The following is a 57671-nucleotide window of genomic DNA, read 5'->3' as shown; positions in this document are numbered from 1 at the left end:
ATCAGAGAACGTCATGTCAACAGCGTCACACGCTATCTCCTCGTCGCAAGAATCCAAAGCCAAGACAGTGTTCCGCGTAGTCAGCGGCAACTTTCTTGAAATGTACGACTTCATGGTCTACGGCTACTACGCGTCCGCGATTGCCAAGACCTATTTTCCGAGCGGCAGCGAGTTTGCGTCGCTGATGCTTTCGCTGTCGGTATTCGGCGCGGGCTTCCTGATGCGGCCGCTCGGCGCGATTGTCCTCGGCGCTTATATCGACCATCACGGTCGCCGCAAGGGGCTGATTCTCACCCTGGGCCTGATGGCGCTCGGCACGCTGACCGTAGCGTCCATTCCCGGCTACGCGACGATCGGCCTGCTTGCCCCGGTGCTGGTGCTGCTGGGCCGCTTGCTGCAAGGCTTCTCCGCCGGCGTGGAACTGGGCGGCGTGTCGGTGTATCTGTCCGAGATCGCCACCAAAGGCAACAAAGGCTTCTATTGCGCGTGGCAGTCGGGCAGCCAGCAGGTTGCCGTGGTGTTCGCCGCGCTGCTCGGCGTGATGCTCAACAAGATGCTGCCCGCCGACCAGATGAGCGCATGGGGCTGGCGCGTGCCGTTCCTGATCGGCTGCCTGATCGTGCCGTTTCTGTTCATGATTCGCCGCTCGTTGAAGGAAACTGAGGAGTTCTCGGCGCGCAAGCATCGTCCGGGAATGGGCGAGATCATGAAGACCATGGCCGCGAACTGGGGCACCGTGCTGGGCGGCATGGGCATGGTGATCATGACCACTGTGTCCTTCTACATGATCACGGCTTATACGCCGACCTTCGGCAAGGAAGTGCTGAAGCTGTCGTCGATCGACACGCTTGTCGTCACCGTCTGCATCGGTCTGTCGAACCTGATCTGGCTGCCGCTCGCGGGCGCGCTGTCGGATCGCATCGGCCGTCGTCCGGTGTTGCTCGCTTTTACGGCGCTCACCATCGTCACCGCGTACCCGGCGCTGCAATGGCTCGTTGCGGAGCCGTCGTTCGCGCGCCTGCTCGCTGTCGAGTTGTGGCTGTCGTTCCTCTACGGCAGCTATAACGGCGCGATGGTCGTGGCGCTGACCGAAGTCATGCCGGTCGAAGTGCGCACCGCAGGCTTCTCGCTCGCGTACAGCCTTGCCACGACGATCGGCGGTTTCACGCCGGCCATTTCCACGCTGCTGATCCATTCCACCGGCAACAAGGCGGCCCCGGGCCTGTTCCTCGGCGTGGCCGCGATCTGCGGGCTGATTGCAACGCTCGTGCTGTACCGCACGCCTGAATCGCGCGATCAATACAAAGCAGCATGACTCCGAGCATGTGCTGACGCCGCTTGCGACGTCGACGCAACAAAAACAAAAAACCCCGCGCTCGTCAGACCGCGGGGTTTTTTGTTGCCGTAGCAATCACACGACCGGGCGGCTAGCCCCGGCGCAATTCGTTTGCGACCGCCTGCACGACTTCGCGCCATGCATCGGGCTGCGGCTGACGTACCAGTGTCGCGCTTGCGTACCACGGGCTGCGCTTGTCGTCGGCGCACCAGCGCCAATCGGGCGCGAACGGCAACATCAGCCAGAGCGGCTTGCGCAGCGCGCCGGCGAGGTGCGCGATTGACGTATCGATCGACACCACTGCGTCGAGGCGTTCGATGATCGCCGCCGTATCCGCGAAGTCGTCGATCCGCTTGTCGAACCGATGAATCGACCCGGCTCGCGGATGCGCGTCCAGCGCGGCGCATTCATCGGCACTGAGATTGGGCTGCAACACGATCCAGTCGATGCCTTCTATCGCGAAAAGCGGATCGAGCTCGGCGAGCGGCATGGAACGCGTTTCGTTCTGGTGGATGCGCCCCGACCACGCGAGTCCGATCTTGCGCTTTGCCTGGCCGCCCAGCGAGCCGCGCCATTTTCGCCGGTACGCGGGTGGCACGCTGAGATAGGGCGTGCGCTCGGGAATCGTGTCCAACGTCGTGCCGAGCGCGAGCGGCAAGCTCAGCAACGGACACTGAAGATCAGCGGCGGGGCGCGGCGCGCCTCGCGGGATGAGCGTCACACGCCACGCCTGCGCGGCCGGCTCGAGCAGCGGCAGCAACTGCGGCTGTACTTCGAGCACCACACGCGCCGCACGTTGCGCGGCCAGCGGGACGAAGCGTACGAACTGCAACGTATCGCCGAAACCCTGTTCGGCGTGTATCAGCAGCGTGCGTTGTGAGACCGGCTCGCCGTGCCAGCGCGGCAAGGTTTCGATGGCCGGCTCGGCGACCGTTTGCAGGCGCCATTCGTATTCAGGCAACCCACGCGCGAAGTCGCCCAGCGCGAGCCACGCTAGCGCCCGGTTCATGTGCGCCGACGCGAGATCCGGCTGCACGCGCAACGCCTGATCGAATGCGCGTACGGCGGTGGCGTGGGCGCCCAGCGCCTGGTGTGCGGTGCCAAGGCTCAGCCACGCGAGCGCGAATTGCGGATCCAGTCCGACTGAGCGTTCGAGATACGGTATCGCTTGAGCGTGACGCCCGAGCGCAGCCAGCGCGTTGCCCATGCCGAAGATGGCAGGCGGCAGGTTCGGCTGCAATGCAAGCGCCGCCTCGAACGAGGCAACCGCTTCTGCGTGACGGCCGGTGGCGTCGAACGTATTGGCGAGGTTGAAATGCGCAGCGACGAAGCGCGGCTCGGCGGCGAGTGCAGCCTGGAAGCATGGGATCGCTTCGTTGGCGCGGCCGAGCGCAGTGAGCGACATGCCCATGTTGTTGAGCGCCCCGGCGTGACCTGGGCGCAACTCCAGCGTGCGCCGGAACGAGGCGATGGCTTCCTCGTGACGACCGAGCGCGTGCAATGCGTTGCCCAGATTGTTATGCGACGAGGCGTCGTCCGGCTGCAGGCGCAACGAGCGGCGGAATGCGTCCGCGGCGTCTTCATGACGACCTGCCGCCGTGTAGGCGTTACCGAGGTTGTAGTGCGCCATGGGGAACGACGGCGCGAGCGTAAGAGCGTTGCGGAACTGGTCGATGGCTTCGTCGATCTGGCCGAGCGCCTTCAGCGCGTTGCCGAGGTTCAGTTGCAGCGCGGCGTCCTGCGGGCGCAGGTCTACTGCGCGCCGCACGAGTTCGGCGGCCTCGGCGTGCTGGCCCTGCTGGTGGCGCAGGACGCCCAGCAGGTGCAGCGCATCGACGTGCACCGGGTTGCCGTCGAGCGTCGCGCGGTAGCCGCGTTCGGCATCTTCGAGCCGGCCGTCACGATGCGCCGCGAAAGCGCGGTCAAATACAGGTTGCATGACGGGGATGGTAGTCGGGTGAGGCAAAGGCCGCATTTTCCCACACTCGCAGACTCGCACCCCGGTTTGACCCGGCGTGACTGTTTCGCTAACATGTGAACACCTGTTCATATATCTGCCGCCTATGGTTCCCGCTACGGCTTCGCCGCCCTTGCCGCCCTTGCTACCTTCGCCGGCAAGTTTCGAACCGCGCCCGGCGGACAGGATCGCGCCGCTCGCGGACCTGTTTCGCCTGCTGGGCGATCCGACGCGCTTGCGCATCGTGCTGGCTTGCGTCGACGAACGGCGGGCGGTGGGTGCCATTGCCGAAGAACTGAATCTGTCGCCGTCGCTCGTGAGCCATCATTTGCGGCTGTTGCGCGCGGCGCGAATCGTGCGGGCGCAGCGGCAGGGCAAGCAGGTGTTCTATCTCGCCGCCGACCGCCACATCAGCACGATGCTGGCCGGCATGCTTGAACACGTGGCTGAACCCGCCCGTGATGACGCATTGGATCTGCCATGAAGAAAATCGAAGAAAGGGAAGACGAACACGCCCCGGTGTGGCTCGACGCGACGGATAACGACGTCGCGGACACGCAGAGTCGCGTTGCCGGCACGCGGGTTCATGAGGACAGTGATCGCGGGGTTGTAGCGGGGGAGCGTTCTGCTCGTGGGTTTGAACAGGACGGCCATGGGGACGGCCGCGATCATACTCATGCCGCCAGCCACAGCCACGACCACGGCGGCAGCCACGACCAGACTCATGGCCACGACCACAGTCACGGCCAGAGCCATGACCACAGTCACGACCATGGCCATGACCACGAACACGACGACAGTCACAGTCACGGCGGTGGCCACAGCCACGGACACAGCCACACCCACGCAGGCCACCACCATCACCATCACGCGCCCGTCGCAGGCCACGGCTTCGCGTTCGCGCTGGCGGTCGCTCTGAATGTCGCGATCGTCGTGATTCAGGCGCTGTATGGCGTGCTCGCGCACTCGACAGCGCTGCTCGCCGACGCCGGTCACAACCTGTCCGACGTACTCGGCCTGCTGCTCGCCTGGGGCGCCGCCTGGCTCACGACGCGCCGTCCTTCCGCACGCTACACGTTCGGCTACGGCAGCTCGTCGATTCTCGCGTCGCTGGCCAATGCGGCGCTCCTGTTGTTCGCGTGCGGCGTGATCGTCGCTGAGGCGATCGGCCGCCTGATGAATCCGGCGCCGGTCGCAGGGCTCGCCGTGTTCGTCGTTGCGACCGTGGGCGTTGTCGTGAACGGAATTTCCGCATGGCTCTTCATGCGTGGCCAGAAGGAAGACCTCAACATTCGCGGCGCCTTCCTGCATATGGCAGCAGATGCCGGTGTGTCCGCCGCGGTGGCCATAAGCGGTCTCGTGATTCTCTATACCAACTGGACGTGGCTCGACCCGGTAATGAGCCTGCTGGTGGTGGCAGTCGTCGTGTACGGGACCTGGGGTCTGTTGCGCGATTCGGTGAGGCTCGCGCTCAATGCGGTGCCGTCAGGCGTCGACCTGCAGAGCATCCGCGATTATCTGGCAGACCTGCCCGGCGTCGAGGGCGTGCACGATCTGCACGTGTGGGCGCTGTCGACCACGGGCAACGCGCTCAGCGTGCACCTCGTGATGCCGGCCGGGCATCCTGGCGACGAGCGGCTCGATGGCATCGTGCTCGCGTTGCGGGAACGTTTTTCGATGCAACACGCGACGCTGCAAGTCGACCTCGGCACGACCAGTCATCGTTGCGCGATGGAACATCCGGCCGAACAGCACTGACATCTGCCGACGCAGCAGCCCGCTGAAGCATTGACGCACCGACCCGCCACAGCACAACGCCGCGGTGCCGGTCTACGACAAGCCCGGCTCTGCGCGATACACCTCGCAATCGATGCACCGCGCCGTTCAGCCCGGGGGCTCGGGGCGTACACTAGAGCGCACTGTGCTCTGCGGAGTTTCGCATGGACGCTGCTGCTGATAATGCGTCGCCGGTCCTGATCGTCGGAGCGGGTCCGACCGGCCTCGCTGCTGCGATGAGCCTCGCGCGCGCTCATATTCCCGTGCGTCTGATCGACCGGGCGATGCAGCCGAACCCTTATTCGCGGGCAATCGGCATTCAGGCGCGCACGCTCGAACTGCTGGAGCAGCATCGGCTCGTCGAGCGGTTTCTCGAACTGGGCCATCGCGCCCGCGTCGCCAATCTGTTTTCGCACGGCATGCGCCTCGCGCAACTCGACTTCGATCCGCTGCACACGCGCTATCCGTATCTGCTGTTTCTCGATCAGTCGGTGACCGAGCGTCTGCTGACCGAGCATCTCGCGACGCTCGGCGTCACGGTCGAGCGGGGCGTCGAACTCACGATGTTCACACAAGGCTCGGCCGGCATCCAGGCGACGCTGCGGCGCGCCGACGGTCACACGCAAACGCTGCGTCCGTCCTACATGATCGCCGCGGATGGCGCGCACAGCATGATCCGCCATGGCCTCGGACTGAGCTTCGAGGGCAAGACGCTTGAGCAGACTTTCCTGCTTGCCGATCTGCACGCCGAGACGGACTGGCCCGAGGACGAATTCCACATCTTCGCTTCCGGCGAAGGTCTCGTCGCACTCTTTCCAATGGGCCACGGCCGGCATCGGCTGATCGCGGATCACGCAGTCGAGCGCGTCGCCGAAGCCGCGCCGCTGTCGCCGGTAGTGCTTGGCGAACCGCCGCTCAATCGCGCACCCGGACCGTCGCTCGACGAATGCAAGGCACTGCTCGCGAGGCGCGTGCATGAACGCGTCGATGTCTCGGAACTGGCTTGGTCCTCGTATTTCCACCTGAACAGCCGGATGGTCGAGCGGCTGCGCGTGGGGCGCGTCTTCCTTGCCGGCGACGCCGCGCACGTGCATAGTCCGGCCGGCGCACAGGGAATGAACACCGGCATCCAGGAAGCGTTCAATCTCGGCTGGAAGCTCGCGCGCGTTCTGAAGGGCGCGGCGCCCGATCGCCTGCTCGACACCTACCATCTCGAACGCCATCCCATTGAGCGCGACGTGCTGCGGCAAACCGGCTTCATCACGCATATGGCCGAGGCAGATCATGGGCCGCTCAAGCTGCTGCGCGAGCGCGTGATGCCGGTTCTCGCCGCGCTCGGTCCGTTGCGCGACGCCGCGCGGCTCACGATCAGCGAATTGTCGGTCCAGTACCGCCGCAGTCCGCTCACGCTCGAACGCGTGCTCGACGGCGGCCCGCGCGCGGGCGAGCGCGCGCCGGATGCGGTGGTGCACGTGGTCGACGGTCCGCTCGGACGCGCGCCTGGCATCGGCTGCATTTTCGATCTGCACGACCCCGCGTTTTTTTCGCTGTTCGTGCTCGTGCCGCCATTGCCCGTCGACGAAAAGCCGCTCGATCCGGATGCAAAGCACGAGCCGCCGCGCGACGCCGAGTTCGAGCGTCTCGTGGCCGACATGGAGAGATTGTTGCCAGGCGCGGTGCGCATCTGGCGCGTGACGGATACGACCGGCGACGGCGGTCCGTCGCTAGCCGAGTCGTATGGGCGAACGCGGCCGTCGTTCTATCTGCTGCGGCCCGACGGCTACATCAGCGCGCGTGGGCGCACAGGATCGGACCTGAACGGCCTCTTGCGGCATTGCGAAGCGTGGTTCACGGTTGGCGGACAGATACCGGAGCAGACAGCCGTGTAAAGCTGCGGCCGGCGGCTGACCCGGTGGAGCCGCCGCCTATACGTGCAGACCGCGCAGACCGCGCAGACCGCACGACCTGTTACATGCCGGTTCAGGCGATTGAAGGCTCCGCAGGCGTCAGGCGTTCGCGGTGTTTGACGAGCGCTTCCCTGACGATCGCCGACATCGCGATGCCGCTTGCGTCCGGGTTATCGAGCGCCGCGAGCAACGCGCGCCGCATGCGCGGCTCCCAGAAACGGCGGATGTGGTCGGCGACGCCTGTCACCGCTTCTTCCCGGTCCGGCATCGAATCGAAAAAGTCGCCGATGCGGTTTGCCATGTCGATCAGATTCTGTGTGTCCATGGCTCGCCTCACTTACCCGCGGTCGCGTTGGCCATCTCGCGCTGCTTCAGCAGTTCGAGTTGCTCCGCGTTAAAGCGCGAATACTCTTTCTGCCATTGCGACGGCTGTTCGACCGGCATCACCTGCACCGCCGTGACCTTGTATTCCGGACAGTTGGTCGCCCAGTCCGAGCTGTCGGTCGTAATCACGTTCGCGCCCGATTCGGGGAAGTGGAACGTCGTATAGACGACGCCGGGCTGCATCCGCTCGGTGACCTTCGCACGCAATACGGTCTGTCCCGCGCGCGATTCGATGCCGACCCAGTCGCCGGTCTTGATGCCGCGTTCTTCCGCGTCGTGCGGATGCAGTTCGAGGCGGTCCTCGTCGTGCCAGCGCGAGTTCTCCGTGCGGCGCGTTTGTGCACCCACGTTGTACTGCGACAGAATGCGCCCGGTGGTGAGGAGCAGCGGAAATTTGCGCGTGACTTTTTCCGGCGACGCGATGAACTTCGTAATCACGAACTTGCCCTTGCCGCGCACGAACGTATTGATGTGCATGGTCGGCGTGCCGTCGGGCGCCTCTTCGTTGCAAGGCCACTGGATACTGCCGAGTTCGTCGATTTTTTTGTACGACACGCCGTGGAAGGTCGGCGTGAGACGCGCGATTTCGTCCATGATCTCGGACGGATGCGCGTAGTCCATTTCATAGCCGAGTGCGCGCGAAAGCAGCAGCGTGACTTCCCAGTCGGCGTAGCCCGGCACCGGCGGCATGACCTTGCGCACGCGTGAGATGCGGCGCTCCGCATTCGTGAACGTGCCGTCTTTTTCGAGGAACGTCGAGCCGGGCAGCAGCACATGCGCATACTTCGCGGTCTCGTTCAGGAAAATGTCCTGTACGACGATGCATTCCATCGACGACAACGCGGCGGCCACGTGGTGCGTGTTCGGGTCCGACTGTACGATGTCTTCGCCCTGGCAATACAGGCCCATGAAGCTGCCGTCGAGTGCTGCTTCGAACATGTTCGGAATGCGCAGACCCGGTTCGGTTTGCAGCGTGACATTCCACGCGTCCTCGAACTGCGAGCGCACGATCGTATCGCTGATGTGTCGATAGCCCGGCAGCTCGTGCGGGAACGAGCCCATGTCGCACGAACCCTGCACGTTGTTCTGGCCGCGCAGCGGATTGACGCCGACGCCTTCGCGGCCGATGTTGCCGGTGGCCATCGCGAGGTTCGCAATGCCCATCACCATGGTCGACCCCTGCGCGTGTTCAGTGACGCCGAGGCCGTAGTAGATCGCGGCATTGCCGCCCGTTGCATAGATGCGCGCGGCTTCGCGCACGTCTTTGGCCGGCACGCCGGTCACGGCTTCCGTTGCTTCAGGCGCATTCTCCGGAAGCGCGACGAAATCGCGCCATTGGTCGAACGCGCGTCCCTCGCAGCGCTCGGCGATAAATGCTTCGTTCAGCAACCCTTCGGTCACGATGACGTGAGCGAGCGCGTTGACGATGGCGACATTCGTGCCCGGACGCAATTGCAGATGATGCGACGCCTTGACGTGCGGTGTATCGACGATATCGATGCGGCGCGGATCGACCACGATCAGTTTCGCGCCTTCGCGCACGCGGCGCTTCAGACGCGAGCCGAACACCGGATGGCCTTCGGTCGGATTCGCGCCGATCACCATGATCACGTCGGCCTTATCGACCGAGGCGAACGTCTGCGTGCCCGCCGATTCGCCGAGCGTCGTCTTCAGGCCGTAGCCGGTCGGCGAATGGCAGACGCGTGCGCAGGTGTCCACGTTGTTGTTGCCGAACGCGGCCCGCACGAGCTTCTGCACCAGATACGTTTCTTCGTTCGTACAACGCGACGACGTAATGCCGCCGATCGAATCGCGTCCATGCTTCGCCTGGATGCGGCGGAATTCGGAAGCTGCGTAATTGATCGCTTCTTCCCAGCTGACTTCGCGCCACGGATCGGTGATTTTCGCGCGGATCATCGGCTTGGTGATGCGGTCCTTGTGCGTCGCATAGCCCCATGCAAAGCGGCCCTTCACGCACGCGTGACCTTCATTCGCCTGACCGTTCTTGAACGGCACCATGCGCACGACCTGGTTGCCCTTCATTTCGGCCTTGAACGAGCAGCCGACGCCGCAATACGCGCAGGTGGTGACGACCGAATGTTCGGCCTGGCCGAGCATGACCACGGTCTTTTCCTGGAGCGTGGCAGTCGGGCACGCGGAGACGCACGCGCCGCACGACACGCATTCCGATTCCATGAACGGCTGGTTTTCGCTCGCCGCCACGCGCGATTCGAAACCGCGCCCCGCGATGGTCAGCGCGAACGTACCCTGGGTTTCTTCACATGCACGCACGCAGCGATTGCAGACGATGCATTTCGCCGGATCGTACGTGAAGTACGGATTCGATTCGTCCTTCTTGTCCTGCAGGTGATTCGCACCGTCGATACCGTAGCGCACTTCGCGCAGTCCGGTGACGCCTGCCATGTCCTGCAATTCGCAGTCGCCGTTCGCGGGGCAGGTCAGGCAATCGAGCGGGTGATCGGAGATATACAGTTCCATCACGTTGCGGCGCAGCGATTGCAAACGATCGCTCTGCGTGCGCACCTTCATGCCCGCTTCGACCGGCGTCGTGCACGAGGCCGGATAGCCGCGCTTGCCTTCAATCTCGACAAGACACAGGCGGCACGAGCCGAACGGTTCCAGCGAATCGGTCGCGCAGAGCTTCGGCACATTCACGCCGGCTTCGATAGCGGCGCGCATGACCGACGTGCCGGCCGGCACCGTTACCGCCTGGCCGTCGATTTCCAGTGTCACGTCGATGTCGGCGTGACGCTCGGGCGTGCCGTAGTCGGTGTCGTCGAAGTAGGAGCGCGGGGTGCGCGATTGTGCTTGCGCTTGCGATTTGCACGCGCAGTTGCCGGAGCCGCAGCCGCCGGCAGGAGTGTTGAGCATGTCTGACATGGTTGGGCTCCTCGTTCAGGCCGCGGCTTTCGGTGCGTCGGCGCGAGCGTCGGCGAGACCGAAGTCTTCAGGAAAATGGTCGAGTGCGGACAGCACGGGGTAAGGTGTCATGCCGCCCATCGCGCACAGTGAGCCGGACACCATCGTGTCGCAAAGATCGCGCAGCAACTGCACTTGCCGCGTGGACGTGTCGCCGTTACGGATTCGTGCGATCACTTCGACGCCGCGTGTGGAACCGATGCGGCACGGCGTGCACTTGCCGCAGGATTCGAGCGCGCAGAAGTGCATCGCGTATTGCGCGAGTTCGGCCAGATTCGACGTGTCGTCGTGCACGACGAGACCGCCGTGGCCGACCACGGCGCCGACCGCCGCATACGCTTCGTAATCCATCGGAATGTCCCACTGGCTTTCCGGCAGATAGGTGCCGAGCGGGCCGCCAACCTGCACGGCGCGCGCGGGCCGGCCGCTTGCCGTGCCGCCGCCGTAGTCGTGAATCAGTTCGCGCAGTGTCACGCCGAAGGCAAGTTCCACGAGTCCGCCTTGCTTGACGTTGCCTGCCAGCTGGAACGGCAGCGTCCCGCGCGAACGGCCCATGCCGAAGTCTTTGTAGAACGCCGCGCCGCGCGCGAAGATGATCGGCACCGTGGCGAGCGTGATGACGTTGTTGATCACCGTCGGCTGGCCGTACAGACCGACCAGCGCGGGCACCGGCGGCTTCGCGCGGACGATGCCGCGCTTGCCTTCGAGCGATTCGAGCAGCGCGGTTTCTTCGCCGCAGACGTACGAGCCGGCGCCCTTCGCGACGAACAATTCGAACCGATGCGCGGAGCCGAGCACGCTATCGCCGAGCCAGCCGGCGGCGCGCGCTTTTGCGATTGCGGCTTCCAGCGTCGCAATTGAATGCGGATATTCGCTGCGCACGTAGATGTAGCCGGCCGTTGCGCCGGTCACGACGCCCGCGATGATCATGCCTTCTATCAGCACATACGGGTCGCTCTCCATCACGAGGCGGTCGGAGAAGGTGCCGGAGTCGCCTTCGTCCGCATTACAGACGATGTACTTCTGCGCGGCTTTCGCCGCGCGCACCGTGCGCCATTTGATGCCGGCGGGGAACGCGGCGCCGCCGCGTCCGCGCAGGCCCGATTCGATCAGCGCTTCGCATGCGGCGTCTCCGTCGGTTTGCAACGCCTGGCGCAAGCCTTCGAGGCCGCCGTGCGCAACGTAGTCGTCGGTGGAAAGCGGGTCGGTGATGCCGATGCGCGCGAACGTCAGACGCTGTTGCTTCTTCAGATACGGAATCTTGTCCACCACGCCGACGCGGCGAGCATGCTCGCCACCGTCGACGAAGCCCGCGTCGAAGAGCGCGCCTACGTCACTTTCCTCGACGTTTGCATAACCGATGCGGCCTTCGGCCGTTTGCACTTCGACGAGCGGTTCGAGCCACAGCAAGCCGCGCGAGCCGTTGCGAATCAGGTCTATCGCGATGCCGCGGCGTGCGGCCTCGGCTTTGATCGCGTCGGCCAGCGCATCGGCGCCGAGTGCGAGCGCCGACGAATCGCGGGGAACATAGATGCGCGTCATGCCGTCACCTCCACGCATTTGCTGGCGGCCGCGAAAATGGCGTCGAACTTCTGCGGCGTAACCTTGGCATGGAGCGTGCCGTTCACCATCATCGCCGGCGACAGCGCGCATTGGCCAAGGCAGTACACCGACTCGAGTTCCACCGCGTCGCCGGTTTCATGCCCGGCATCGAAGCGGCAGCCCGTGTGCGCCTCGATGTGCTGCGCGAGCGCCTCGGTGCCCATGCTGCGGCAGGCTTCCGCGCGGCACAGTTGCACCGTGACGGGCGCCGCCGGACTCGTGCGGAAATGGTGGTAGTAGGTGATGACGCCGTGCACTTCCGCGCGCGACAGGTTCATCACGCGAGCGAGCGATGGCACCGTGGCGGGCGGCACGTAACCGAGTTCGTCCTGAATCGCGTGCAGCACCGCTAGCAGCGACTTGCCAGGCAGCGCATGACGCTCTACGAGCTGTTCCGGCGCGAAGGCGATGAGATCGTCCAAGTGGGGGCTCCTCCAAAGTCATATATGCACTTGTTATTCATAATGTGTGCACTTATGCTTCGTTTATTCGATATGGGATAGCCGAACGATAGGCGGGCGAAACAGCCTATGCAATAGGAGAAACCTGTACATATATGATCAGAATCGAGTGCCACGCGCAACTGGTGTTGAAGGGTCCGGACGGTCGGGAGGCAAGCCTGTCGGACGTCGTGCCGTTGCTCGCTCTCGTGAACGAGTCGGGCAGCATTGCTCAGGCGGCGACGCTTAAGGGTTTGTCCTACCGTCACGCGTGGGGTTTGTTGCGCGGAATCGAGGAGCGTCTGGGCGGTCCGCTGATCGCGAAGGAGCGCGGCCGAGGTTCGGTGCTTTCGGAACTCGGCCACGCGGTGCTGCGTGCGCAGCGTTTATGCGGCGAGCGGCTCGACGGCAATATGCAGGCGCTGGCGAGCGAGGTGGCAAGCGATCTGAATCGTTGGCTCGCGCCGCCCGTCGATCACGTGCGCATTCACGCATCGCATGGCTATGCCGTGGCGGCGCTCGTGACCGCGCTGGTCGCAAACGAGCTGCCCGTCGAAATCAAATACCGCGACGGTGCGGACGCCGTGAGTGCGCTCGCACGCGGCGAGTGCGAGCTGGCCGGCTTCCACTTGCCTCTTGGCGAGTTTCGCGAGGCTTGCGCCGATACGTACCGGCGCTGGCTCGATCCGCAACGCCATGTGCTCGTGCATCTGACGCGGCGCAAGCAGGGGCTTTTTCTCGGCAAGGGTAATCCGAAGACCATCGGCGGCCTGAGCGACCTCGCGCGCGACGACATCCGCTTCGTCAATCGTCAACATGGCTCCGGCACGCGCATGCTGCTGGATCTGGCGTTGACAAAGCTCGGCATCGACCCGGATCGCGTGAATGGCTACGCGTCGGCGGAGCTTACGCATTCGGCGATCGCTGCATTCGTTGCGAGCGGCATGGCCGACGTGGGCTTTGGCGTGGAACCGGCGGCGCATCATTTTGGGCTCGACTTCATTCCTGCCGTCGACGAAGACTATTACTTCGCATGCGACCGCGCGCGGCTCGAGCGCGAGCCGCTGTCCACGGTGATCGAACTGTTGCGCGGCAGCGCGTTTCATGAAAGCGTCGATCAGCTGCAAGGCTACGATCCGCGCGAGTGCGGCAAAGTCGTGGACCTCGAAACAGGATTGAGCGGAGCAGGCGCGTAAGCGGTTGTAAACATCGTGGCGCGTTCGACGCTGCGTATGGCTTTCGTTTGGGATACTCTCTAAGCTTCCGCTTTTGCCCAACCGCGCGCCAGGCCGCGCTACGAATCGATATGAAAGCTCTTGTACATGCATGCGCCGCCGCAGCGTCGGCTGGTTTGCTCCTCGTGACCATTCCGGTCGCTTTCGCGCAGAATTCGCCGGGCGTGCCGGGCGGCATTCTGCAGGAGCAGTTCCGGCTTGCTGAACATCCGCAAATGCCGTTCGCGGCTTCCGCGCCGTCGGACAAATATCAGTCGGACAAGAAGTCGGCCATGCGCAAGCGCGGCGACCTGGGCGACCCGAATGGCTGCAACCTGCGCTGTCCGAAAGACGAGTAGGCTGCTGTTCAGTGCATATCTGCTAGTTGAAACGCCGGCGCTTTGCCGGCGTTTTTCGTTGGTTGTGCGTCTGGGCGCTGGTTACGGCTTTGCCGTGTGCCAGACGTCCTTGAAGCCGTCTCCTTTTGCGTCCCCCGCCTGCTTGTCCGCCGAGTAGCGATAAAGCGGATGACCTTTGTACGCCCATTGCTGCTTGCCGTCCGCCGACGGAATCAGTGTCCAGTCCCCGGACGGTTTGTCGGAGGGGCTCGCCACGGCAGCCGGCCAATAGCTCATGCAGCCGCCCGTGCAGGCGCTGACGCCCGGCGTGGTGTCCTTGTCGAACGTGTAGAGCGTCATGCCGTCGGCGGTAACGAAGCGGCCGTCGACAACCTTCGGGGGTTCGGCAAAAGCGGCCTGTTGCAGTGCCAGCAAGGCGAGGCAGAAGAGGGTTTTGCGCATGATGTCGGCTCCTGTTGTTTGTGATCGTGTGAGTTGTTAGCGCGCAGGGCGGCTCGCGTCCGCGCGTGAGGTATCAACGAACGAGCCGGGAGGTTTATTCCCATCTCGTTCCCGGTGCGTTTGCGGTCGCACTGTCACAGTAGGCGACGGATTCGGGTTTAGCAACGCGTCGCGATGTTGCAAGGCGTGATTTACCGCGGCTTTGTTGACTTAAGTTAATTCCTATTTTGACGTAGGAATGTTTCGCATTGTATGTAGGAGCGACGAATTAGCCGGGTGTATGTTTTTCATGAACACGCGGTCATTAACCAAAATCATTGATTGGTATTTTTAGCGTGCGCCCATACCGCGCCCGGAAATAGAACCGACTGGTCGATCCGACGGTCACAGCCCTTATAGCCCGGGCAGGCTCGCCATGTGCGCCGCCGGGCAACGTAATCTGGAATATTCATGGATTAATCAAAGAAAATTCCGATGAATAAAGATAAATGAAAAATTCCGTCAAGATGCCGTTTTCTAGAAAATCCCGGGTGCTAGAATTTGCGCCGCTCGCTGAGCAAGAAATTACTTTCGAGCTAATCATTATTCAGTTAACTTAGGTAAACAAAAATGCAAAAAATCAACCGTAATGAACTGGCCAAATCCGCTGTTGCGGGCGGTTGCTGCAAGAGCAGCACCGCAAATACGACGCCGACGACGCTGAAGAGCGCTGCTCCGGTCAAGTCGCGCGCCTAATGCTCGACCGTGCCGGGACCGCGCCCGCTGGCGCGGTCCCGGCACACGAACGAACGCCAACATGAAGCCGTGGGTCGTCGGGTGGAACGTGCTGACTTTCCTGCGCAACCGGATCGCGAGTGCGAGGCGCAGCGTACAGGTCGCGTTGATTGCGCGCATGCCGCGATCGGCAATCGAGCCGCTGTCCGCCGTTTTATGGCAGGTCTATCGGCTCGTCGATGCGCGTACGCGGTGGGAAGGCGTGTGCCGTTACGAGATTGGCCGCGACGTACTTGACTTGCCACTGCGCAACCCGGGCCGCGTTGCCGCCGGCCGCTTCCGGGAGCGCCTGATCGACCAGCGGATTTACTTTGGCCGGCTGTCGCGTGGCAGCGAAGCATGGTCCGACCTGCAGCAGATCGCGAGTTCGATCGCCACACGAATCAGGCAACTGCAGGCAAATGAACCCGGTCGCCCGGTCATCGTGTCGCCGTTTCACTATGTGTCGCAATACGCGAACATTTATGTCATCGACGAATTGCGGGCGTTGCTCGGACTCGAATCGATCGCCGTGGTGTCCGGCGTGCCACGAGATATGTATGGCGATGATCACTCGCTCATACCAGGCGTGAACGTGCTGTACACCTACGGGCAAGACGATCGCAATGGCCTCGGCCTGCGTGTCGCGCGCGCGTTGAAGCGCAGTGGCGTCGCGGTGTTGTTTGCCGACGTGCCTCCGTTCGCACTGCACCGTTATCCCATGGAGACGGTGAGCGTCTCCATGTTTGGGCGCAACGCGCGCATTCATAACGGTGTGTTCCGGTTGGGCGCGCAGTTCGACGCGATATTGCTGCCGTTCTATCTGCGCTTTGAGCGCGGGCGTTTCGGCGCCGAAATATTCGAGCCGTTGCCGCTTGCCGGTACAGGCGCTGTCCAGCAAGTTGCGAGGTATATCGAAGCCGCGGCCGCGAGCAACTATTCGGATTGGCTGGTTGCCGGCCATCCCTCGATGTACTCGTTCGCGCCCGTTCGCTAAAGCTTTTCCCGCCCAGCGCAAGAGCCGCGGTATCGCATTCGTCCCAAAAGCGCGCAGGCATAGAAATGCGCACAGACCAGCACCCGCTGGCATCCGGCAGCAACGAGGCTATGGAACCGATTTATCTCCCACAATTCAGGGACGTCTCGTGGCGTTGGCTCGCCTATGCGGCGTCCACGCTCATCGTTGTCGCGGTCGTTTTCGCGTTCGTTCACGACGTCGAGCTGAAACAGGACGTGCGCGCGGAAATCGTGTCGCCGTCGGAAATCAAGATCCAGGGGCTGAGCGGACTGGTATCGGACATCTATGTCAGCACCTCGGCGCGCGTCGGGCAGGGCGCACCGCTCTTCAGGCTGGAGCGCGATCTTTCGCTGGCGAGCGACGGCCGGCAGCGCCCGGCCTTTGACGCGCATGACCGCGACGAGCAGATTCGTACGAGCGAAGCGCAATACACGCAGCGCAAAGCCGACCTCAGCGCGCAACTGGACGCCGCACGTCTTGCCGCGCAAAGCCGTCGGGCCGAGATCCTCGCGCTCGATGAGCAATTGAGCCAGAACGAGCAATTAGCCAACGAAGCGCAACGTACGGTCGCACGGCTCGAATCGGTGTCGGACTACGTCACCGCAGACCGCGTCGAACAGGCGAGGGCGGTGACGCATCAGGCGAAGGTGTCGGTTGCGCAAAGCGCCGCGCGCCGTCAACAGTTGAATGCCGAACTCGGCGCGGCACTCGGAACCCAAACCGGGCTTGGTGCGCAGTTGACTGAACTCGAAGCGCGCCATGCGCGCGAACTCCAGGACATTCGTGTGCGGTTCGAGCAGATTCGCCAGGACGCGACCATTTCCGCGCCGAAGGCGGGCGTCGTTACTTTTTCTGGGCTCGTTCCCGGCCGCACGCTGGCCACGGACGACGTCGCACTCGTGATATCGACCGGCGAGAAGGGGCCGCTGCGCGCTGCATTGCGTATTCCTTCGCGACGGCGTGGCTTTATCCGCGAAGGGCAAGTTGTGCGGCTCAAGTTCGACGCGTTTCCCTATGCAAAATTCGGCAGCTACGCGGCGCGCATCGATTCGATCTCCCGCACCACGGTGCGATCAGGAATGTCACCGGCGGGCGCTTCGGAGCCGCGCGGTGCGCAAGGCGATTACATGGCATGGGCCACGTTGAGCGACGACAAGTTCAAGTTCGAACAGCAACGCTTTGACATTCTGCCCGGCATGGCCGCGACGGCGAGCATCGTGATCGAACGGCGCACCATCGCCGAATGGGTGCTCGCGCCATTTTTCCGCATGCTGCGAGCTTGACGATGCGCGCTATCTATCAAAACGAAGTTGCCGAGTGCGGCTACGCGTGTCTGGCCATGGTCCTGTCGCACTTCGGCCGAGCCATTGAAGTGCGAGAGTTGCAGGCTTTCAGGCCGATCTCAGCCAACGGCCTCTCGCTGATGGACCTGTACGATGTGGCAGTCGAATTCGGTCTCGCCGTGCAGGCATACCGCTTTGACGCAGGCGATCTGCCGAGCATCAAGCGCGGTTCGATTCTGCATTTCGGCGGCGCGCATTTCGTCGTTTTCGAGAATTGCGGGCGCGGCTATGTGAAAGTGATCGATCCGGCGAGCGGGCGGCGGCGCATCTCCATGGACACCTTTGTCGCTAATGTGTCCGGCTACCTGCTCGAATGTGCGCCGACGCCAGCCATGCCGCGTGTGCGCAACAAGTCGCGTGTGCCAGGCGCGCTGGCTCGCGTGCGGGCGCTCAATCCGCAACTCACCGCGCAGATCGCCAAGGTGATGTTCGTTGCGCTCGGCAGCCAGTTCGCGATTCTCGCCATGCCGTACCTCGGCAATCTGTTGCTCGACGACGTAGTCGCCCCTGACAACCTGAATCTGCTCAGTGTATTGATACTGACGTTCGGCGGCATTTTTATCGTCGGTGCGTTGAGCCAGTACGTTCAGACCTACCTCGTCGAGCTTCTGCACGGTTTAGTGCAGATGAACATGACCGAGGGAATCGTGGCGCAGCTGTTGCGCAACCCCATACCGTACTTCGAGAAGCGTCACGTCGGCGACCTGTTCGCACGCGTGAAGGCGCAAGACGAAGTTAGCGCCTTCACCACGCGGACAACGATCTCGTCAGGTATCGACGTCGCGGTCGGCATGCTCGCGCTCGCATTGATGCTGGTGCAAAGCAGGCAACTCACGCTGATCGCCGTGCTGATTTTCATGGTCTACGTGGCGGTGTCCTTCGCGTTGTTTTCGCGCATGCGCGACACCCATGCACTGGTGCTGGAGGAGTCGGGGCGCTGCGACGACACGCTTATCGAAACGATACGCGGGGCTTCGTTGATCAAGCTGTCGCAGGGCGAGGCGCGGCGCACGGCGATCTTCATGGGGAAATATCGCTCGTATATGGCGGCGTTGGTGAAGAACAGCCGTCTCGCGAGCGCACGTGACGCGATCCTCAAACTTGTCGACTACGCGGACATGATCGCGGTGAGCTGGTTCGCCGCGCGTCTGATGCTGAGCGGCACGATTTCGGTGGGCGTCTTCTATTCGTTTCTGATCTACAAGTCGCTGCTGTCCGAGCGTTTTGCGCGAGCCGTCAACGCAGCCTTCGAATATTTCATGCTGAGTGTTCCGGTTGCGCGCGTGGGCGATATCGTCGATGGCGAAGCGGAGCGGTACACCGAGCCCGGCGAGATGCATAAGGCCGTCGAGGTGCGAACGTTCGAGCGCATCGACGTGCGCGGCGTCACGTTCCGCTACGGCGTTTCGGATCAACCGGTGCTCAAGGACGCGAACATCGTGATCCGGCGGGGCGACAAGATTGTGATTACTGGCGCCTCGGGAACCGGCAAGTCGACGCTCTTCAAGTTGCTTGCCGCAGCCGAGCCGCTGCAGGAAGGCGAGATCACGCTAAACGGGATCGCGTGGCCGAATCTCAGCGTCGATGAAATCCGACGACATGCCGTTCATATGCGACAGGGCGATCTGATCCTGCACGGCTCGATTGCCGACAACGTCTCACTTTTCGCGGGCAATGCGGACGAGGCGCGCATTCATGCACTGCTGGACGACGTCGGCTTGCTGCCCGATGTCATGCGCCTGCCGATGCGCACGCGCACGGTGATTAGCGACACGATCGCGAATATTTCAGCGGGCCAGCGGCAACGGCTGCTGCTGGCCCGCGCGTTGTATCAGCAGCGGGAACTGCTGCTGCTCGATGAGCCGACTTCGAACCTCGACCCCGCATCCGTGCGGCACGTTGTCGACTTGTTGCTGCGTCTCGAACGCACGGTGGTCGTGATTACGCATGACATGTCGCTCGCTTCGGCGTTCGACACTCGCTATCGATTGGTCGATGGTGAACTGGTGTGCGAGGCTCGCGAAGGAGTTCTGGCGGATGAATAAACGCAAGATCGCGAGCGCACTGCTTATGTTCAGCAGCGTGGTTTACGCAGAGGCCGCAGAGGCTGTCGATCTGCTCACCGTGGTGGAGCAGAGCACCGATCACGACGCGGATCTGGCGGCGTTTCGCGCCGGCTCGAGAGCCGCGGGAGAGGCATTGCCGAAAGCCCGCGCGGCGCTGCTGCCACAAGTGGCGGCGGGTTGGGGGCGGGCGTACAACAGCACGGTGACCGAGGGCGTTCCGAACACCCACTACTGGCAGAACGGGTGGACTGTCGCGCTCACGCAGCCTGTTTTCGACTGGAGCAGATGGACCACTTATAAGCAGGCGGATTTCGTTCAGGCGCGCGGCGCGGTCGATCTCGCGCGTGCGCAGCAATCGGCCGTTCTGCGAGCCGTGCAAACGTACTTCGACGAACTCGCAGCCGAAGACGAACTGACACGCGCCGACGACTACACGGCGGCGCTGGATGTGCACCTGGAAGAACTGCGGCGCCGGCGGCGTGCCGGCGAGGCCACGGTGATCGATGTGCAGGAGGCCGAGGCGGCTTGCCAACAGGCGCGGTCGCAACAATTGGACGCCCGGGACGACTTGCAGTTGAAACGGCTCGCGCTGGAACACCTCACGGGGCAGCGGTTTGCGGGGCTGTCGCGCTTGTCGGACGCCGCTGTCATGCCAGGACTGTACCCGGAAGATATGGAAAGCTGGGCCTCGCAAGCCGAGGCGCACGACTACACGGTGCAACTGAGGCAGATCGATCGGCGCATTGCAGAACTCGAGGTCGAGAAGGCTCGCGCAGCTCGGTTACCGGTCGTGAATCTGACGGCGAGCCATACGCCAGCCGGCGCAGCGTCCGGCTACGTCCGCCCGACGACGACAACGACGGCGATGCTGTCGATGAGCATCCCCATTTTCGAAGGCGGTGCAACGAGCGCGAACATCGACGAAAAACTGGCACTCGAAGACAGGGCACAGGACGAACTGGTTGCGGCGACACGATCGGCGGGCGCTAGCGCGCGGGAATACTGGTCGCGCTTTCTTGCCGGCGTCGCCCGCGTGGAAGCACTGTCGCGATTGGTGCAGAGTTCGCGCGCCGCGCTCAACGCGACGAAGGTCGGCTATCGCGTGGGTAGTCGCGGGAGCGCAGATGTACTGCGGGCATCCGACGCGTTTTTCGCGAATCGCCGTGATCTTATTCGGGCACGGTATGCAACAGTCGTTGGGCTTCTTCAACTGAAGGCGGCAACGGCGAGCCTTGATCTCGACGAAGTGGCGCGCGTTAATCAACTGGTGCTGAACGTTGGAGACCGTCAGCCGGTGACTCGCGCGGATGTGCAACACGCGGTGGTGGATGCCAAAGTGGAGCGGGTGGCGGTTGAGGCAAAGATAGAGACGGCTGCAGCGGATGCTGAGATGCCGCTGGCGGTGGTTGGTACCCAGCCTCCGCAAAGCGTAGCCGGCACGGATCCGCAGCCGGCAGCGATTGATGCGGCCGTGCAACGCGCGCTGGGCTCTATTCGCCAGCAATAAGCGTCGACGTAATAAGCGCCGACGCAATTTGCGCTGCACAGTTCGTGGTGGGCGGGATCGCCATACCAAAGCGCTGGCGATCTAAAGACAAAAAACCCCGAGCGGCTAGCGCCGTCGGGGTATTCGTTAAGGCATTGCCATTTGCCTGAAAGGTGTCTGGTGGAGGCGGCGGGAATCGAACCCGCGTCCAGAAGCACTCTACGACCAGTTCTACATGTTTAGTTCTGTCATTTGATTTAACCATAGTGACGCGGACGAACACGCTGCACTACGGCGATTCACTAGATTTTCGACCCGGACGTCGTGACTCCGTCAAGGCTTAACTGACGTATATGACCTCTGTCGGTATTGCTACCGGTCTTGCGACTCTAGCCCGTCAGTGAACTAGGCAGAGGACGGCGGCCCTTAGGCTGCCAGTGCGAACGTATCGTCGTTTGCAGTTACGTTTTTCCCATTGATTAACGAGGTGACGGGTCCTCGACATGCCCTAGCCGCTTCGCAACCCCTGTCGAAACCAGGTCGCCCCCGCGGTTCGTTGCTCAGAACTTCGAGCCAGCGTATATTTTACAATAGTTTGACCGCCGTGTCTTGGCCCATTCCTGGTGGATGTGAGCTGTCCGTTCGGGCCCGTGCCGAGGCCGGTCGCTAACCGATGTCGCGAAGCAGCTTCTGCAGCTCGGCCGGCGACTGCACGACATGCTGCGCATGCCATTGCGTCGGCGGAATATCGTCCCCGCAATAGCCGTAGGCCGCGGCCACCGTCTTCATGCCGGCAGCAAACCCAGCCTGCACATCGCGCAGATCGTCGCCGACGTAGACGATGCGCTCGGGCGTCACGTCGAGTTCGCGAGCGGCGTGCAGCAACGGCGCCGGGTGTGGTTTCGAATGCGGAGTCGTATCGCCGCTGACCACGCAGCCCGCCCGCTCTTCCAGACCCAGTTGCGCGACCAGCGGTTCCGTGAGCCGCGCCACCTTGTTCGTGACGATGCCCCAGCGCACGCCCCGTGCGTCGAGTTCATCCAGCAGTTCGGGGATGCCCGGAAAGAGCGTGGTTTCGATGCAAAGGTCCGCTTCGTAGTTGGCGAGGAACTCCTCGCGCATCGATGCGAACTCGTGGTCGTCAGACCCAATGCCGAACGCCCCGCCGAGCAGCCCTCGCGCGCCAGCCGACGCGAGCGGCCGTAGTCGTTCGAGCGGGACCATATCCAGCCCGCGATCATGGCGCATCTTGTTGACGGCGGCGGCAAGGTCTGGCGCCGTATCGGCCAGCGTGCCGTCGAGGTCGAACAGCACGGCTTGGCAAAGACCCAGTGCGTCATCGTGGTCTTCGCGTTGGGGCAGGGGCGTAGGATCGCTCATCGATTGGATTGGGTCGGCGTTCGGGCGGATCAGGCGTCGCGGCGGCAGGCGAGCATGTAGTTCACGCTCGTATCTGCGGAAAGCGCGAAGTGCTTGCTGAGCGGGTTATAGACAATACCCTTGATGTCTGCAGTGCGCAGGCCGGCGGCTCGCACGAAGCCCGCGAGTTCGGACGGACGGATAAAACGCGCATAGTCGTGCGTGCCTTTGGGCAGCATGCGCGCAATGTATTCCGCGCCGATCACCGCAAACAGGTATGACTTCACGTTACGGTTGAGCGTGGAAAAGAACACCCAGCCGCCCGGTTTGACGAGCGTCTTGCACGCCTCGACGATCGCGGCGGGCTGCGGCACATGTTCCAGCATTTCCATGCAGGTGACCACGTCGTAGGTGCCCGGCTCACGTGCGGCGAGCGCCTCGGCGGCGATCTCCTCGTAATTAACCGTTACACCGCTTTCAAGGCTGTGAAGATCGGCGACGCCAAGAGCTTCGCTCGACAAGTCGATTCCTTTGACGTGCGCGCCGAGGCCGGCCATCGACTCGGACAGAATGCCGCCGCCGCAACCGATGTCCAGCACGTGCTTGCCGGCCAGATGCGCGTGGGCGTCGATCCAGCTCAAGCGAACGGGGTTGAGTTCATGCAGCGGTTTGAACTCGGCGTTTGGGTCCCACCAACGATGCGCAAGGTCGCTGAATTTCTGTAGTTCGTGGGGATCGGCGTTGGTCATGGCGAAGCTGCCTCGATGAGAGCGGTGAGCGGGCGCTCGAGGATAAACCCGGAGTATATAGGCGAGGGGCCGGGGCGGCAAAATGCCGCCCGCGCGTGCAAGCGGTTGGCGGCGCTCGCCTGGCTTGATCGGCGATCTGCGCAGTCTGCGCAAAAAAAAGCCCCGCCGAAGCGGGGCTTTTTGTACTGCGGTAGTTTGTAGCTTACTGCTTCGAAGTACCGACAACTTCGACTTCCACGCGACGATCCGGTGCGAGGCAGGCGATGAGTTGCTTGCGGTTCTTCTGGTTGCAACCGGTCGTGACCGGGTTGCGCTTGCCCTTGCCTTCCGTGTAGATACGGTTGGATTCGATGCCCTTGCTGACGAGGTATGCCTTCACAGCTTGAGCGCGACGCAGCGACAGACGGTCGTTGTACTTGTCCGAACCGATGCGGTCCGTGTAACCCGTTGCCACGACGACTTCGAGGTTCAAGCCCTGGATCTTCGATGCCAGATCGTCCAGCTTTTCTTTGCCAGCCGGCTTCAGGATAGCCTTGTCGAAGTCGAACAGTGCGTCAGCCTGATACGTGATTTTCTGGCTGGTGATGGCCGGTGCCGGTGCGACCGGTGCCGGCGGCGTCGGAGCCTGGGCAACCAGTGCGCCGTCGCACTTTGCGTTAGCCGTTGCCGGCGTCCAGAATGCATCGCGCCAGCAAAGCTCGTTCGTGCCGTTCATCCACACGTATTCGCCAGTACCATTCACCCAGTTGTCATTGGTAGCTTGTCGCGACGCCGGCACCGACTGTGCCATTGCGGATGCAGCCATAACTGCGGTAGCTGCAATGAACGCGAGCTTTGAAAGTTTATTCATATTTCTCCTCTCGAATTTGAGATTACCGCAGGTTTACTGCGAGCCTGTTGACGAAGACAAGTCATACATTGCTCGAAGTATAACATTGGTGCCAAACAAAAAACGTTGTGTGTAGACTTCGAGCAGTGTCTGACTCTTTGTGCGTTGGCATTTTGCCATATCGTTCCCTTCCGACGATAAAAAAATCCGCCCCCGATCAAAACGCCTTCCAATTGTGGTGCATGCGCAACAGAACCGATCGCCCGGAGCGTCCCGCCAGTCATGGCTGAGCGCGAAATTGCCCCACGCATTAATCGAGCCTGGCCGGCCCGGATATGGGGCATTTGAACGCCGCTCTGACGCCTTTGCCGAGCACTCGCTAATAGGTATACGTGCGACCGTCGGGCGCGGATGACCGGCATGTTAGAATCGCGTGATGCGTTGCGCCTGCAATGCTTACGCGAAGGCGCCGTCTTCCCGTCGCCTTCGCACGTAAAAGATACGGATAATGGATCAATTCGCCAAAGAGACTCTGCCAATCTCCCTAGAGGAGGAAATGCGCCGTTCGTATCTCGATTACGCGATGAGCGTGATCGTAGGGCGTGCGCTTCCCGACGTTCGCGATGGCCTGAAGCCGGTCCACCGGCGCGTGCTTTACGCGATGCACGAACTGAACAACGACTGGAACCGCGCGTACAAGAAGTCGGCGCGTATCGTCGGCGACGTCATCGGTAAGTACCACCCGCACGGCGACACGGCTGTATACGACACCATCGTCCGGATGGCGCAGGACTTTTCGCTGCGTTACATGCTGGTAGACGGCCAGGGCAACTTCGGTTCGGTCGACGGCGACAACGCCGCGGCCATGCGATACACCGAAATCCGCATGGCCAAGATCGGCCACGAACTGCTTGCCGACATCGACAAGGAAACGGTCGACTTCACGCCGAACTACGACGGCAGCGAGAACGAGCCGGCCATTCTGCCCGCGCGCATTCCCAATCTGCTGATCAACGGCTCGTCGGGTATTGCGGTCGGCATGGCGACCAACATTCCGCCGCACAACCTGAACGAGGTTGTCGACGCGTGCCAGCACCTGCTCAGGAACCCGGAAGCCACGATTGACGAACTGATCGAGATCGTTCCGGCCCCCGATTTCCCGACCGCCGGCATCATTTACGGCGTGGCAGGCGTGCGCGACGGCTATCGCACCGGCCGTGGCCGCGTGGTAATGCGCGCGCTGACGCACTTCGAAGAGATCGATCGCGGCCAGCGCATGTCGATCATCGTCGACGAATTGCCGTATCAGGTGAACAAGCGCTCGCTTCTCGAGCGTATTGCCGAACTCGTCAACGAGAAAAAGCTGGAAGGCATTTCCGATATCCGCGACGAGTCCGACAAGAGCGGTATGCGCGTCGTGATCGAGTTGAAGCGCGGCGAAGTGCCGGAAGTCGTCCTGAACAATCTGTATAAGGCGACCCAGCTTCAGGACACTTTCGGCATGAATATGGTCGCGCTGGTCGACGGCCAGCCGAAGCTGCTGAATCTGAAGGAAATGTTGTCGTGCTTCCTGTCGCATCGCCGGGAAGTGCTGACGCGGCGCACTGTATACGAACTGCGCAAAGCTCGCGAACGTGGCCACGTGCTCGAGGGTCTGGCCGTTGCGCTCGCCAATATCGACGAGTTCATCGCGATCATCAAGGCCGCGCCGACTCCGCCGATCGCAAAGCAGGAATTGATGGCGCGTCCGTGGGATTCCTCCCTGGTGCGAGAAATGTTGTCTCGCGCCGAAACGGAAAACGCGTCGGCCGGTGGCCGCGAAGCCTATCGTCCTGACGGATTGAATCCGTCCTTCGGTATGCAGTCGGACGGCCTCTACCGTTTGTCCGACACCCAGGCTCAGGAAATTCTGCAGATGCGTCTGCAGCGCCTGACCGGCCTGGAGCAGGACAAGATCATTGGCGAGTATCGCGACGTCATGGCGCAGATTGCCGATTTGCTGGACATCCTGGCGCGCCCGGAGCGGATTACGGCGATCATCGTCGACGAACTCACGTCGATCAAGTCGGAATTCGGCGACGCGCGCCGCTCGAAGATCGAACTGAACGCAACCGAGCTGAACACCGAAGATCTGATCACGCCGCAAGAAATGGTCGTGACCATGTCGCACGCCGGTTACGTCAAATCGCAGCCGTTGTCCGAATATCGCGCCCAGAAGCGCGGCGGTCGCGGCAAGCAGGCGACTTCCATGAAGGAAGACGACTGGATCGACACGCTGTTCATTGCGAACACGCACGACCATATTCTGTGCTTCTCGAACCGCGGCCGCGTGTATTGGGTCAAGGTCTACGAAGTGCCGCAAGGTTCGCGGAACTCGCGCGGTCGTCCGATCGTCAATATGTTCCCGCTGCTGGAAGGCGAGAAGATCACGGTCGTGCTGCCGGTCAAGGAATTTTCCGCAGACAAGTTCGTGTTCATGGCCACCGCGTTAGGAACGGTAAAGAAGACGCCGCTCGAAGCCTTCAGCCGACCGTTGCGCAAGGGTATTATCGCGGTCGGTCTCGATGACGGCGATTACCTGATCGGCGCGGCTATCACAGACGGTCAACACGACGTCATGCTGTTCTCCGATTCTGGCAAGGCGGTCCGCTTCGACGAAAACGACGTGCGGCCAATGGGACGCGAGGCGCGCGGCGTCCGTGGCATGCAACTCGAAGACGGTCAGAACGTGATCGCGTTGCTGGTGGCGGGCGACGAGCAGCAGTCGGTGCTCACGGCTACGGAAAACGGCTTCGGCAAACGCACGCCGATCACCGAGTACACGCGTCACGGTCGCGGCACGAAAGGCATGATCGCGATCCAGACGTCGGAGCGCAACGGCAAGGTCGTTGCGGCCACGCTGGTCGACCAGGAAGCGCAGATCATGCTGATTACCAATACGGGCGTGCTTATCCGTACGCGCGTGTCGGAAATTCGAGAAATGGGCCGTGCAACCCAAGGTGTTACACTCATCAGCCTTGACGAAGGGACCAAGCTTTCAGGTCTGCAACAGGTTGCCGAAGCAGAAGCAGACGTCGATGTGGAAGGCGACGCCGAAGGTCCCGCCGACGGCAGCAACGACGTCGAAGACGGCGGTGCGGCCTGACCTGCGTCGCGGCTTGCGCATTCGTTAACCGGTTGAAAGCTGCGCAGGAAACAATAGCGTGTCGGGCCGACATGCTTTCTGCGCGGCAAGCAGTTCAAGTCAATTTCTATTAGGGAGTAATGATGCAGAAACGATTTAAACAACTGGCGTTGCTGGCTGCCCTCGTGCCGACGTTTGCAATGGCTCAAGCGCTTCAGAGCCAGGCTCCGTCGGCTCCGGCTGCTGCCGCAGCACCGGTTGATCCGGCCAAGCAGGCTGCAATCAAGGACCTGCTGGACGCAATCGACGCGCAGAAGCTCGTCGGCGCGATCGGCAACAGCGCACAAATGCAAGCAAAGCAGCTGGTTCCGGCTATCCTCTCGGACGCGCTGAGCGAGAACAAGACGATGACGGACAAGCAGAAGCAGGCTTCCGTCCCGACGCTGCAAAAGAACGCAGTGCCGAAGCTGGTTGACGGCGCAGGCCAGGTCTTCGCGACGGACAGCTTCCGCCAGGACGCAATGCAAGCTCAGTACGATGCTTACGCAAAGTACTACAGCACGTCGGAAATCAAAGATCTGACCACGTTCTACAAGAGCCCGACGGGCCGTAAGTTCATCCAGGTTCAAGACCAGGTTGGCCGCGACGTCGTCAACGGCTTGATGCAAAAGTACATGCCGCAATCGATCAAGGCGACGCGTGACCAGGCTGACAAGGAAGTCGCTTCGGTCAAGCCGGCTAAGTAAAGCCTCGGGCGAATACTGCGCTCGCGCGCCAGTGGCGGCCCCTTGCCGGGCCGCCGGGTTTGGCGGGTTCGCGGGGACAGTGCGATAATGGCCGTTTGCGCGTGTGCGCAAATGGCCATTATTTTTTGGCGCGAGATTGTGGAGTCTGCTGCGTTTTGATCGCCGCGTTGCAGGTCGACACAGCGTTTCTCGTCTGTCAATAAATCTAGCCGGTTCAGCAGCTTATTTTCGCGGCGGCCTCTTCGCCGACTCGTGCGCGATCTTCCGTTTTCGCGCCGCTTTCAGGATCTCACGATGCGCGTCTTTAATTTCTCCGCCGGCCCGGCGGCCATGCCCGAAGAAGTGCTGCGTCAGGCAGCCGACGAGATGCTCGACTGGCAAGGCAGCGGCATGAGCGTGATGGAAATGAGCCATCGTGGAAAAGAATTCATGTCGATCCACGAGGAAGCGCTCCTCGACCTGCGCGAGTTGCTGGCCGTGCCGGCGAGCCACCGCATCCTGTTTCTGCAAGGTGGCGGTCTCGGCGAAAACGCAATCGTGCCGATGAACCTGCTCGGTTCGAAGCCGCGCGCCGACTTCGTCGTCACGGGTTCGTGGTCGCAAAAGTCACTGAAGGAAGCGCAGAAGTACGGCACCGTGCACGTTGCGGCAAGCGGCGAGACGGCTGACGGTTTCACGCGCGCGCCTGCATTTTCCGAATGGCAAATGTCGGACGATCCGGCTTACGTGCACTTGTGCACGAACGAAACGATCCACGGCGTCGAGACATTCGAGATTCCTGATCTCGGCAACGTGCCCTTGGTAGCGGACGCGTCGTCTCACATCCTGTCGCGTCCCATGGACATCGCCAAATACGGCGTGCTGTTTGGCGGCGCGCAGAAGAATATCGGCATGGCCGGCGTGACGGTCGTGATCGTGCGCGAGGACATGCTGGATCGCGCGCAGGCCATTTGCCCGTCGGCGTTCGAATGGAAGACCGTCGCCGAGAACAATTCCATGTACAACACGCCGCCTACCTATGCGATCTACATCGCGGGGCTGGTGTTCAAGTGGTTGAAGAAGCAGGGCGGCCTTGCTGCAATCGAAGCACGTAATCTCGAGAAATCGAAGCTGTTGTACGACACGATCGACTCGAGCAGCTTCTATCTGAACAAGGTCGAGCGTAGCTCGCGTTCGCGGATGAACGTACCGTTCTTCCTCGCCGACGAGTCGCGCAATGAAGAATTTCTCGCCGGCGCGAAAGCGCGGGGAATGGTGCAGCTAAAGGGCCACAAGTCCGTCGGCGGCATGCGGGCGTCGATTTACAACGCCGTTCCGCTCGAAGGCGTCAAAGCGCTTGTCGAATACATGAAGGAATTTGAACAGCGCAGCGCCTGAGTGCTTCGGCATTCGGCGCGCGCATCCTTTCCAGCACGCTTTTTTTCCAGCAGCTATCGGCAGGACCGTTTTCACGCATGGACGACGAACTCAATAACCGACTCAAACCTCTTCGCGAACGCATCGACGCGCTCGACGCGCAGCTGATCGCGCTTCTCAATCAGCGCGCCGCGGTGGCGCTCGAAGTCGGCGAGGTCAAAAAGCATTTCAACGCGCCGGTGTTTCGCCCCGAACGCGAGCAGCAGGTGATCGCCCGTCTGCAGGACATGAGCGAGGGGCCGCTCGCGAGCGAGCATATCAGCGCGATCTGGCGCGAGATCATGGCGGCCAGCCGGGCGCTCGAAAAGACAATCAAGGCGGCTTACCTCGGGCCGGTGGGCACCTACAGCGAGCAGGCCATGCACGAGTACTTCGGTCAATCGATCGAGGGGCTGCCGTGTCCGTCGATTGACGAAGTATTTCGCTCGGTCGAAGCAGGCGCCGCCGAATTCGGCGTCGTGCCTGTCGAGAATTCGACCGAAGGCGCGGTATCGCGCACGCTGGATCTGCTGTTGCAAACTCAGTTGGCCATTGGCGGCGAACTTGCGTTGCCGATTCATCACAATCTGTTGACGCTGAATGGCGGCCTTGCGGGCGTCACGCGCGTGTGTGCGCACGCGCAGGCGCTCGCGCAATGTCAGCGCTGGCTCGCGACCAATGCGCCGCATCTGGAGCGCCAGGCGGTGTCGAGCAACGCGGAAGCCGCGCGCATGGCGGCGGAAGATCCGACCGTCGCGGCGATCGCGGGCGACCGCGCTGCGACCCACTACGGCTTGCAAGTTGCCTATGCGCTGATTCAGGACGACCCGCACAACCGCACCCGCTTCGTCATGATCGGCAAGGAACGCACAGGCGTGAGCGGACACGACCAGACGTCGCTGATCGTGTCGGTGGCTAATGAACCGGGAGCCGTGTTCAAGCTGCTGGAGCCGCTCGCTCGTCATAGCGTCTCGATGACCCGCTTCGAATCGCGGCCAGCGCGCGTGGGTACGTGGGAGTACTACTTTTATATCGACGTCGAGGGCCACCGCGACGATCCGGCTGTAGCGGCCGCGCTTGAAGAGCTTGGCCAGAAGGCAGCATTTCTGAAGATTCTCGGCTCGTATCCGCGTGCGCGCTAACGGTCACCGGTCGGCGAGTAAGCTCACGCAGACAGCAGGCCGGCGCGCTGGCCGCGACTTTTCTAATAATCGTTCGGAGATTTCATGACAACGTCCTTCGGTCCTTCTTACGTACGCGCTATAGCGCCCTACATTGCCGGTAAGCCCATTTCTGAAGTGGCGCGCGAGTTCGGGTTGGACGAAGCGAACATCGTGAAGCTCGCGTCGAACGAGAACCCGCTCGGCATGCCGGAGTCGGCTAAACGTGCGATGGCGCAAGCCGCGAGCGAGCTGGGCCGCTATCCCGACGCGAATGCGTTCGAACTGAAGGCCGCACTGAGCGAGCGCTACGGCGTGCCGTCGGACTGGATCACGCTCGGTAATGGCAGCAACGACATTCTCGAGATTGCCGCGCACGCGTTCGTCGAGAAAGGGCAGTCGATCATTTACGCGCAGTACTCGTTTGCGGTCTACGCGCTCGCCACGCAAGGCCTGGGCGCGCGTGCGATCGTGGTGCCGGCGGTCAAGTACGGGCACGATCTCGACGCGATGCTGGCCGCGATCACCGACGACACGCGCCTGATCTTCGTCGCCAATCCGAACAACCCGACCGGTACGTTTATCGAAGGTTCGAAGCTCGAAGCGTTTCTCGACAAGGTGCCGCGCAACGTGGCAGTGGTTCTGGACGAGGCGTACACCGAATATCTGCCCGCGGAAAAGCGCTACGACTCCATCGAGTGGGTGCGCCGTTATCCGAACCTGCTCGTGTCGCGCACGTTTTCGAAGGCGTTCGGTCTCGCTGGCCTGCGTGTCGGCTTCGCGATTGCCCAACCGGAGTTGACCGACTTGCTGAACCGTCTGCGTCAACCGTTCAATGTGAACACGCTCGCGCAAGCCGCAGCCATCGCCGCGCTCAACGACAAGGCGTTCCTGGAGAAAAGCGCGGCGCTCAACGCGCAGGGTTATCGCCGTTTGACTGAAGCGTTCGAGAAGCTCGGCCTCGAATACGTGCCGTCCGACGGCAATTTCGTGCTGGTGCGCGTCGGCAATGACGACGCGGCCGGCAATCGCGTGAACACTGAATTGCTGAAGCAGGGCGTGATCGTGCGTCCGGTCGGCAACTACGGATTACCGCAGTGGCTGCGCGTCACGATCGGACTGCCGGAAGAAAACGAAGCGTTCATCGCGGCACTCGAAAAAACCTTCGCCACCGCCTAGGCGGCGAACCTTGACCCACGCGCCTCGTCGATATGAAAGGCGCGCTTTTTGTGTGACCGACGTGGCCGCGTTTTCTTTTAACAAGCTGGTGATTTTTGGTGTCGGCCTTATCGGCGGATCGCTTGCGCGCGCACTGCGCGAGCGCGGCGAAGCGGACGGCGCGCGCACGGTAATTGGCGTGGGCCGCTCGGCTGCGTCGACCGGGCGCGCGGTCGAACTCGGCGTGATCGATAGTTCGGCGGCATTGTCCGACGACGCCGCGCTGCGCGAAGCGCTTGCCGACGCCGACGTCGTACTACTCGCGGCGCCTGTCGCGCAGACTCAGCCGCTTCTTGAACGCATTGCGCCATTTCTCGGCTCAGATACGATCGTGACCGACGCCGGCAGCACCAAATCCGACGTTGTCGCCGCTGCCCGTGCCGCACTGGGCGCGCGCATCGGCCAGTTCGTGCCAGGGCATCCCATTGCCGGGCGCGAGTCGAGCGGCGTCGAGGCCGCGTTGCCGGACCTGTATGTCGGCCGCAATGTCGTACTGTGTCCGTTGCCGGAGAATGCGCCGGGTACCGTCGAGCGCATCGCGTCGATGTGGCGCGCGACTGGCGCGCTCGTGCGCGACATGGCACCGGAGCAGCACGACCGCGTGTTCGCGTCGGTCAGTCATTTGCCGCATGTATTGTCGTTCGCGCTCGTCGAGCAGATTCTCAATTCGCCCGATGCCGCACTGAAATTTTCGTTCGCCGCGGGCGGCTTTCGCGACTTCACGCGAATTGCCGCGTCGAGCCCGGAAATGTGGCGCGACGTCTGCATTGCCAACCGCGTTGCACTGCTTGATGAACTCGACGCCTATTCTGCGGTGCTGGCGCGCCTGCGCACGGCTATCGAGGCTGCCGACGGCGCCGCGCTCGAAGCCGTGTTTGCCCGCTCTCGTCTCGCGCGTACCGAATGGCAGGAGCAACGCGCGGGTGGCGGCGCGCCGGGCGACGCGTCCAAATAACCGGAAACTGGACTCAATCATGGAATTCCTCGATCTCGGACCATTTTCTCGTGCGTCCGGCACGGTTCGTTTGCCTGGTTCGAAGAGCATTTCGAATCGGGTGCTGCTGCTCGCGGCGCTCGCCGAAGGCGAAACGACAATCACGAACCTGCTCGACTCCGACGACACGCGCGTGATGCTCGACGCGCTCGAAAAGCTGGGCGTGCGGCTGAAGCGCGACGGCGACACGTGCGTCGTGACCGGCACGCGCGGCGCTGTCACGGCGCGTACGGCCGATCTGTTCCTCGGCAATGCCGGTACGGCGGTTCGTCCGCTGACCGCGGCACTCGCGGTGAATGGCGGCGACTATCGCATTCACGGCGTGCCGCGCATGCACGAGCGGCCAATCGGCGATCTGGTCGATGGATTGCGGCAGATCGGCGCGAGAATCGACTACGAGGAAAACGAAGGCTTTCCGCCGCTGCGAATCCGCCCGGCGCAGATTTCCGCCGAGGCGCCGATCCGCGTGCGCGGCGACGTCTCCAGCCAGTTCCTCACGTCGCTGCTGATGACACTGCCGCTTTTGCGCACCGAAAGCGGCGTGAGCACCGTTCAGATCGACGGCGAACTCATTTCCAAGCCGTATATCGATATCACGATCAAGCTGATGGCGCGCTTTGGCATCGAGGTCGAGCGCAATGGCTGGCATCAGTTCGTGGTGCCGGCGGGGCAGCGTTATCAATCGCCGGGCACCATCATGGTGGAAGGCGACGCGTCGTCGGCGTCCTATTTCCTCGCGGCGGGCGCCCTCGGCGGCGGGCCGCTGAAGGTGGAGGGCGTCGGCCGTTCAAGCATTCAGGGCGACGTCGGCTTCGCGGATGCGCTCATTAAGATGGGCGCGAATCTGCAGATGGGCGAGGACTGGATCGAAGTGCGCGGCGTCGGCCACGACAGCGGCAAGCTCGAGCCGATCGACATGGACTTCAACCTGATCCCCGACGCCGCCATGACCATAGCGGTTGCCGCGCTGTTCGCCGACGGCACGACCACGCTGCGCAACATTGCGAGCTGGCGCGTGAAAGAAACGGACCGGATCGCGGCGATGGCCACCGAGCTACGCAAGGTCGGCGCGAAGGTGCAGGAGGGCGAAGACTTCCTGGTGGTCACGCCGCCAGAGAAACTGATTCCGAACGCGTCGATCGACACCTACGACGATCACCGCATGGCGATGTGTTTTTCGCTCGTGAGTCTCGGCGGCGTGCCTGTCCGGATCAATGACCCGAAGTGCGTCGGCAAGACATTTCCCGATTATTTCGAGCGCTTCACCGCGCTTGCCCAACCCTGATTCCTATGCGAATCGCCTGACGTGCGACTCTTTCGATGAAACCGATCCGTCCCTTTCACCAGACGCCCGTCATTACGATCGACGGCCCGAGTGCCTCCGGCAAAGGCACCGTGGCCGCGCTGGTCGCCGCGAGCCTCGGCTTCCACCTGCTCGACAGCGGCGCGCTGTACCGCCTCGCCGCGCTCGCCAGCATTCGCTACAACGTCGCGGCGGACGACGTCGAAGCCCTTGTAAAGCTGATCGACGACCTGCATATCACGTTTCGCGAAGGCCTCGCTCAGCTCGACGGAGTGGACGTTTCGGCGGACATTCGCGCCGAGGAAGTGGGCAGCCGCGCTTCCGCGATCGCCGTGCATGCCCCGGTGAGGGCCGCGCTGGTGGCGCGCCAGCGGGCGTTTCGCAAGGAGCCGGGCCTCGTCGCGGACGGTCGCGATATGGGCACGGTCATCTTCCAGGACGCCGTGCTCAAGGTGTTCATGACCGCCAGTGTGGAAGCCCGCGCGGCGCGGCGGCATAAGCAATTGATACAAAAAGGCTTTTCTGCTAACATAGATAACTTGCTCCGGGATTTGCGCGAGCGCGACGAGCGTGACAGTCAGCGCGCAGCCGCGCCGCTTAAGCCCGCAGCGGATGCAAAGCTGCTCGATACGTCCGCCTTATCGGTCGATCAGGCGGTCGAGCAGGTAGTCCAATGGTACGAAGCCCTGGTTCCGCAGGCGTGACTGGAATGCATCGAGCATCGGTCGCACATGAATGCGCGGCCGCAGTCGTAGTTCCATTGTGTGTTGGTGCTTCGCGATGGTCGCGAAGCGTTGTATTAACCCTTTAACCCCGCGTGGCATTCGCATTCTTGCCGTAGTTGCTGACCGTCCGGCCAGCCGGGCAGCGCGAAAACCATGCAAATTTCGATTTTTATGTCCGACCTGCAAACCTCTACCCCGAATACCGAATCTTTTGCGGCTCTGTTCGAAGAGTCGCTGACCAAGCAAGACATGCGCGCCGGCGAAGTGATTTCCGCCGAAGTCGTGCGTGTTGACCACAACTTCGTGGTCGTCAACGCTGGTCTCAAGTCCGAAGCCTACATCCCGCTCGAAGAGTTCCTGAACGACGCGGGCGAGGTAGAAGTGCAGGCGGGCGACTTCGTTTCCGTCGCGATCGACGCGCTGGAAAACGGCTATGGCGACACGATCCTGTCGCGCGACAAGGCGAAGCGTCTGGCTTCGTGGCTGTCGCTGGAAAAGGCTCTCGACAACAACGAACTCGTGACCGGCACGATCACGGGCAAGGTCAAGGGCGGCATGACCGTCATGGTCAACGGCATCCGCGCGTTTCTGCCGGGTTCGCTGGTCGACACGCGTCCGGTCAAGGACACGACCCCGTACGAAGGCAAGACGCTCGAATTCCGCGTCATCAAGCTCGACCGCAAGCGTAACAACGTCGTGTTGTCGCGCCGTGCCGTGATCGAAGCGACCCAGGGCGAAGAGCGCGCAAAGCTGCTCGAAACGCTGAAGGAAGGCGCGATCGTGGAAGGCGTGGTGAAGAACATCACCGACTACGGCGCGTTCGTGGACCTCGGCGGTATCGACGGCCTGCTGCACATCACCGACATCGCATGGCGTCGTGTGCGTCACCCGAGCGAAGTTCTGTCGGTTGGCCAGGAAGTCACCGCGAAGATCCTCAAGTTCGACCAGGAAAAGAACCGCGTTTCGCTGGGCATCAAGCAACTCGGCGACGATCCGTGGGAAGGCATCTCGCGTCGTTACCCGTCGGGCACGCGCCTGTTCGGTAAGGTCACGAACATCACCGACTACGGCGCATTCGTCGAAGTGGAATCGGGCATTGAAGGCCTCGTCCACGTGTCGGAAATGGACTGGACGAACAAGAACGTTGCACCGTCGAAGGTTGTTCAGCTGGGCGACGAAGTCGAAGTCATGGTTCTCGAAATCGACGAAGACCGCCGCCGTATCAGCCTCGGCATGAAGCAGTGCAAGCCGAACCCGTGGGACGACTTCAGCCGCAACTTCAAGAAGGGCGACAAGCTGCAAGGCGCAATCAAGTCGATTACCGACTTCGGCGTCTTCATCGGTCTGCCGGGCGGCATCGACGGTCTGGTTCACCTTTCGGACCTGTCGTGGTCGGAAACGGGCGAAGAAGCTGTTCGCAAGTACAAGAAGGGCGACGAAGTGGAAGCGATCGTTCTCGGCATCGACGTCGAGAAGGAACGCATTTCGCTGGGTATCAAGCAGCTCGAAGGCGACCCGTTCAGCAACTTCGTTGCAATGAACGACAAGGGCTCGATCGTCGACGGCGTGGTCAAGACGGTAGATGCGAAGGGTGCAGTGGTTCAGCTGTCGGCTGAAGTCGAAGGCTACCTGCGCGCTTCGGAAATCGCACAAGACCGCGTGGAAGATGCTCGTAACGTGCTGAAGGAAGGCGACAAGGTCAACGCGATGATCATCAACATCGATCGCAAGTCGCGTGGCATCAACCTGTCGATCAAGGCGAAGGACTCGGCTGAGCAACAGGAAGCGATCCGCGGCCTGGCTTCGTCGGATTCCAGCGCAGCTGCTACCGGCACGACCAACCTCGGCGCACTGCTGAAGGCCAAGCTCGACGGTCAGAACCAGTAATTGAGGAACGCCCCTGAACCTGCCGTCTTTGCGCGGCAGGTATCCCTTTGCGGGGAAAACCTGGGGGCGGCTCGGCGTTTTCTTGAGAGGTCTGCTGCAGTATGACCAAATCGGAATTGGTCGCCCAACTGGCTACGCGGTTTCCGCAACTTGTCCTAAAAGATGCGGATTTCGCGGTGAAGACGATGCTTGATGCGATGTCGGAGGCACTTGCCAAAGGTCATCGCATCGAAATTCGAGGTTTCGGCAGCTTCGGCCTGAACCGCCGTCCTTCCCGCGTCGGGCGCAATCCGAAGTCGGGCGAAAAAGTGCTGGTGCCTGAGAAGTACGTGCCGCACTTCAAGCCGGGCAAGGAATTGCGCGAGCGGGTCGATCGTCGCGCGGGTGAGCCGTTGAAGGCGGAAGAGCCGGACGACGATCTGTAAATGCTTCGCCATACGCTGTGCATTTGGCAGCGTGGCTTTGGTAGCGTCAGCGGCCAGTGCCAGTCGGCAAAAAGAAGAAATGCGCCTCCGGGCGCTTTTTTTTCGCCTGCGCATTTTCGGTCCACCTCGGCGGACACGTACGTGCCGGTTGAGTTGTCGGGCGCAATGCCCGGCGCCTTAATAGCCGCGCTTTCAGCCAAGATATCAAGCAGTTTCCGCGCCGAGTTCTCGGTCGACGTCAAGACCACTTGTACGTCGAGTCTCAAGCTGCCGTCCAGCCGCCATCCCAGCCGCCGTCAAGCCGCCGTCCAAGCCACCATCCCCGTGACACATCCACCCACACTAAGCTCACAACAATCGCGCCAAATCCGAACCCCCGCTCGCACCATCACCGACGCTTTTCTGTAAGCGCAGGATCCGCCAGTTCCTGCCCAGTCGCGAGGGCTTCAATTACAATACGGGTCACTTCGGCGCGGGCAACACCGTGGCGCGACGCGTCATCAGGCCGGCGTCACCCCGCAACTGCCGTCAAGAGATCTATTCATGAAATTTATCGTCTGGCTGATCCGTGTACTGGTGTTCGTGCTGCTGTTGGTGCTCGCACTCTCCAATACGCAACCTGCTACGCTGAATTTCCTCGCTGGCTACGCGTGGTCGGCGCCGCTCATCCTGATTGGACTCGCGTTCTTCGGGGTTGGACTGCTCGCAGGTCTCGTTTCGTCGATGCCGGCTGTCGTGCGCCTGCGCATGGAGAATGGCCGCCTCAAGCGAGAACTGCGTGTGGCCCGCGAGGCGCCGGTCGTCGTTGAACAGCCGCCCATGCCGCCGCTGATCTGATTTTGTCGTTCGCCGCGCATATAGCGCGCGGCATTCCATTTCCGCCTTCAGGCTCATTTGCATTCATCGCATGGATCTAGACTTCTGGTGGCTGCTCGTCATACCCGTCGCTTTTGCGTTCGGCTGGATGGCTGCGCGCTACGACCTCAAGACGCTGCTGTCAGAAAGCGCCAATCTTCCGCGCTCCTATTTCCGCGGACTCAACTTTCTGCTCAACGAGCAGCCGGATCAGGCGATCGACGCGTTCATCGAAGTCGTCAAGCTCGATCCTGAAACCGTCGAACTTCACTTCGCACTGGGCAATCTTTTCCGGCGCCGCGGAGAAACGGACCGCGCCATTCGCGTGCATCAGAATCTGCTGAGTCGTGCGGATCTGCCGGTCAGCGAGCGTGATCACGCGCTATTCGAACTCGGGCAGGACTTCCTGAAAGCCGGCCTGCTGGACCGCGCGGAAGAAACCTTCCGTTCGCTCGAAACCGGCGACTACGCGTTGGGTGCGCAGCGCGCGCTGCTTACCATCTACGAAATCGAGAAGGACTGGATCAAGTCAATCGACACAGCGCGTCATCTGGAAACGATGGGCGCGGAGTCGCTCGACAAGGAAATCGCGCAGTTCCATTGCGAACTCGCTCAGGAAGCGCTGCAACAGAAAAAACCCGACGAAGCACGCCGGCAACTCGGCTTCGCGCTGAAGGCCAACCCTACCAACGTGCGCGCCACGATTCTGTTTGGCGACGTCGACGCGGCCGGCGGCGCACAGGAAGCGGCGATCGAACAATGGCGGCGGGTCGAGGAACAGAACCCTGCCTATCTGCCGCTCGTCGCAGAGAAGCTGATGAAGGCGTACGAAGCGCTCGGCCGCGCGCAGGAAGGCGCCGACCTGCTCACCACGTGGGTCGACCGCTATCCGAGCAATGATCTGCTCGACGTCGCGTACCAGCACGTCGCGTCGCTGCGCGGGCCAGATGCGGCGCACGCGCTCGCACGTTCGCAGATGCAAAAGTCGCCGAACCTCGCGGGTATGACGCGGCTGCTCGAAGCGCAACAGGCCGTCGCGGAAGAGCCGCGGCGCAGCGAACTCGAGCTGATGCGCACGCTGATCCGCCAGCGCACCAAAAATCTGCCGCGCTACACGTGCCAGAATTGCGGCTTCAGGGCGCGGCTTTTCTACTGGCAGTGCCCGGGTTGCAGCGGTTGGGAAACCTACGCGCCGCGCCGGGTCGAACCGATCACCGCGACGAACTGAGTTCGCGGACGGATTTGACATCGTGCTGATGACCGGCCTCTTTACCGCCGGGAATCATCACCGGAACCTTCAACCGGAAAGCGTATGAAAATCACCATTATCGGCACCGGCTATGTCGGCCTCGTCACTGGCGCGTGCCTCGCTGAAATCGGCAACGACGTGTTCTGTCTCGACGTCGATCCGCGCAAAATCGAAATCCTCAACAACGGTGGCGTGCCCATTCACGAGCCGGGTTTGCAGGAAATCATCGCGCGTACTCGCGCGACCGGCCGCATCACGTTTTCGACGGACATCGAAGCGAGCGTCGCTCACGGCGACGTGCAATTCATCGCCGTCGGCACCCCGCCCGACGAAGACGGCTCGGCCGACCTGCAATACGTGCTGGAAGCTGCGCGCAACATTGGCCGTACGATGAACGGCTTCAAGGTGATCGTCGACAAATCGACGGTGCCGGTCGGCACTGCGCAGCGCGTGCGCGCGGTGATCGAAGAAGAACTGGAGAAGCGCGGGCTTGCCGGCAGCGGACAGCACCGCTTTTCGGTGGTGTCGAATCCTGAGTTCCTGAAGGAAGGCGCCGCGGTAGACGACTTCATGCGACCCGACCGCATCGTGCTCGGCAGCGACGAAGACGAAGCTGGCTTGCGCGCGCGTGAACTGATGAAGCGGCTGTATGCGCCGTTTAACCGCAATCACGAACGCACGCTGTACATGGACGTGCGTTCGGCCGAATTCACCAAGTACGCAGCCAACGCGATGCTCGCCACGCGCATCTCGTTCATGAACGAGATGTCGAATCTCGCGGACCGTGTCGGCGCGGATATCGAGGCGGTGCGGCGCGGCATCGGCTCGGACCCGCGGATCGGCTATCACTTCCTGTATGCCGGTTGCGGCTACGGCGGCTCGTGCTTCCCGAAAGACGTGCAGGCGCTGATTCGCACTGCCAGCGAAAGCGGCCACAATCTGCGCATTCTCGAGGCCGTCGAGGAAGTGAACTACACGCAGAAAGACGTGCTTGTGCAGAAGATCGCGCACAAGTGGGGCAACGACCTGTCCGGCCGCACGTTCGCTGTTTGGGGCCTCGCGTTCAAGCCGAACACCGACGACATGCGCGAAGCGCCGAGCCGGCGCGTCATCGCGGAGCTGCTGGCGCGCGGCGCCAACGTGCGCGCGTACGATCCGGTCGCCGTGGCAGAAGCGCGGCGCGTTTTCGCGATGGATCTGCATGATTCGCCGGAACAACTCGAGCGTCTTACTTTCACGAGCACGCAGGACGAAACGCTCACCGGCGCCGACGCGCTCGTGATCGTCACCGAATGGAAGGAGTTCAAGAGCCCCGACTTCGCGTATCTGAAATCCGTGCTCAAGTCGCCGGTGATTTTCGACGGCCGCAATCTGTACGAGCCGGATGCCATGAACGAACTCGGCATCGACTATCACTCGATTGGACGTCCTTATGCCCAACCCTCCAAACGTGCGGCCGATGCCTGAGATCATGCCCGCATCCGCCACGTCCACGCCCACCTCCACGACGTCGCCCGCACTTACCGTGGTGCCGCGTGCGCAACTCGCCGCCGCGCGCGTCCTCGTGGTCGGCGACGTGATGCTGGACCGCTACTGGTTCGGCGACGTCAATCGTATTTCGCCGGAGGCGCCGGTGCCGGTCGTGCACGTGCAGCGCCAGGAAGACAGGCTTGGCGGCGCGGCGAACGTCGCGCGCAATGCGGCGGCGCTCGGTGCGCAAGCGGGCCTCCTGTGCGTCGTCGGACATGACGAACCGGGCGAGCGCATCGTGCAGTTGCTAGGCGAGAGCGGCGTGAACCCGCATCTCGAACGCGATCCCGCGCTTTTAACGACAATCAAGCTGCGTGTGTTGTCGCGTCAGCAACAGCTGCTGCGCGTCGATTTCGAGAACTCGCCCGCGCATGAAGTGCTGCTCGCGGGTCTTGCTCGCTTCGACGAATTGCTGCCTTCGCACGACGTGATCCTGATGTCCGACTACGCGAAGGGCGGTCTGACCCACGTCACGCAGATGATCGCGAGAGCGCACGCTGCAGGCAAACCGGTGCTGGTCGATCCGAAGGGCGACGACTGGGAACGCTATCGTGGCGCCACCTTGATCACGCCGAATCGCGCGGAGTTGCGCGAAGTGGTCGGTCAGTGGCGATCGGAAGAAGACCTGATCGAGCGCGTGAGCAAACTGCGCGCGGATCTTCAGTTCGAGGCTTTGCTGCTCACGCGTTCGGAAGAGGGCATGACGCTGTTCTCCAACGACGGCATCCTGCACACATCGGCTGTCGCACGCGAAGTGTATGATGTTTCGGGTGCCGGCGACACGGTGATCGCGACGCTCGCGGCCATGCTGGGCGCGGGTCTCACGCTGGTCGAAGCGGTTGGCCTCGCCAATCGCGCGGCCGGCATCGTGGTCGGCAAACTCGGCACCGCCACCGTCGACTACGACGAACTCTTTCAATAACGCTGCCCGCCAGATTCGTTGCCGCACGCCTTCGGGCTGCGTGCAAAATGGATCGGCGGGACGTCGACTGACCCTGACGATTCGCGTTGGCGCCTGAGCGCTCACGCGAGTCCTTACAAGGCTCATTACCGCGGGACCATCATGACCCTTATCGTCACCGGCGCGGCCGGTTTTATCGGCAGCAACCTCGTGAAAGCGCTCAACGAGCGTGGCGAACAACGCATCATCGCGGTGGACAATCTGACGCGCGCCGACAAGTTCAAGAACCTCGTCGACTGTGAAATAGACGACTACCTGGACAAGACCGAATTCGTCGAGCGCTTCAAGCGTGGCGACTTCGGCAAAGTGCGCGCGATTTTCCACGAAGGCGCCTGTTCGGACACAATGGAAACCGACGGCCGCTACATGATGGAGAACAACTTCCGCTACAGCCGCGACGTGCTCGACGTCTGCCTCGCGCAGAACATCCAGTTCCTGTACGCGTCCTCGGCGGCAACGTATGGCGGCTCGAGCCGTTTCGTCGAAGAGCGCGAAGTCGAGCAGCCGTTGAACGTGTACGGCTATTCGAAGTTCCTGTTCGATCAGGTCATTCGCCGGGTGCTGCCCACTGCCAGAAGCCAGATCGCCGGATTTCGCTACTTCAACGTGTACGGTCCGCGCGAAACGCATAAGGCGCGCATGGCCTCGGTGGCGTTCCACAACTTCAACCAGTTCCGCGCCGAGGGCAAGGTCAAGCTGTTCGGCGAATACAACGGCTACGCCGCAGGCGAACAGACCCGAGATTTTATCTCCGTGGAAGACGTGGTGAAGGTCAACCTGTTTTTCTTCGACAATCCCGACAAGTCAGGCATCTTCAACTTGGGCAGCGGGCGCGCGCAGCCGTTCAACGACATTGCGAGCACGGTGGTCAACACGCTGCGCTCGTTGAACAACGAGCCGTCGCTCTCTCTCGCGGATCAGGTGCAACGCGGGCTGATCGAGTACATCCCGTTTCCCGACGCATTGCGCGGCAAGTACCAGTGCTTCACGCAAGCGGACCTCACGAAGCTGCGCGCGGCCGGTTACGACGCGCCGTTCCTGAGCGTGCAAGAAGGCGTCGATCGGTACGTGCGTTGGCTGTTCGGCCAGGTGTAAATAATTCGGATACCTCTTTAAACTGGAATCTCCCGGTTGGTGATGTCGCCAACCGGTTGTACGAGGGAGATTCCATATGTTTCGAAAAATTCTGGTTACCGCGGCCATGCTCGCCGCTTTCGGTCACGCGTATGCGTCGGTCGACGTCAACACGGCTAACGAGGACGCACTGCGCGGCATCAAAGGCATCGGTCCTGCCAAAGCGAAAGCCATTCTCGAAGAGCGTTCAGCGCATGGTCCATTCAAGGACCCGAGCGATCTCGGCAAGCGGGTCAAGGGCATGGGCGGGCATACCGTCGAGCGCCTGCAGGCGGAGGGTCTCGCTGTCGGTCCGGCTGGCGCGGCTGCTGGCTCGCAGGTTGCGGCGTCTTCACAGACCAAAGGCGCGACCGTTCCGGCCAATACGCCTAAAGGCGGCGCTACAGTGGCGGTGAAGAAATAGTCTGACGCGAGTCAGACACGAGTCGGGCGCGCGGTACCGGTTGTGCCGCGCGCGATTCGCCATCGTATTCCCTTCATGGTCGGAGCCGGCAGCAGCGCTCCTTAAGCCGTCACTCGCACGACTGGCTCCCGCGGTACTCAGCCGTGGGCTTTTTGCGTGGCGGAGGTTGCATCCATGCGGGCAGAAGGGCCGCGCGGCAACCATGGGCACCGTGGTTTAGAATCAAAGCATTGAAGACTTCGCGCATCGACAGCACCAGAACCTATATGGCTTACAAAACGATTGAAGACACGATCGGCAATACGCCGCTCGTGCAACTCGTCCGGCTCCCCGACGACGAGATCCGCAGCCGTAACAACGTGGTCCTCGCCAAGCTCGAGGGTAACAACCCCGCTGGCTCGGTGAAAGATCGCCCGGCGTTGTCGATGATCAAGAAAGCGGAAGCGCGCGGCCGTATCAAACCGGGCGACACGCTGATCGAATCGACAAGCGGCAACACCGGTATCGCGCTCGCCATGGCAGCGGCGATCCGCGGCTACAAGATGGTTCTGATCATGCCGGAAGACCTGTCGGTAGAGCGCCGTCAAAGCATGGCCGCATACGGCGCGCAGATCATTCTCACGCCGGTAACGGGCGGCATGGAATACGCGCGCGATCTGGCCGAACAGATGCAGCGCGACGGCAAAGGCATCATCCTCGATCAATTTGCGAATCCGGACAATCCGGCAGCGCACGTCGAAGGCACCGGTCCTGAAATCTGGCGTGATACTGAAGGGCGCATCACGCACTTCGTGTCGTCCATGGGCACGACGGGCACCATCATGGGCGTGTCCAGTTATCTGAAGCAGCAGAACCAGGCGATCGAAATCGTCGGCGCGCAGCCCGAGGAAGGGTCGCGCATTCCCGGCATCCGTAAATGGCCAGAAGCTTATATGCCGAAGATCTTCGACCGTAGCCGGGTTGACCGCGTCGAGAACGTGAGTCAGGCCGCTGCCGAAGCAATGGCGCGTCGCTTGGCGTCCGTCGAAGGCATTTTTGCGGGTATTTCGTCGGGCGGAGCGTGCGAGGTGGCGTTGCGCGTCGCGCGTCAGGTCGAGAATGCGACCATCGTATTCATTGTCTGCGACCGCGGCGACCGTTACTTGTCCACCGGCGTGTTTCCGGCGTAAGCGGGCAGTGTCGCTCGCGCGCAATACCAGATAGAGATAGCGTCAGTTAAAAAAAAGCGCCGGCAGGCGCTTTTTTTACATCTATAGCACGCAGGTATCGGCCTGCAGTCCGCGCTATGAACTATTGCGAAGCCGCGCTTGGCGGCGCTGCGTTGTTCTGAGCATTGGCCGGACTCGCTGCGTCACTGGCTTGCATCTGCGACTTGATGCGCTCGCCCAACTGATAAACCGCGAGTGCATAAAAGAAGCTGCGGTTATAGCGCGTGAGCACGTAGAAGTTTTTCAGGCCCAGCATATATTCCGTGCCGCGGCCCGGCGACGGCAGGTCGACCACCGTCACAGGCGTTCCCGCTTCCGCTGCAATATTCACGCTCGGCTCATTGAGCAGCAGCCCCGCGCGCAACAACTGGTCGAGCGGCCAATGCGGTTCCGGCGCGCCGTCGGCGGCGGCTTGAGCGACGCCCAGGCTGCCAGCGTCCGTACCGATTTTCCATACCACCGGTCGGCCGTTTTCCCAGCCGTTCTGCCGCAGATAGTTCGCCACGCTGCCGATCGCATCCGCCTGGCTCGTGCGCAGGTCGATTTCCTTATTGCCGTCGTAGCTCACCGCGTACTGCGTGATGCTGCTCGGCAGGAACTGCGGAATGCCGATCGCGCCCGTGTACGAGCCGAGCACCGTGGTCGGGTCGATCTGCGAATCGCGCGTCCACACCAGGTAGTCTTCGAGATTCTTGCGGAACGTCGCCTGACGGTCGGCGCGATTAGGCGTGTTCGGGTAGTCGAAACTGAGCGTAGTCAGCGCGTCGAGGACGCGGAAGTTGCCCATGAAACGCCCGTAGATCGTTTCCACGCCAAGAATGCCGACGATCACCTCCGGCGGCACGCCGAACTCCTCGTACGCACGCTGCAGCGTGGCCTGATTCGCGCGCCAGAAGCGAATGCCCGCGTTGATGCGGATCTGATCGAGAAAGCGCGACTGATACGCGCGCCAGTTCTTCACCGCAGGAGAAGCCGACGGCGTCACCAGCTTGACCGCGGTCGCCGAATAGCTCACGCCGGCAAAAAGCGAATGCAGCGACGACTCGTCGAAGTCGTAGCGCGCCACCATATCGTTGATGAATGCATCGACATTCGCGTTGTTCGCGTAGCGCTGCGGAATGATTTCTTCTTCGAAGGTTTGCCCTTGCGGCACCGCTGTTTGCGGTTGTGCCTGAGCGAGCAGCGTCGGCGGTTTTTTTCCGGCGATCTGCGCAAGTGCCGGAGTGGTTGCCATGAACATGCACGATGCGATGGAGAGTACGGCGGCGATGGTTCGGGTGCTGAGCCGGTTTCGTGCAGACAGAGCAAGCTTGACGGTCATAGTGAGCAGGGGGCGCAGTGCGAAAGGACAAAGACATGAGGAAAACGGATCGGGGCAGTATACCCGAGGCCTCTCGCGAAACTGTGCCGGACGCGTTACAGCGACGTCGTGTGGTAACTTGACGATGTTGGCGCGCCGCGGGCGCGCGCCCCTGGATGGAGACGCGCCGCGCACGCCTCGAAGGCGGCGCGCCGCAGAAGAAAATCATGGCAACAGGCTTCTATTCTCACGCCGACTGTCTGCTGCACGACATGGGGCAATGGCATCCCGAGTGCCCTGCGCGGCTGCAGGCTATCGAAGATCAATTGATCGCAAGCCGCATCGACGCGTTGATCGAACGCGAGTCGCCGCCGCTCGCCGACGAAGCGGCGCTGCTACGTGTGCACACGCAAGCGCACATCGATTACATTCGCAGCCGTTCGCCGGCCGAGGGCATGGCTGAAATCGACCCCGACACGTCGATGAATCCGCATACCTTGCAGGCAGCGTTACGCGCCGCCGGCGCCGCGGTGGCCGCCACCGACGCGGTCATCGAAGGCCGCTTCGACAACGCCTTCTGCAGTGTGCGCCCGCCCGGTCATCACGCGGAACCCGCGCGTGCAATGGGCTTCTGCTTCTTCAACAATGTCGCGATTGCCGCGCGTCATGCGCTGGAGGTGCATGGCTTGCAACGCGTCGCGATCATCGACTTCGACGTGCACCACGGCAACGGTACCGAGGCGGCGTTTTCCGGCGATTCACGCGTGCTGATGTGCAGCATCTTCCAGCATCCGTTCTATCCGTTCACCGGTGCCGACAATCAGGCGCCCAATATGTGCAACGTGCGGATGCCCGCGCGCTCGAAAGGCATGGCGGTGCGCGAGGCGGTCGACATGCTGTGGCTGCCTCGTCTGAATGAATTCAAGCCTGAGATGCTGTTCATTTCGGCAGGCTTCGACGCGCATCGCGAGGACGATCTCGGCAACATGGGGCTGGTCGAAGACGACTACGTGTGGATCACCGACCAGATGCGTGACATCGCAAACCGCTATGCGCGCGGGCGAATCGTGAGTTGCCTCGAAGGGGGCTACAACCTGTCCGCTCTTGGGCGCAGCGTCGTCGCGCACGTGCGCGCGCTTGCCGGAATCTAAGCAGTCGCCGCGCCGCATAGGCTGCGGTTGCCGGACATTGAAATGGGAGCGAGCCATGAATGCCGATGCACTGAGCGCTTCGTTGATCGAGACGGAGGCCGACGCGTACGGCGTGCCGGGCGTCGTCCTTCTGACGATGAACCGGCCCGACGCGTTCAACGCACTCTCGGAGTCGTTGCTCGACGCGTTGCAGGAAGCGTTGAACGGACTCGCTGCGTCGCAAGCGCGCGTGGTGGTGCTCGCCGGCGCGGGGCGCGCATTCTGTGCGGGACACGATCTGAAAGAGATGCGTGCGGCGCCGTCGCTCGAGTATTACCAGACGCTGTTCGCGCGCTGCACGAAACTCATGATGACGATTCAGCGCTTGCCTCAGCCGGTGATCGCGCGTGTTCACGGGATTGCGACGGCGGCCGGCTGCCAGCTTGTCGCGATGTGTGATCTGGCCGTGGCTTCGGACACCGCGCGGTTTGCCGTCTCGGGCGTGAACCTCGGGCTGTTTTGCGCGACGCCGTCGGTGCCGCTGTCGCGCAACCTCTCGCGCAAGGCCGCGCTCGAAATGCTGTTGACCGGCGATTTCATCGACGCCGCAGAGGCGAAGCGGCAAGGCCTCGTCAATCGCGTGGTGCCCGCGGACTCCCTGGATGCGGAGGTGGCAAGGCTTGCCACCAGTATTTGCGCAAAGCCCGTGGAAGCCGTGACTGCCGGCAAGGGGCTGTTCTACCGGCAGCTTGAAATGGGCATCGAAGCCGCTTATCAGCTTGCGGGCCAGACCATGGCCTGCAACATGATGGACGACTCGGCGCTCGAAGGCGTTCAGGCATTCATCGACAAACGCCCGCCTGACTGGAAGCGTTAGCGCGTGCGCCCCAGTCTCTGATCGATCCACTCGATCAGTTCGCTCATCACGCGCTCGCCGTCCAGATCGTTCATCGTCTCGTGAAAGCTGCCTTCATACAGGCGTAGCGTCTTGTCCGGCGATCCGGCGTACTCGCTAAAGTCGCGGCTTCCTTCAGGCTCGGTGAGCTTGTCGGCGGTGCCGTGATAGACGAGTAGCGGCAAGCGCAGCGCCGCGCGGCCCGCTTCGATGCGCGCCATCGCCAGCAGCAATTCCGCGCCCGTGCGCGCGGGGATCGGACCGTGATGCACGAGCGGGTCGTTGCGGTTCGCGTCCACCACGGCAGGCACGCGCGAGAGCAGGGCGGCGTCGATTTTCATAGCCGGGAAGTTTGGCCAGACGCGGCTGATCACCTGGCTCAGCTTGAGCATCCAGCGAGGCACGTCGCGGCCTGGCGCGAGCGCGGGGCTCGACAGGATCAGACCGCTCAAACGTGTGCCGAGGTCGTCGCGAGCGGTGCCGAGGCGCTCGGTCGCGTAAAGCGCGGCTACGGCGCCTCCCATGCTATGGCCCATCAGAAAAATCGGTGCATGCGGACGTGCCTGGAATGCGGCATCGAGTAAAGCCTGTGCGTCCAGCAGGTAATCGTCGAATCGGTCGACGTATGCACGCTTGCCGGGTGCCCGGCCATGGCCGCGCAAGTCGATTGCCAGCAGTTCGACGCCGGCCGCGTTGAGCCTCGTGGCCAGCGCCCGATAGCGGCCCGCGTGTTCAGCCAGTCCGTGAATGAGTGCGACCGTTGCGCGCGGCGTTCCTATGACAGGCCAGCGGTACAGCGGCAATTCGACATTGTCGGCTGCAAAGACTGACGAGCGAAAAGGCTCGGTGCTTTCTGCGCCGCTCGGGGCGGCGAAAACGCTGCTGTTTTGGGAAGTCTGCATGACGGCACATCCATGGGTTCTGGTCCCGGCAGATCATAGACCGCCGCCAGGTCGCCCGGCGAAAACGCGCCTTGCACGTTCCTCTAATGTCGATTAGTTATGAAAGAATCGTAATTGATTATTAAAGGGAATGACGCCGCCTACGGTAGAATCGCGGGCTCAAATCCCAATAAAAGTGACGGCGGATGCTTGGTCGCAGAGCGCATGACGCTCGTCGACAAACCCGCCGTTTCGTTTTTCCATGATCGAAATACGCAATATCTCCCAGCGGTTCGCGGGACCCCGGGGCTGGGTCGAGGCACTGCACAACGTCAATCTGTCGATTCCGGCGGGCGAAGTGTTCGGCATCATCGGCCGCAGCGGCGCGGGCAAGAGCACGCTTGTGCGGACCATCAACCTGCTGACGCGTCCGACGGAAGGCAACATCGTCGTCGACGGACGGGATCTGACCACGCTGCCCGCTGCGCAATTGCGCGAGGCGCGCCGCGAAATCGGCATGATCTTCCAGCACTTCAACCTGCTGTCGTCGCGCACGGTGTACGAGAACGTCGCGCTTCCGCTCGAACTCGCCGGCATGAAGCGCGACGAGATCGAGGCGAACGTGCTGCCGCTGCTTGAACTCGTGGGCTTGTCCGCGCAGAAGGACCGTTACCCGGCGCAAATCAGCGGCGGGCAAAAGCAACGCGTGGGCATCGCGCGAGCGCTCGCTAGCAAGCCGAAGGTGCTGCTCTCGGACGAAGCGACGTCCGCGCTCGATCCCGAAACCACGCGCGCAATCCTCGAACTGCTCAAGCGGATCAATCGCGAACTGAATCTGACCATCGTGTTGATCACGCATCAGATGGACGTGATCAAGCAGGTTTGCGATCGCGTCGCCGTGCTCGACGCGGGCCGCGTGGTCGAAGAGGGCAAGGTGATCGACGTGTTCCTCCAGCCGCATCACGAAGTCACGCGGGCGCTGATCGGCGACGTGATCGCGCAAGAACTTCCGCCTGCAATGAAGGCGCGTGTGGCCGAGCGTCTGAAAACCGGCAGCGGTCATCTGCTGCGCCTCGCGTTTACGGGTTCGGGCGTCGATCAGCCGATTCTCTCGGAGACGATTCGCCGCTACGAACTCGACTTCAACATCCTGCACGGACAGATCGACGAGATTCAGGGCCAGGCGTTCGGCTCGCTCGCGGTGCTCGCGGGCGGCGAGCCGACCAAGGTGGCGCAAGCGCTTGCTTATCTGCGCGAACAAGGTGTGGTGGTGGAGGAACTCTCGTATGTTGAGTGAAATGTTCGATATGTTCGTCCAGTCGTTCTGGGAAACGCTCGTCATGGTGGGCATTTCCGGACTGGTCGGCGCGCTGGTGGGTTTGCCGCTCGGCGTGCTGCTGTATCTGACGGACCGTCAAGGCGTATTGCAGAACGTCGCAGTCAATCGTGCGATGGGCGTGGTCGTCAATGCGGTTCGCTCTACGCCGTTCATCATCCTGCTCGTGGCGGTGATTCCGTTCACGCGCCTCGTGGTCGGCTCGTCGATCGGCACGGCTGCGGCCGTTGTGCCGCTGACCATTGCCGCGGCGCCGTTCATCGCGCGTCTCGTCGAGACCGCGCTGCGCGAAGTCGATCGCGGCCTGATCGAGGCGGCGCAAGCAATGGGCGCGACGACCAGCCAGATCGTATTCAAGGTGTTGTTGCCGGAATCGCTGCCGGGCGTCGTCGCCGGGTTGACGATCACGTTTGTCTCGCTCGTCGGGTATTCGGCGATGGCGGGCGCGATCGGCGGCGGCGGTCTTGGCGACCTGGGCATCCGGTACGGGTATCAGCGCTTTCTGCCGGAAGTCATGTTGACGGTCGTCGTGATTCTGATCGTCTTCGTGCAATTGGTGCAGTCGTTCGGGGATTGGCTCGTGCGTCGTCTGAGCCATAAATAATCAAAAGGTCCATCATGCAACGTCGTTTCATTTTCAAGCTCGCCGCGGCGCTCGGTGCCGTATCGATCTTCGCCGCCAACGCGGCTCACGCTGAAGACGCGATCAAGGTCGGCGTCACCGGCGGTCCGCACGCGCAGATCATGGAAGTCGTGAAGACTGTCGCGGCAAAGAACGGTCTGAACATCAAGATCGTCGAATTTTCGGACTACGTGCAGCCGAACGCGGCGCTCGCCGGCGGCGACCTCGACGCGAACAGCTATCAGCACGACCCGTATTTGCAGGCGCAGGTGAAGGACCGCGGCTACAAGTTGATTCGTGTCGCCGACACGGTCACGTATCCGATGGGCATCTATTCGAAGAAAGTAAAGACGCTGGCCGAACTGCAGCCGGGCGCGAAGATCGCGGTGCCGAACGACCCGACCAACGGCGGCCGCGCGCTTTTGCTGCTGCAAAAGCAGGGGCTCCTGAAGTTGCGCGCCGACGCGGGTCTGAAGGCTACGCCGCTCGACATCGTCGACAATCCCCGGAAGCTGAAGATCGTCGAACTCGACGCCGCGCAGATTCCGCGCTCGCTCAACGACGTGGATGCGGCGGCGATCAACACCAACTTCGCGATGGAAGCAGGGCTGAAGCCGAAGCAGGATGCGATCGCGATCGAAGACCCGAAGGGTCCGTACGTGAACATCATCGCAATCCGCGAGGCGGACAGGAATAAGCCGTGGGTCGCCAAGCTGGTGGCGGCTTACCATTCGCCGGAAGTGAAGCAGTTCGTCGAGGGCAAGTTCGGCGGCGCTGTCATCACCGCCTGGTGAGCCGAGCGGCTTCAGAAACGGCAAAACACGTCGGCGATATGAGAATTAGAGTCGTAAGTGAGAACCCGGGGTTGCTGCCCGGGTTTTTTTGCGATTAAAATAGAACGACCGTTCGATATTGCCGTCACGCCACTGGGGAGCGATATCCTCGTGCTAGAACACCCGCGATAAGGCTGCAGTGAGGCAGTCGCTATAATGTTCGTTGGGTTGACGTATTCGTAACTTTGGAGCGTGTGCATGAAAATCCTGGTGCCAGTCAAGAGAGTGGTCGATTACAACGTGAAGGTCCGAGTCAAGTCGGACGGCACGGGCGTCGACATTGCGAACGTAAAGATGTCGATGAATCCGTTCGACGAAATCGCGGTTGAAGAGGCGGTGCGTCTGAAAGAAGCCGGTGTGGCGACCGAGGTGATCGCGGTGTCGGCCGGTGTCACGCAATCGCAGGAAACGCTGCGCACGGCGCTCGCCATCGGCGCGGACCGCGCGATCCTGATCGAGTCGGCGGAAGAATTGCAGCCGCTGGCGGTCGCCAAGCTGCTCAAGGCGCTGGTCGACAAGGAGCAGCCGCAACTGGTGATTCTCGGCAAGCAGGCTATCGACGACGATTCGAACCAGACCGGTCAGATGCTTGCCGCGCTGGCTAACCTGCCGCAGGCAACGTTCGCGTCGAAAGTGGTCGTGGCCGACGGCAAGGCTACCGTGTCGCGCGAAGTGGACGGCGGTGCCGAAACCCTGTCGCTCACGCTGCCCGCAGTGGTCACCACCGACCTGCGCCTGAACGAGCCGCGCTATGTGACGCTGCCGAACATCATGAAGGCGAAGAAAAAGCCGCTCGAAACGGTCAAGCCTGAAGACCTCGGTGTGGATGTCACGCCGCGTCTGAAAACGCTGAAGGTGGTCGAGCCGCCGAAACGCTCCGCCGGTGTGAAGGTGCCGGATGTGAAGACGCTGGTCGAGAAGCTGAAGACCGAAGCTAAGGTGCTGTGAGCAGCGCACGGAGACGAATGAAATGACGAATCTGGTGAATCTTGTAATAGCAGAACACGACAACACGTCGATCAAGGGTGCAACGCTGAATACGATCGCAGCCGCGCAGAAAGTCGGCGGCGATATTCATGTGCTGGTCGCAGGTCAGAATGCGCAGGCTGCAGCGGATGCGGCGGCGAAGATCGCCGGTGTTTCCAAAGTGTTGCTGGCCGACGCGCCGCAACTGGCCGAAGGTCTTGCGGAAAACGTCGAAGCCACGGTGCTGAACATCGCGAAGGACTACTCGCACATCTTCGCGCCGGCCACCGCCTACGGCAAGAACATCGCGCCGCGTATCGCAGCGAAGCTCGACGTCGCGCAGATCAGCGAGATCACGGCAGTCGATTCCCCGGACACGTTCGAGCGCCCGATCTATGCGGGCAACGCGATCGCGACGGTGCAGTCGGCCGATCCGATCAAGGTCATTACCGTACGCACGACGGGCTTCGACGCGGTTGCAGCCGAAGGCGGCAGTGCGACGGTGGAGAAGATCGAAGCAGCCGCGGACGCGGGCATCTCGCAGTTCGTCAGCCGTGAAGTGACGAAGCTGGATCGTCCGGAACTGACGTCGGCGAAGATCATCGTTTCGGGCGGGCGCGGCCTGGGCAACGGCGAGAACTACACCAAGGTTCTCGAGCCGCTGGCCGACAAGCTGAATGCGGCGCTGGGTGCGTCGCGTGCAGCAGTGGACGCGGGCTTTGTGCCTAACGACTATCAGGTCGGCCAGACCGGCAAGATCGTCGCGCCGCAACTGTATGTGGCGGTCGGCATCTCCGGCGCGATCCAGCATCTGGCGGGCATGAAGGATAGCAAGGTGATCGTCGCGATCAACAAGGACCCGGAAGCGCCGATTTTCAGCGTTGCTGATTATGGCCTTGTTGGCGATCTGTTCACGCTGGTGCCGGAACTCGTCAGCGAACTCGGCTAAGCGTCCGGGCGCCGTATAAAAGCCATTCAAAGGCGTTAGGCGACATATAAAGGGCGCGGGACCAACAAGTCCGGCGCCCTTTTCCATCAAGGCAGGAGGAGAACACAATGAGCTATACGGCGCCCATCAAGGACATGCTGTTCGTGATGAAAGAACTGGCGGATCTCGAGCAGATCGCGACGCTGCCAGGCTTCGAGGACGCGAATCTGGACACCGCCCAGGCCGTGCTGGAAGAGTCGGCGAAACTATGCGGCGAAGTGCTGGCTCCGCTGAATGTGGAAGGCGATCGCAACCCGAGTAGCTGGAAAGACGGCGTAGTTACCGCGACGCCGGGCTTCAAGGAAGCGTTCCGCCAGTTTGGCGAAGGCGGCTGGCAGGGCGTGCAGCATCCCGTCGACTATGAAGGTCAGGGGCTGCCCAAGCTGATCGCGACCGCGTGCATCGAAATGCTGAACGCGTCGAACCTGTCGTTCGCGTTGTGTCCATTGCTGACCGACGGCGCGATCGAAGCGCTGCTGACCGCCGGCACCGACGCGCAGAAACAGACTTATGTGCCCAAGCTGGTTTCCGGCGAATGGACCGGCACGATGAACCTCACCGAGCCGCAAGCGGGCTCCGACCTCGCGCTCGTGCGCACGCGCGCAGAGCCGCAAGGCGACGGTTCGTTCAAGCTCTTCGGCACGAAGATTTTCATCACGTGGGGCGAGCACGACATGGCGAAGAACATCGCGCATCTCGTGCTGGCACGGACACCGAACGCGCCTGAAGGCGTGAAGGGCATTTCGCTCTTCATCGTTCCAAAGTTTCTGGTCAATGAAGACGGTTCGCTCGGCGAGCGTAACGACGTGCACTGCGTGTCGATCGAACACAAGCTCGGCATCAAGGCGAGCCCGACAGCGGTACTGCAATTCGGCGATCACGGCGGCGCGATCGGGCACCTGATCGGCGAGGAAAATCGCGGACTCGAGTACATGTTCATCATGATGAACGCTGCTCGTTTTGCCGTGGGCATGCAGGGCGTCGGCGTGTCGGATCGCGCGTATCAGAAGGCGGTCGCGTATGCGAAGGACCGCGTACAGAGCCGTCCCGTCGACGGCTCTGCAAAACAGCCGGTCGCGATCATTCAGCACCCTGACGTGCGTCGCATGCTGTCGACAATGCGCGCGCTCACGGAAGCATCGCGTGCGCTCGCTTACGTCGCGGCAGGGCATTGCGATATCGCGCATCGTCATCCGGACGAAGCAACGCGTGCGAGCCACCAGGCGATCTACGAATTCCTCGTTCCGATCGTGAAGGGCTGGAGCACCGAGCTGTCGATCGACGTGACGAGCCTCGGCGTGCAGGTGCACGGCGGCATGGGTTTCATCGAGGAAACGGGTGCCGCGCAGTATTACCGCGATGCCCGCATCCTGCCGATTTACGAAGGTACGACTGCAATCCAGGCAAACGATCTGATCGGCCGCAAGACGGTGCGTGATGGCGGCAAGGTTGCGAAGTCGCTGCTCGAGGGCGTCGCTGAGACGGTCGAATCGCTCGGCGCGCAGCAAGGGCCTGCGTTCGAGTCGATGAAAAAGTATCTCGAGCAAGGGCAGCGCTCGTTGAGCGCCGCAATCGATTTCGTCGTCGCGAACACGAAAGAGGATCCGAACGCCGTGTTTGCCGGCAGCGTGCCTTATCTGAAGCTCGCCGGGATTGTGCTCGGCGGCTGGCAGATGGCGCGTGCACTGCTCGTCGCCGCTCAGAAGCGCGACGAAGACCCGGCGTTCTACAGCGCGAAAATCGCGACCGCGCAATTCTATGCGGAGCATGTGTTGCCGCTTGCGTCCGCACTCGAAGCGTCGATTGTCAGCGCGAAGGGCAGCGAGGGCGTTCTCGCGTTGTCGGCGGACCAGTTCTGACACGGTCTGTCGCTATACATTGCCCTTTAAATGCAAACGGCGCCTTGTAAAGGCGCCGTTTGTTTTTTGACGAGTCGCTTCGCGCAGTCACGAACCGGCTGGCGACGCGGTATGCGTCAAATCTCGCGAGTTCTCGAAGTCACGCTTCGCGCATAAGCCGGACGATGCGCGCTGCCGGTGTCGCCGAGATAGCGATGTACCGACAGATCGTCTGCCTTGATGGCAGGCTGCTTGCCCGAGATGACGTCGGCGAGCAATTGTCCGGAACCACACGACATGGTCCAGCCGAGTGTGCCGTGGCCGGTGTTCAGGAACAGATTCGCCACCGGCGTGCGGCCGACGATCGGTGTGCCATCCGGCGTCATGGGCCGCAGCCCGGTCCAGAAGCTCGCCTTCGACGTATCGCCGCCACCCGGGAACAGGTCGTTCACGCACAGTTCCAGCGTTTCACGGCGCGCCTGGCGCAACGACTTGTCGAAGCCGACGATCTCAGCCATGCCGCCCACGCGAATCCGGTTGTCGAAACGGGTGATCGCGATCTTGTAGGTTTCGTCCAGCACCGTGGAAATGGGCGCAGCCGCTTCATTGACGATGGGCGCCGTGATCGAGTAGCCCTTCAGCGGATACACCGGAATCTTCACGAGACCGGACAGGAATTTCGTCGAGTACGAACCCAGCGCGACCACGAACGAATCGGCGCGCACCAGTTCGTTGCCGCATTGCACGCCGGCAATGCGGTCTCCGGCCATGGCGAGTGCGTCGATCGGCGTGTTGTAGCGGAATTTGACACCCAGTTGCTCGGCCAGCGCGGCAAGGCGCGTGGTGAACATCTGACAGTCGCCGGTTTCGTCGCCCGGCAGGCGCAGACCGCCGGTCAACTTGTGGGAGACGGCGGCAAGCGCCGGTTCCGCCTGCGCCAGTTCGGCGGCCGAGAGCAGTTCGTACGGCACGTTGGCTTCGCGCAGCACCGCGATGTCTTTCGCCGCGCCGTCGAATTGCTGCTGCGTGCGGAACACCTGCAGAGTGCCGCCAGTGCGGCCTTCGTACTGGATGCCGGTCTCGGCGCGCAGCGCCTGCAGGCAATCGCGGCTGTATTCGGCAAGCCGGACCATGCGGCCTTTGTTGACCGCGTAGCGCGACTCGGTGCAGTTCTGCAGCATTTGCCACATCCATTGCAGCTGGAACTGCGTGCCGTCGAGGCGGATTGCGAGCGGTGCGTGTTTCTGGAACATCCACTTGACGGCTTTCAGCGGCACGCCCGGTGCGGCCCATGGCGACGCATAACCGGGCGAGATCTGCCCGGCGTTTGCGAAACTTGTTTCGAGCGCCGGGCCGGCTTCCCGATCGATAACGGTCACTTCATGACCCGCCCGTGCCAGGTAATACGCGCTTGTCACGCCGACGACGCCACTGCCCAAAACGACGACTCGCATAGCTGCTCCGGAAAATTCGCAAAGATTCGGGGGCGGTGCGCTCGCTAGTTCGTGGATTCGTGCGATTAACGAGGTGTAACGCGGTTCGCCCAGTGTTAACCGCTATACTATGGTCGAGCCTGCAGGTTTTGTTATTGTATTTTTGCGATTTTCAGAAGAAACACTATGCGTACGCAGCGCCAGCCGGTCCGAGCTCTCGACAAGCTCGATCACAAGATTCTCCGTCTGCTGCAGCAGGACGGTCGCATGGCCATGAAAGACCTCGCGGAGCAGGTCGGACTGTCGGTCACGCCGTGTATCGAGCGTGTCAAGCGCATGGAGCGGGACGGCGTCATTACCGGCTACTACGCGCGCGTGAATCCAGCGGAACTGGGCGCGGCACTGCTGGTATTTGTGGAGATCACGCTGGACCACAAAAGCGGCAACATGTTCGACCAGTTTCGGCGTGAAGTTCAGAAAATCCCCGAAGTGCTCGAATGCCACCTCGTGTCAGGTGACTTCGACTATCTGATCAAGGCGCGGATCGGCGAAATGGCCGACTACCGCAAGCTGCTGGGCGACATCCTGCTGCAGCTCCCCGGCGCGGTGCAGTCGAAAAGCTACGTGGTTATGGAAGAAATCAAGGAAACGCTGACCATTCCCGTCGGCGACGAAGCCACGCGCTAGTTTTCCGCAGGGCTCGACAAACGGCGCAAATACTGTATATTTATACAGGTGTTTTGCGCCGTTTTTCATTAGTCTCCTGCTAGCCGTGACCAAATCCCACGTCTCTTCCGTCCGCGAGTTTCCAATCGCACCGCCAGCGCCTCGCAAGGGGCGCGGTGCGGTAACGAACTTGCAGGGACGCTACGAAGTCGACCACCGCGAAGCCGTAGACGACGGCTGGCTTGCGGTCCCGGACGAAGAGGAAGCACCGAAGGTTCTGCGTACGCAGGTTTTCGAGGAAAGGGCGAAGAGCATCCTCACGCGCAATAGCTCGCCGGATATCCCGTTCAGCGTGTCGCTCAATCCGTATCGTGGCTGCGAACACGGCTGTATCTATTGTTTCGCGCGGCCCACGCATAGTTATCTCGGGCTTTCGCCGGGACTCGACTTCGAAAGCCGGATCTATGCGAAGGTCAATGCGCCTGAATTGCTGGAGCGCGAACTTTC

The 57671-nt window shown here is 62.1% G+C and carries 49 protein-coding genes and 1 other RNA gene (1 of these 50 running past the window's edge); 37 read left to right on the top strand and 13 right to left on the bottom strand.

From position 1 onward, the window contains the following. Nucleotides 1-13: 13 nt before the first annotated feature. Nucleotides 14-1315 carry an MFS transporter gene (gene tcuC / locus J2W46_RS07380; protein WP_027804790.1) on the top strand — a complete coding sequence of 434 codons (1302 nt, stop codon included), beginning with the start codon at nt 14-16 and terminating at the stop codon, nt 1313-1315. A 112-nt stretch (nt 1316-1427) separates the two neighbouring features. Here the strand turns inward: tcuC and J2W46_RS07375 are convergent, their stop codons facing one another. Then, the gene (locus J2W46_RS07375) at nt 1428-3275 is read right to left on the bottom strand and encodes a tetratricopeptide repeat protein (RefSeq protein ID WP_310352540.1); all 1848 of its coding nucleotides are present in this window, start codon (nt 3273-3275) and stop codon (nt 1428-1430) included. A 124-nt stretch (nt 3276-3399) separates the two neighbouring features. Between J2W46_RS07375 and J2W46_RS07370 the strand changes: the two genes are divergently transcribed. The 3 genes from J2W46_RS07370 (at nt 3400) to J2W46_RS07360 (ending at nt 6958) form a co-directional block, all read left to right on the top strand. Then, nucleotides 3400-3777: an ArsR/SmtB family transcription factor gene (locus J2W46_RS07370; RefSeq protein WP_310352537.1), complete on the top strand. Its 378-nt coding sequence runs from the start codon at nt 3400-3402 to the stop codon at nt 3775-3777. Further along, a complete protein-coding gene (locus tag J2W46_RS07365; RefSeq protein ID WP_310352535.1) occupies nt 3774-5051 on the top strand; it encodes a cation diffusion facilitator family transporter in 1278 nt (425 codons plus the stop codon). The genes J2W46_RS07370 and J2W46_RS07365 overlap by 4 nt, the downstream gene beginning before the upstream one ends. Nucleotides 5052-5233: 182 nt before the next feature. After that, complete coding sequence (locus J2W46_RS07360; protein ID WP_310352533.1) at nt 5234-6958, top strand: FAD-dependent monooxygenase; 1725 nt, start codon at nt 5234-5236, stop codon at nt 6956-6958. Between the two features lie 91 nt (nt 6959-7049). On the opposite strand, the gene J2W46_RS07355 is transcribed toward J2W46_RS07360, so the two are convergent. The 4 genes from J2W46_RS07355 to J2W46_RS07340 are packed head-to-tail and all read right to left on the bottom strand — an operon-like array spanning nt 7050 to nt 12324. Then, a complete protein-coding gene (locus J2W46_RS07355) occupies nt 7050-7301 on the bottom strand; it encodes a formate dehydrogenase subunit delta (RefSeq protein WP_020068993.1) in 252 nt (83 codons plus the stop codon). Between the two features lie 8 nt (nt 7302-7309). Then, nucleotides 7310-10261, bottom strand: a complete 2952-nt coding sequence (gene fdhF, locus J2W46_RS07350; RefSeq protein WP_310352531.1) for a formate dehydrogenase subunit alpha — start codon at nt 10259-10261, stop codon at nt 7310-7312. Between the two features lie 15 nt (nt 10262-10276). Continuing rightward, a complete protein-coding gene (locus J2W46_RS07345) occupies nt 10277-11842 on the bottom strand; it encodes a formate dehydrogenase beta subunit (RefSeq protein WP_310352529.1) in 1566 nt (521 codons plus the stop codon). Then, entirely contained in the window at nt 11839-12324 is a 486-nt protein-coding gene (locus J2W46_RS07340) for an NAD(P)H-dependent oxidoreductase subunit E (protein ID WP_020068990.1), read from the bottom strand. The genes J2W46_RS07345 and J2W46_RS07340 overlap by 4 nt, the downstream gene beginning before the upstream one ends. A 134-nt stretch (nt 12325-12458) precedes the next feature. Between J2W46_RS07340 and J2W46_RS07335 the strand changes: the two genes are divergently transcribed. Next, on the top strand, nt 12459-13538 hold the full coding sequence (locus tag J2W46_RS07335) for a substrate-binding domain-containing protein (RefSeq protein WP_310352528.1): 1080 nt from the start codon (nt 12459-12461) through the stop codon (nt 13536-13538). A gap of 110 nt (nt 13539-13648) precedes the next feature. Beyond that, entirely contained in the window at nt 13649-13915 is a 267-nt protein-coding gene (locus J2W46_RS07330; protein ID WP_020068988.1) for a hypothetical protein, read from the top strand. 81 nt (nt 13916-13996) lie between these two features. Here the strand turns inward: J2W46_RS07330 and J2W46_RS07325 are convergent, their stop codons facing one another. Then, nucleotides 13997-14356: a COG4315 family predicted lipoprotein gene (locus J2W46_RS07325; RefSeq protein WP_020068987.1), complete on the bottom strand. Its 360-nt coding sequence runs from the start codon at nt 14354-14356 to the stop codon at nt 13997-13999. 796 nt (nt 14357-15152) lie between these two features. Between J2W46_RS07325 and J2W46_RS07320 the strand changes: the two genes are divergently transcribed. The 4 genes from J2W46_RS07320 to J2W46_RS07305 all read left to right on the top strand — a co-directional run bounded on the left by J2W46_RS07320 (nt 15153) and on the right by J2W46_RS07305 (nt 21043). Next, entirely contained in the window at nt 15153-16106 is a 954-nt protein-coding gene (locus J2W46_RS07320) for a lysophospholipid acyltransferase family protein (RefSeq protein WP_310352524.1), read from the top strand. A gap of 110 nt (nt 16107-16216) precedes the next feature. Further along, nucleotides 16217-17410 (top strand): HlyD family secretion protein, encoded by a 1194-nt coding sequence (locus J2W46_RS07315; RefSeq protein WP_310353080.1) that lies wholly within the window; start codon nt 16217-16219, stop codon nt 17408-17410. Nucleotides 17411-17412: 2 nt separating this feature from the next. Next, nucleotides 17413-19515 carry a peptidase domain-containing ABC transporter gene (locus J2W46_RS07310; RefSeq protein WP_310352522.1) on the top strand — a complete coding sequence of 701 codons (2103 nt, stop codon included), beginning with the start codon at nt 17413-17415 and terminating at the stop codon, nt 19513-19515. Beyond that, nucleotides 19508-21043, top strand: a complete 1536-nt coding sequence (locus J2W46_RS07305; protein ID WP_310352518.1) for a TolC family outer membrane protein — start codon at nt 19508-19510, stop codon at nt 21041-21043. The genes J2W46_RS07310 and J2W46_RS07305 overlap by 8 nt, the downstream gene beginning before the upstream one ends. Before the next feature lie 157 nt (nt 21044-21200). Here the strand turns inward: J2W46_RS07305 and ssrA are convergent. From ssrA to ompA, 4 genes are all read right to left on the bottom strand, one after another. Then, nucleotides 21201-21570: a transfer-messenger RNA gene (gene ssrA, locus J2W46_RS07300) on the bottom strand. A 118-nt stretch (nt 21571-21688) separates the two neighbouring features. Next, nucleotides 21689-22402, bottom strand: coding sequence for a phosphoglycolate phosphatase (gph, locus tag J2W46_RS07295; protein WP_310352515.1), 714 nt, complete (start codon nt 22400-22402; stop codon nt 21689-21691). A 29-nt stretch (nt 22403-22431) separates the two neighbouring features. Continuing rightward, the gene (gene ubiG / locus J2W46_RS07290) at nt 22432-23130 is read right to left on the bottom strand and encodes a bifunctional 2-polyprenyl-6-hydroxyphenol methylase/3-demethylubiquinol 3-O-methyltransferase UbiG (protein ID WP_310352513.1); all 699 of its coding nucleotides are present in this window, start codon (nt 23128-23130) and stop codon (nt 22432-22434) included. A 202-nt stretch (nt 23131-23332) separates the two neighbouring features. After that, nucleotides 23333-23980, bottom strand: a complete 648-nt coding sequence (gene ompA / locus J2W46_RS07285) for an outer membrane protein OmpA (protein ID WP_013340148.1) — start codon at nt 23978-23980, stop codon at nt 23333-23335. 487 nt (nt 23981-24467) lie between these two features. On the opposite strand from ompA, the gene gyrA reads away from it, so the two are divergent. The 17 genes from gyrA to cysM all read left to right on the top strand — a co-directional run bounded on the left by gyrA (nt 24468) and on the right by cysM (nt 44237). Continuing rightward, nucleotides 24468-27104 carry a DNA gyrase subunit A gene (gyrA, locus tag J2W46_RS07280; RefSeq protein ID WP_027804785.1) on the top strand — a complete coding sequence of 879 codons (2637 nt, stop codon included), beginning with the start codon at nt 24468-24470 and terminating at the stop codon, nt 27102-27104. A 122-nt stretch (nt 27105-27226) separates the two neighbouring features. Beyond that, nucleotides 27227-27829 carry a DUF2059 domain-containing protein gene (locus J2W46_RS07275; RefSeq protein WP_027776416.1) on the top strand — a complete coding sequence of 201 codons (603 nt, stop codon included), beginning with the start codon at nt 27227-27229 and terminating at the stop codon, nt 27827-27829. Between the two features lie 294 nt (nt 27830-28123). Next, nucleotides 28124-29206, top strand: a complete 1083-nt coding sequence (serC, locus tag J2W46_RS07270; protein ID WP_088175425.1) for a 3-phosphoserine/phosphohydroxythreonine transaminase — start codon at nt 28124-28126, stop codon at nt 29204-29206. Between the two features lie 77 nt (nt 29207-29283). Next, nucleotides 29284-30366, top strand: coding sequence for a prephenate dehydratase (gene pheA / locus J2W46_RS07265; protein ID WP_027804783.1), 1083 nt, complete (start codon nt 29284-29286; stop codon nt 30364-30366). Nucleotides 30367-30450: 84 nt separating this feature from the next. Next, nucleotides 30451-31563, top strand: coding sequence for a histidinol-phosphate transaminase (gene hisC, locus J2W46_RS07260; RefSeq protein WP_310352511.1), 1113 nt, complete (start codon nt 30451-30453; stop codon nt 31561-31563). Between the two features lie 52 nt (nt 31564-31615). Beyond that, complete coding sequence (locus J2W46_RS07255; protein WP_310352508.1) at nt 31616-32557, top strand: prephenate dehydrogenase; 942 nt, start codon at nt 31616-31618, stop codon at nt 32555-32557. A gap of 19 nt (nt 32558-32576) precedes the next feature. Next, on the top strand, nt 32577-33881 hold the full coding sequence (gene aroA / locus J2W46_RS07250) for a 3-phosphoshikimate 1-carboxyvinyltransferase (protein WP_310352506.1): 1305 nt from the start codon (nt 32577-32579) through the stop codon (nt 33879-33881). A gap of 35 nt (nt 33882-33916) precedes the next feature. After that, a complete protein-coding gene (gene cmk, locus J2W46_RS07245; RefSeq protein WP_088175316.1) occupies nt 33917-34603 on the top strand; it encodes a (d)CMP kinase in 687 nt (228 codons plus the stop codon). Between the two features lie 174 nt (nt 34604-34777). After that, nucleotides 34778-36511 carry a 30S ribosomal protein S1 gene (gene rpsA / locus J2W46_RS07240; protein ID WP_020068971.1) on the top strand — a complete coding sequence of 578 codons (1734 nt, stop codon included), beginning with the start codon at nt 34778-34780 and terminating at the stop codon, nt 36509-36511. A gap of 101 nt (nt 36512-36612) precedes the next feature. Continuing rightward, nucleotides 36613-36936 carry an integration host factor subunit beta gene (locus J2W46_RS07235; protein WP_006050255.1) on the top strand — a complete coding sequence of 108 codons (324 nt, stop codon included), beginning with the start codon at nt 36613-36615 and terminating at the stop codon, nt 36934-36936. Nucleotides 36937-37479: 543 nt separating this feature from the next. Next, nucleotides 37480-37773 (top strand): LapA family protein, encoded by a 294-nt coding sequence (locus J2W46_RS07230; RefSeq protein WP_020068970.1) that lies wholly within the window; start codon nt 37480-37482, stop codon nt 37771-37773. 70 nt (nt 37774-37843) lie between these two features. Next, complete coding sequence (gene lapB / locus J2W46_RS07225) at nt 37844-39019, top strand: lipopolysaccharide assembly protein LapB (protein ID WP_027776423.1); 1176 nt, start codon at nt 37844-37846, stop codon at nt 39017-39019. A gap of 84 nt (nt 39020-39103) precedes the next feature. Continuing rightward, entirely contained in the window at nt 39104-40507 is a 1404-nt protein-coding gene (locus J2W46_RS07220) for a UDP-glucose dehydrogenase family protein (protein ID WP_310352502.1), read from the top strand. Further along, complete coding sequence (gene rfaE1, locus J2W46_RS07215; RefSeq protein ID WP_310352499.1) at nt 40473-41492, top strand: D-glycero-beta-D-manno-heptose-7-phosphate kinase; 1020 nt, start codon at nt 40473-40475, stop codon at nt 41490-41492. The genes J2W46_RS07220 and rfaE1 overlap by 35 nt, the downstream gene beginning before the upstream one ends. Before the next feature lie 141 nt (nt 41493-41633). Next, entirely contained in the window at nt 41634-42626 is a 993-nt protein-coding gene (gene rfaD / locus J2W46_RS07210) for an ADP-glyceromanno-heptose 6-epimerase (protein WP_310352496.1), read from the top strand. A gap of 76 nt (nt 42627-42702) precedes the next feature. Then, on the top strand, nt 42703-43068 hold the full coding sequence (locus tag J2W46_RS07205; protein ID WP_020068965.1) for a ComEA family DNA-binding protein: 366 nt from the start codon (nt 42703-42705) through the stop codon (nt 43066-43068). Between the two features lie 266 nt (nt 43069-43334). Continuing rightward, nucleotides 43335-44237, top strand: coding sequence for a cysteine synthase CysM (gene cysM, locus J2W46_RS07200; RefSeq protein WP_020068964.1), 903 nt, complete (start codon nt 43335-43337; stop codon nt 44235-44237). 121 nt (nt 44238-44358) lie between these two features. Here cysM and mltB read toward each other — a convergent pair whose 3' ends face one another. Then, nucleotides 44359-45516: a lytic murein transglycosylase B gene (gene mltB, locus J2W46_RS07195; RefSeq protein ID WP_310352493.1), complete on the bottom strand. Its 1158-nt coding sequence runs from the start codon at nt 45514-45516 to the stop codon at nt 44359-44361. Nucleotides 45517-45803: 287 nt separating this feature from the next. On the opposite strand from mltB, the gene J2W46_RS07190 reads away from it, so the two are divergent. Together J2W46_RS07190 and J2W46_RS07185 are read left to right on the top strand one after the other, a co-directional pair. Then, nucleotides 45804-46727 carry a histone deacetylase family protein gene (locus J2W46_RS07190; RefSeq protein ID WP_310352492.1) on the top strand — a complete coding sequence of 308 codons (924 nt, stop codon included), beginning with the start codon at nt 45804-45806 and terminating at the stop codon, nt 46725-46727. A 55-nt stretch (nt 46728-46782) separates the two neighbouring features. Next, complete coding sequence (locus J2W46_RS07185; RefSeq protein ID WP_310352490.1) at nt 46783-47583, top strand: enoyl-CoA hydratase; 801 nt, start codon at nt 46783-46785, stop codon at nt 47581-47583. Here the strand turns inward: J2W46_RS07185 and J2W46_RS07180 are convergent. After that, the gene (locus J2W46_RS07180) at nt 47580-48503 is read right to left on the bottom strand and encodes an alpha/beta hydrolase (protein WP_310352486.1); all 924 of its coding nucleotides are present in this window, start codon (nt 48501-48503) and stop codon (nt 47580-47582) included. The two genes, J2W46_RS07185 and J2W46_RS07180, sit on opposite strands and share 4 nt — an antisense overlap. Before the next feature lie 241 nt (nt 48504-48744). Between J2W46_RS07180 and J2W46_RS07175 the strand changes: the two genes are divergently transcribed. The 6 genes from J2W46_RS07175 to J2W46_RS07150 all read left to right on the top strand — a co-directional run bounded on the left by J2W46_RS07175 (nt 48745) and on the right by J2W46_RS07150 (nt 55086). Beyond that, nucleotides 48745-49779, top strand: coding sequence for a methionine ABC transporter ATP-binding protein (locus J2W46_RS07175; protein ID WP_131317143.1), 1035 nt, complete (start codon nt 48745-48747; stop codon nt 49777-49779). After that, on the top strand, nt 49769-50422 hold the full coding sequence (locus J2W46_RS07170) for a methionine ABC transporter permease (RefSeq protein WP_020068958.1): 654 nt from the start codon (nt 49769-49771) through the stop codon (nt 50420-50422). Before J2W46_RS07175 ends, J2W46_RS07170 begins: the two co-directional genes overlap by 11 nt. 14 nt (nt 50423-50436) lie before the next feature. Then, entirely contained in the window at nt 50437-51234 is a 798-nt protein-coding gene (locus J2W46_RS07165) for a MetQ/NlpA family ABC transporter substrate-binding protein (protein ID WP_088175323.1), read from the top strand. A 237-nt stretch (nt 51235-51471) separates the two neighbouring features. Beyond that, nucleotides 51472-52221, top strand: coding sequence for an electron transfer flavoprotein subunit beta/FixA family protein (locus J2W46_RS07160; RefSeq protein ID WP_310352481.1), 750 nt, complete (start codon nt 51472-51474; stop codon nt 52219-52221). 31 nt (nt 52222-52252) lie between these two features. Then, the gene (locus tag J2W46_RS07155; protein WP_310353078.1) at nt 52253-53188 is read left to right on the top strand and encodes an electron transfer flavoprotein subunit alpha/FixB family protein; all 936 of its coding nucleotides are present in this window, start codon (nt 52253-52255) and stop codon (nt 53186-53188) included. A 107-nt stretch (nt 53189-53295) separates the two neighbouring features. Beyond that, nucleotides 53296-55086, top strand: a complete 1791-nt coding sequence (locus tag J2W46_RS07150) for an acyl-CoA dehydrogenase (protein ID WP_310352478.1) — start codon at nt 53296-53298, stop codon at nt 55084-55086. Nucleotides 55087-55202: 116 nt separating this feature from the next. On the opposite strand, the gene J2W46_RS07145 is transcribed toward J2W46_RS07150, so the two are convergent. Next, a complete protein-coding gene (locus J2W46_RS07145) occupies nt 55203-56519 on the bottom strand; it encodes a D-amino acid dehydrogenase (RefSeq protein ID WP_088173456.1) in 1317 nt (438 codons plus the stop codon). A gap of 165 nt (nt 56520-56684) precedes the next feature. On the opposite strand from J2W46_RS07145, the gene J2W46_RS07140 reads away from it, so the two are divergent. Both J2W46_RS07140 and J2W46_RS07135 read left to right on the top strand, forming a co-directional pair. Further along, complete coding sequence (locus J2W46_RS07140) at nt 56685-57185, top strand: Lrp/AsnC ligand binding domain-containing protein (protein WP_013340120.1); 501 nt, start codon at nt 56685-56687, stop codon at nt 57183-57185. Between the two features lie 85 nt (nt 57186-57270). After that, nucleotides 57271-57671, top strand: partial view of a PA0069 family radical SAM protein gene (locus J2W46_RS07135; RefSeq protein WP_310352471.1) — the 5' portion only. Its footprint extends 745 nt past the window's final position; only the first 401 of its 1146 coding nucleotides appear in the window; it begins with the start codon at nt 57271-57273; its stop codon lies beyond the right edge, outside the window.

The organism is Paraburkholderia strydomiana, assembly GCF_031456815.1.
Classification (GTDB): domain Bacteria; phylum Pseudomonadota; class Gammaproteobacteria; order Burkholderiales; family Burkholderiaceae; genus Paraburkholderia; species Paraburkholderia caledonica.
The sequence above is the reverse complement of the archived record's forward strand: the minus strand, read 5'-3'. Positions and strand labels throughout refer to the sequence as shown.

Coding starts and splice junctions, on each gene's coding strand:
- serC (WP_088175425.1), top strand. CDS start 28,124: ATGCGCGTCTTTAATTTCTCCGCCGGCCCGGCGGCCATGCCCGAAGAA.
- J2W46_RS07320 (WP_310352524.1), top strand. CDS start 15,153: ATGAAGCCGTGGGTCGTCGGGTGGAACGTGCTGACTTTCCTGCGCAAC.
- J2W46_RS07360 (WP_310352533.1), top strand. CDS start 5,234: ATGGACGCTGCTGCTGATAATGCGTCGCCGGTCCTGATCGTCGGAGCG.
- J2W46_RS07370 (WP_310352537.1), top strand. CDS start 3,400: ATGGTTCCCGCTACGGCTTCGCCGCCCTTGCCGCCCTTGCTACCTTCG.
- J2W46_RS07275 (WP_027776416.1), top strand. CDS start 27,227: ATGCAGAAACGATTTAAACAACTGGCGTTGCTGGCTGCCCTCGTGCCG.
- J2W46_RS07235 (WP_006050255.1), top strand. CDS start 36,613: ATGACCAAATCGGAATTGGTCGCCCAACTGGCTACGCGGTTTCCGCAA.
- J2W46_RS07175 (WP_131317143.1), top strand. CDS start 48,745: ATGATCGAAATACGCAATATCTCCCAGCGGTTCGCGGGACCCCGGGGC.
- cysM (WP_020068964.1), top strand. CDS start 43,335: ATGGCTTACAAAACGATTGAAGACACGATCGGCAATACGCCGCTCGTG.
- J2W46_RS07160 (WP_310352481.1), top strand. CDS start 51,472: ATGAAAATCCTGGTGCCAGTCAAGAGAGTGGTCGATTACAACGTGAAG.
- J2W46_RS07330 (WP_020068988.1), top strand. CDS start 13,649: ATGAAAGCTCTTGTACATGCATGCGCCGCCGCAGCGTCGGCTGGTTTG.
- J2W46_RS07325 (WP_020068987.1), bottom strand. CDS start 14,356: ATGCGCAAAACCCTCTTCTGCCTCGCCTTGCTGGCACTGCAACAGGCC.
- J2W46_RS07165 (WP_088175323.1), top strand. CDS start 50,437: ATGCAACGTCGTTTCATTTTCAAGCTCGCCGCGGCGCTCGGTGCCGTA.
- aroA (WP_310352506.1), top strand. CDS start 32,577: ATGGAATTCCTCGATCTCGGACCATTTTCTCGTGCGTCCGGCACGGTT.
- J2W46_RS07345 (WP_310352529.1), bottom strand. CDS start 11,842: ATGACGCGCATCTATGTTCCCCGCGATTCGTCGGCGCTCGCACTCGGC.
- J2W46_RS07220 (WP_310352502.1), top strand. CDS start 39,104: ATGAAAATCACCATTATCGGCACCGGCTATGTCGGCCTCGTCACTGGC.
- ompA (WP_013340148.1), bottom strand. CDS start 23,980: ATGAATAAACTTTCAAAGCTCGCGTTCATTGCAGCTACCGCAGTTATG.
- J2W46_RS07145 (WP_088173456.1), bottom strand. CDS start 56,519: ATGCGAGTCGTCGTTTTGGGCAGTGGCGTCGTCGGCGTGACAAGCGCG.
- J2W46_RS07180 (WP_310352486.1), bottom strand. CDS start 48,503: ATGCAGACTTCCCAAAACAGCAGCGTTTTCGCCGCCCCGAGCGGCGCA.
- J2W46_RS07375 (WP_310352540.1), bottom strand. CDS start 3,275: ATGCAACCTGTATTTGACCGCGCTTTCGCGGCGCATCGTGACGGCCGG.
- J2W46_RS07335 (WP_310352528.1), top strand. CDS start 12,459: ATGATCAGAATCGAGTGCCACGCGCAACTGGTGTTGAAGGGTCCGGAC.
- rfaE1 (WP_310352499.1), top strand. CDS start 40,473: ATGCCCAACCCTCCAAACGTGCGGCCGATGCCTGAGATCATGCCCGCA.
- J2W46_RS07305 (WP_310352518.1), top strand. CDS start 19,508: ATGAATAAACGCAAGATCGCGAGCGCACTGCTTATGTTCAGCAGCGTG.
- cmk (WP_088175316.1), top strand. CDS start 33,917: ATGAAACCGATCCGTCCCTTTCACCAGACGCCCGTCATTACGATCGAC.
- J2W46_RS07190 (WP_310352492.1), top strand. CDS start 45,804: ATGGCAACAGGCTTCTATTCTCACGCCGACTGTCTGCTGCACGACATG.
- lapB (WP_027776423.1), top strand. CDS start 37,844: ATGGATCTAGACTTCTGGTGGCTGCTCGTCATACCCGTCGCTTTTGCG.
- hisC (WP_310352511.1), top strand. CDS start 30,451: ATGACAACGTCCTTCGGTCCTTCTTACGTACGCGCTATAGCGCCCTAC.
- fdhF (WP_310352531.1), bottom strand. CDS start 10,261: ATGTCAGACATGCTCAACACTCCTGCCGGCGGCTGCGGCTCCGGCAAC.
- J2W46_RS07365 (WP_310352535.1), top strand. CDS start 3,774: ATGAAGAAAATCGAAGAAAGGGAAGACGAACACGCCCCGGTGTGGCTC.
- mltB (WP_310352493.1), bottom strand. CDS start 45,516: ATGTTCATGGCAACCACTCCGGCACTTGCGCAGATCGCCGGAAAAAAA.
- J2W46_RS07205 (WP_020068965.1), top strand. CDS start 42,703: ATGTTTCGAAAAATTCTGGTTACCGCGGCCATGCTCGCCGCTTTCGGT.
- ubiG (WP_310352513.1), bottom strand. CDS start 23,130: ATGACCAACGCCGATCCCCACGAACTACAGAAATTCAGCGACCTTGCG.
- J2W46_RS07170 (WP_020068958.1), top strand. CDS start 49,769: ATGTTGAGTGAAATGTTCGATATGTTCGTCCAGTCGTTCTGGGAAACG.
- rpsA (WP_020068971.1), top strand. CDS start 34,778: ATGCAAATTTCGATTTTTATGTCCGACCTGCAAACCTCTACCCCGAAT.
- rfaD (WP_310352496.1), top strand. CDS start 41,634: ATGACCCTTATCGTCACCGGCGCGGCCGGTTTTATCGGCAGCAACCTC.
- J2W46_RS07355 (WP_020068993.1), bottom strand. CDS start 7,301: ATGGACACACAGAATCTGATCGACATGGCAAACCGCATCGGCGACTTT.
- J2W46_RS07140 (WP_013340120.1), top strand. CDS start 56,685: ATGCGTACGCAGCGCCAGCCGGTCCGAGCTCTCGACAAGCTCGATCAC.
- gph (WP_310352515.1), bottom strand. CDS start 22,402: ATGAGCGATCCTACGCCCCTGCCCCAACGCGAAGACCACGATGACGCA.
- tcuC (WP_027804790.1), top strand. CDS start 14: ATGTCAACAGCGTCACACGCTATCTCCTCGTCGCAAGAATCCAAAGCC.
- J2W46_RS07230 (WP_020068970.1), top strand. CDS start 37,480: ATGAAATTTATCGTCTGGCTGATCCGTGTACTGGTGTTCGTGCTGCTG.
- J2W46_RS07310 (WP_310352522.1), top strand. CDS start 17,413: ATGCGCGCTATCTATCAAAACGAAGTTGCCGAGTGCGGCTACGCGTGT.
- pheA (WP_027804783.1), top strand. CDS start 29,284: ATGGACGACGAACTCAATAACCGACTCAAACCTCTTCGCGAACGCATC.
- J2W46_RS07315 (WP_310353080.1), top strand. CDS start 16,217: ATGGAACCGATTTATCTCCCACAATTCAGGGACGTCTCGTGGCGTTGG.
- J2W46_RS07150 (WP_310352478.1), top strand. CDS start 53,296: ATGAGCTATACGGCGCCCATCAAGGACATGCTGTTCGTGATGAAAGAA.
- gyrA (WP_027804785.1), top strand. CDS start 24,468: ATGGATCAATTCGCCAAAGAGACTCTGCCAATCTCCCTAGAGGAGGAA.
- J2W46_RS07185 (WP_310352490.1), top strand. CDS start 46,783: ATGAATGCCGATGCACTGAGCGCTTCGTTGATCGAGACGGAGGCCGAC.